Consider the following 53,132-nt stretch of genomic DNA (forward strand, 5'->3'; position numbering starts at 1 on the left):
GCCGGGAACAGCCCCTCGGGATCGGCGCCCGAGAGGGTGAATTCGTCGGTATGACAGATGCCGGTGGCCTTGATCTCGACCAGAACCTCGCCCGCCTTCGGCCCTTCGAGGTTCACCTCCATCACTTCCAGAGGCTTGCCCGCCTCAACCGCTACCGCCGCGCGTGTCCGCATCTCGTCTCTCCTTGTCCCGGTCATATTTGCCCCGACCGCAAAGGCCGGGTTTCTTGGATACCGGTTTCGTGTCAGGTTTCGCCCGCACCTGACCACACGGAACCGACATTTGTCAAAAAGGGAACGCCAATGCACCGATTTACCCCGATCCTTGTTCTGCTTACCGCCTGTACCGGCCCCATCGAGGAGGTACCTGTATCCGATCCCGCACCGGTCGATCTGAGTTTCTGCAAGGGGGATGATCTGGGAGAGATCGTGGGCCAACCGGTTGCGGATGTAGCGTACCTTCTGCCCGTAGGCGCGCGGGTGATTGACCCTGATTCCCCTGTAACACAGGACTACCGGCCCAACCGCCTGAATGTCTTTGCTGACAAGGCGGGAGTCGTGATCCGGCTGACCTGCGGCTGAACCCGCAGGAACCGGGTCGCCAGTGCCCGCCCGACAGGGCGATAAGACGCGGCATAACTCGACAGGAGGGCCGCATGATCCATATCACCGCACTTGACACCGGCACCGTTCGCGCATGGCAAAGAGGCGCGCCCGATGCCTATGGCAATCCGCCCGAGCGCGCGGTGTCGGATGGCGGTGGCAACCCGTGCCGCCATTGCCTGCGCTACATTCCGCAGGGGGCGCCAATGCTGATCCTGGCGCATCGGCCCTTCGAGGGGCTGCACCCCTATGCCGAGACCGGGCCGATCTTTGTCTGCGCCGACCTCTGCGCCCGTCATCCCGAGGATAGCCCGCTGCCCGTGGTGCTGACCAGTTCGTCCCACTATCTGATCAAGGGCTATGCGCGCGACGACCGCATCGTCTATGGCACCGGGCAAATGGTTCCCGCCAGAGAGTTACTCGTGGCTGCCGAGACCATGCTCAAACGGTCCGATGTCGCCTATGCGCATGTGCGCTCGGCTCGCAACAACTGTTATCAGGCGCGCGTCGACCGGGCCTGATCCGGGTGACAACCGCGCGCGCCTCTGTAGACTGACCTCAAGGGATAGCAAGAGGCGCGCTTGGACGCAGATCTGATACGTTTTGTGGTCGAGGAATCGCTGCGCATCGTGCAGCGCTACCTGTTCTTTGCAGCCGGGGCCTTTGCCCTGTTCTATCTGCTGCTGAGACGGGTGATGTGGTCGCGCAAGATTCAAAAGCGCTGGCCCCAGCTGACTGACTATGGTCGGGACTTAGTGTTTTCCCTGATCTCGGTCGGTATCTTTGCGGTGATCTCGTCGCTGATCTTTTTCATATTTCTCAATCACACCAATATCTATGGCGGGTCGATGGGCAGCCGGGGATGGGGGTATCTGGCCTTCACTTTTGTCTGGATGCTGGCGCTGCACGACACCTATTTCTATTGGATACATAGGCTGATGCATACGCGGGCGTTGTACCGACACGTGCATCTGGTACATCATCGCTCTACCAACCCCTCGCCCTGGACGGCCTATGCCTTTCACCCGATCGAGGCGGTTCTGGAGGTGGGCATACTGCCGATCATCGCCTTTACCCTGCCGGTGCACTGGGCGGCGGTGATGTATTTCTTCATCTTCCAGATCGCCTATAATGTCTATGGCCATCTTGGGTTCGAGCTCTATCCGCGCGGGTTTCACAAGCATTGGTTGGGCCGCTGGATCAACACCTCGGTCGCGCATAACCAGCATCACGGGCGGTTCACTGGTAATTACGGTCTGTATTTCCTGTTCTGGGACCGGGTGATGGGTACGCTACGCAGTGACTATGACGCGGCCTTTGAAAGGGCGACTGGAGCTGCGGTGCCTGTCACCCCGCCGAGGTAAGCGCCAGAAATACATCCTCGAGATCGGCCTGTTCGGTGCGCACGTCGCGGATGCGGATGCCAGCGGAACGGACTGCTTCCAGCACAGATTCTGCGCTGGTGCTCTGGCTGTGATAGCGCAATGCCAGAGTGCCGTCGTCGCGCGCCTCGGCCTCGATCCCCGGGCCTTGCGGCAGATCGGTGATGGGCCCTTCGGGCAAGATCACCATCGTGCGCGCGTCGAGGCGGCCGAGCAGGTTGGCGGTGCTGTCCCGTGCCACCACCTGACCCTGATTGATGATGGCGATCTGATCACACATCTCCTGCGCCTCTTCCAGGTAATGGGTGGTCAGAATGATGGTCATGCCTTCGGCGTTCAGCTTGCGCACATTGGTCCAGAGCATCTGGCGCAGCTCGATATCGACGCCGGCGGTGGGTTCGTCCAGCACCAGAACCTGGGGTCGGTGCACCAGCGCCTTGCCCAGCAACAGCCGCCGCCGCATGCCGCCCGACAGGGTACGGGCATAGGCCTCGGCCTTGTCGCTGAGGCCGATCATGGCGAGGATTTCGTCGCTCCAGCGCCGTGATTTGGGCACACCGTATAGACCGGCCTGAACTTCCAGCGCGGCACGCGGGGTGAAGAACGGGTCGAGGTTCAGCTCTTGCGGCATCACCCCGATGGCGGCACGCGACTGGCGCGGGTTCTGATCCTGGTCAAACCCCCAGATCGTGACCCTGCCAGAGGTCTTGGTGACCAGCCCGGCAAGGATGTTGATCAACGTGGATTTCCCCGCCCCATTCGGGCCCAGCAGGCCAAAGACAGAGCCGCGCGGCACGCTCAGGTCGATCCCTTTCAGAGCCTGCTTTTCCGGCTGTCCGTGACTGCCGCGATAGGTCTTGGTCAGACCCTCGATCCGGATTGCGTCTTCGGTCATGCGCGGCTCTTGCTCCTGCTCGCCTTGTCGCTCATAAACGGACCTAATCCATGTCCGCAGTGCCGACAACCTGAAGAAAGGCCCCCGCGATGACCATCCAAGCGCCGGAAACCAAGATCGTTGAAAAAAGCCGCGTTGCCTGTGACGGGGGCGAAGGCGCTTTGGGACACCCGCGCGTCTGGTTGCAGATCCCCGAGGATAGCGGCTGGGTCGAATGCCCCTATTGCGATTGCAAATATGTTCTGAAGGGCACAGAGCAAGGCTGATTGCCTGCCCAACCGGGTTCCGCCCAAATCTCGCCCCGATTTTCACTTAGCCGCTTTGGTGTGACCATCGTGGGTAAGTGACATGACAGACATGACCGCTGCTGATACGGGCAACCCGGTTTTTGGTTGGACCGGATTCTTCCTTGCAGCACTGGCCTTGTTCGCGGCGCTTTTCGTGTTCTGGGCCGGGCCGTTTGCACCGCAACAATCCACCGGCGTTTCGCTGGGCGAGCTGGCTGCCGAGATCGGAAAATCGACTTTGAGGGCCGCCGCAGGCATGGAGCAACCCGAACCGGTCGCCCCCACCCGCGACCTGGATGACTACTTGCGTATCGGTGTCGCCATGTTGGGCGGTTTGGCAATTGTTGTCTCGGTGATTGGCATCCTTCGTCATGAAAAACGACGTCCGGCCATTGCCGGAGTGGTCATCGGAACGGGCGCGATCCTGTTCCAGTTTGTTACCGTAGCCTTTTTCGCCCTCCTCGGCGCGTTGGTCATCATGGCGCTGCTGAACAGTTTCTCGGATGTGTTCAGCGGTCTGTTTGGTGGCTAAGGCATGTTCCTGACTGGTCACCCGGCTGACCCTGTGGCAGAACCATCCCTGACCGACAGGGAGAGCGCGCATGAGCAATTTCGGGAAAGGCTGCCATCTGCATCTGATCGACGGATCGGCCTTTATCTTTCGCGCCTATCACGCGCTGCCGCCGCTGACGCGCAAATCCGACGGGCTGCCGATCGGGGCGGTGTCCGGCTTCTGCAACATGCTGCAACGCTATGTCGATGGTGATCACGGCCCTGATGCGCCGACCCATCTGGCGGTGATCTTCGACAAGGGCAGTCACACCTTCCGCAACGACCTCTACGACCTTTACAAGGCCAACCGCGAGGCGATGCCCGAGGACCTGCGTCCACAGATTCCGCTGACCCGGCAGGCGACCGAGGCGTTCAACATCCCCTGCAAGGAGCTGGAGGGATATGAGGCTGACGACATCATCGCCACCCTGGCGCATCAGGCGCGCGACGCGGGCGGGCGGGTGACCATCGTCAGTTCCGACAAGGATCTGATGCAACTGGTGGGTGACGGGGTCGAGATGTTCGACGCCATGAAGAACAAGCGCATCGACCGCGATGGCGTGTTCGAGAAATTCGGCGTCTTCCCTGACCGCGTTGTCGATGTGCAGGCGCTGGCGGGCGACAGCGTCGACAACGTGCCCGGCGCCCCCGGCATCGGCGTCAAGACCGCAGCACTCCTGATCAACGAATTCGGCTCGCTCGAGGAACTGCTGGACCGCGCCGAAGAGATCAAGCAGCCCAAGCGCCGCCAGACCCTGATCGACATGCGCGCCCAGATCGAGCTTTCGAAACGCCTGGTCGCGCTCGATGCGAACACGCCGCTCGACTTCACGCTGGACGATCTGGAACTGCGCGACCCGGATCCAGATACGCTTCTGGGCTTCCTGGCCGAGATGGAATTCCGCACCCTGACCAAGCGGATCGCCGACAAGCTGGGGGCCGAGGCTCCGGTGATCGCCGAGAAGGCCTCGCCAGAGGCCGAAGAGGCGCCCCAGCCCGAGCAGCCGCCATTCGATGCGTCCAAATACGAATGCGTGCGCGATGCGGCGGCACTGGAAAAATGGATCGCCCAGGCCCGCGAACGCGGCTGGGTCGCGGTCGATACCGAGACCACCGGCCTCAACGAGATGACCGCCGATCTGGTCGGTATCTCGCTGGCGGTGGAACCGGGCGCCGCCTGCTACATTCCGCTGACCCATCGCGACGGTGACGCGGGTGATCTCTTTGGCTCGGACAAGCTGGCCGAGGGGCAGATGCCGCTGCAAGAGGCGCTCGATCTGCTGAAACCGGTGCTCGAGGATCCCGCGATCCTCAAGATCGGGCAGAACATGAAATATGATGCCAAGATCTTTGCCCGCTACGGCGTTGCGGTGTCGCCAATCGACGACACCATGTTGCTGTCCTATGCGATGCATGGTGGTTTGCACGGGCATGGGATGGACACGCTCAGCGAGCGGTATCTCAGCCATACACCGATCCCGATCAAGCCGCTCTTGGGTTCGGGCAAATCGGCGATCACCTTTGACAAGGTGCCGATCGACGAGGCGACCGCCTATGCCGCCGAGGATGCCGACATCACACTGCGGCTCTGGCAGCTGTTCAAACCGCAACTACACCGCGCGCAGGTCACCACCGTCTATGAAACACTGGAACGCCCGCTGGTGCCTGTGCTGGCCGAGATGGAGATGCATGGCGTCAAGGTCGACCGCGAGGTGTTGAGCCGGATGTCGAACGCCTTCGCGCAAAAGATGGCGGGGCTCGAGGCCGAGATTCACGAACTGGCCGGTGAGACATTCAACGTTGGGTCGCCTGCTCAAGTGGGCGAGATCCTGTTCGACAAGATGTCGCTTGAGGGCGGCAAGAAGGGCAAGACCGGCAAGTATTCGACCCCGGCGGATGTGCTCGAGGATCTGGCGACCGAACACGAACTGCCCGCGCGGATCCTTGACTGGCGGCAGCTGAGCAAGCTGAAATCGACCTATACCGACGCGCTCCAGACCCATATCAACCCCGATACCGGGCGGGTCCATACCTCTTATTCGATCACTGGCGCCAATACCGGGCGGCTGGCCTCGACCGACCCGAACCTGCAAAACATTCCCGTGCGCACCGAAGAAGGCCGCCGCATCCGCGAGGCTTTCGTGGCCGAGCCGGGCAATGTTCTGCTGAGCCTCGACTACTCCCAGATCGAGCTGCGCATCCTGGCCCATATCGCCGATATCCCGGCGTTGAAACAGGCGTTTGCCGACGGGCTCGACATCCACGCGATGACCGCGTCCGAGATGTTCGACGTGCCGCTTGCGGAAATGACGCCCGAGATTCGCCGTCGCGCCAAGGCGATCAACTTTGGCGTGATCTACGGCATCTCGGGCTTCGGTCTGGCCCGCAACCTGCGGATTCCGCGCGCCGAGGCGCAGGAATTCATCGACCGCTATTTCGAGCGTTTCCCCGGCATCCGGACCTACATGGACGACACCATCGCCTTTGCCAAGGAGCATGGCTATGTACAGACCCTGTTCGGCCGGCGCATCCATACACCCGAGATCAACGCCAAGGGGCCACATGCAGGCTTTGCCCGCCGCGCGGCGATCAATGCGCCGATCCAGGGTACGGCGGCGGATGTGATCCGCCGCGCCATGGTGCGGATGCCGGATGCCATTCGCGACCTGCCGGCAAAAATGCTGCTTCAGGTGCATGACGAACTTCTGTTCGAAGTGGCAGAGGACGCTGTCGAAGACACTATCGCCGCAGCTCGCGATATAATGGAGGGCGCCGCCGATCCGGCGGTGCGACTGGATGTGCGGCTGGTGGTGGATGCGGGCCGGGGCGCCAACTGGGCCGAGGCACATTAGCGTCCGATGTTCGCGGTTCGCGTGGCGCCCCGTCAACCTGACCTGGCCGGGTTCAGGTTTCGCTGCGCACCAGGGCGGCGACCAGACGACGGGTCAACGGCGCCACGAACAGCAGCACCACCAGCGCGATGGGCCAGGCCAGCATCCAGGCGCTCATCCATTTGGCGGCCATGCCCGGAGCCACTCCGACAGCTCGGACGGTGGCCACGCATGTCACGATACAAGACATCAGGCCGGACATGATCGCGGCAGAGAGCAGGGGAGCGAACCGGGCGGGAAACATAGAGATCTCCTAATGCATTCAAAATGTCGCATATAACATCACCATCCGCGATGCAATCGCTTCGGATCAGACGGCACTGACCCAGGCGATAAAGGCGGGTACGGTCAGGATCGAGACGGCGGTTGAGAGCAGGATCGCCGCCGAAGCGCGCTGTGGCGCCACCCCGTAATGGGCTGCCAGCATATAGACATTGCCCGCCACCGGCAGGGCCGCCGCGGCAATCGCGACCGAGGCCGAGAACGCATCGACCGGGAACACCCACAAGACCGCCAGCGCCACCAGAACCGGGTGGATGATCAGCTTGCACAGGCTCAGCCAGGCGGCGATCTGTACCCGTTCGGCCGAGCGTCCAGCCAGCGAGGCGCCGATGGCGAACAGCGCGCCGGGGGTCGCCGCCCCACCGAGAATGGTCAGAAAATCGTTCAGCGGTCCGGGGATCGGCAGGCGCAGCGATGACCAGATCAGCCCGGCGGTGATGCTGACGATCATCGGGTTCTTGAGCAGCCCCAGACCGATCAGGCGCAGCGTCCCAAGGCTCAGCCGCCCGTCACGCCCGCCATTGATCAGGATCACGATGAGCGAGGAAAACACGATCAGATCGACCGACAGGACCAGCATCACCGGGCCGATCGCCGCCTCGCCAAACAGCATCGCCAGCATTGGCAGGCCCAAAAAGCCGACATTGCCGATGGCGGCGCATTGCGCCTCGACCGCTGCGGTCGGCACGTCGAGCTTGCGCAGGAATGCGACCAGCGAGGCGATGCCATAGACCCCGGCGGTGCCCCAGAGATAGCCCATCACCAATTGCCCGTTGAAGATTTCGGCAAAGGGCAGGGTGGCGGCAAACCGGAACAGCATCGCCGACAAGGCAAAGAAGAACACGAACTTGGTCAGATAGGCGGTCGCCTCGGGCGTGAAGAACCGTGTGCGACCGGCCCAGAATCCCAGGCCGATGATCACGAAAAATGGCAATGTGCGCAGAAAGATCTCGACCATTCGAAATTGGTAACATGATTTGACCGGATGACAAGGCCGCTAGCCGCTTCCGATCAGCACTCCGGCGGCCAACACCAGCGCGCCGCCCACCACAACCTGGAATGCGGCGCGGAAGAACGGCGTTTCCATATATTTGTTCTGGATCCAGGCAATGGCCCAAAGCTCGAAAAACACGATGAAGATCGCGATGCTGGTCGCGGTCCAGAAATCGGGGATCAGATAGGGCAAGGCATGGCCCAACCCACCCAGCGTCGTCATGATGCCCGAGGCAAAGCCGCGCTTGACCGGAGAGCCCCGGCCCGACAATTCGCCATCGTCCGAGGCGGCCTCGGTAAAGCCCATCGAGATGCCGGCCCCGACCGAGGCAGCGACACCGACCAGAAAGGTGGTCCAGGTGTCCTGAGTGGCGAATGCGGTGGCAAAGATCGGTGCCAGTGTCGACACCGACCCGTCCATCAGCCCGGCCAGTCCCGGCTGTACCCAGGTCAGGATGAACTGGCGATGCGCGGTTGCTTCCTCTGTCGCGCGGGTCTCGTCGTCCAGATGGGTCGATTCAAGATCGGACGCGGTGGCCTGATGCCCCGCCTCTGCGGCGGCCAGATCTCCCAGCAACTTGCGGGTGGCGGCATCGGTCGAGCGGGCGGCGGCGGCCAGATAAAATCGCTCGGCATCGCGCTCCATTGCAGTTGCCTCGGTGCGAATTCGTTCGATCCCGAGGTTTTCGACCAGCCAGACAGGCCTGCGCGCATAATACCCAGCGACATGCTCGCGCCGGATCAGCGGGATCACCGCGCCAAAGCGCCGTTCATGCAGGGCGATCAGTTGGGCCCGGTGTTGATCCTCTTCGGCGGCCATGCCGTCGAACAGTTTGGCCGTGGCGGGGAAATCGGCGCGCAGCATCTCGGCGTAAGAGCGGTAAATGCGCGCATCGTCCTCTTCGGAGGAGATCGCCAAGGCGATCACCTCTTGTTCTGACAGATCGCGAAAGTGTTTGCGATAGGATAGAAACCGCATGCTCGACCTCAAATTAGAATGATTCCAAGATAGCGTGCGCGCCCTTGCTTGCAACCGGTTTCGTCCGAATCGTTGAAACTACAGCCGCCGCAAAATAGGTTAACAAACCGAACATCAGCGGAGACGGAATGACCCAGGCTTCGACCATTCTGCGCACAGGACGCAAATTCGGCCAAGTGCTCAGGGGCGCGCGCGACGTGTTCATGAACGATGGGTTTGAAGGCGCCAATGTCGATGACATCGCGCGGGCGGCCGGTGTGTCCAAGGCGACTCTTTACAGCTATTTTCCCGACAAGCGCCTGTTGTTCGTCGAAGTGGCACAGAATGAATGCCAGCTGATGGCCGAACGTATCCTGTCAATGATCGATGAAACCCGGCCCGCGCGCGAGGTGCTGACCATCACCGCGACGCAACTGGTGGCGTTCCTGATTTCGGATTTCGCTCAGCAGGTATTTCGTATCTGCCTGGCCGAGCGAGAACGCTTCCCCGAACTGGCGCGTGCCTTCTATGCAGCGGGGCCTGAGAACGGCCAGCGCCAGATCTGCGAATATCTGGAAAAGGCGGTAGCGAAGGGCGAATTGGAAATCGATGACATTCCGATGGCCGCAGAACAGTTTTCGGAGCTTTGCAAGACGCGCCTGTGGACGCGTGCGGTATTCGGCATCCAAACGCGGTTTACCAAGTCTGAGATTGATGATGTGGCCTTGGCTGCCGTCGATACATTTCTGGCGCGTTACGGGGCCTGACAGGGGCAAGCGGCCAAATGAAAAACGCCCGCCAGAGGCGGGCGCTTTCCCAAATCCGATCTCGGACCCGATTAGCGGCGCAGGCCCAGACGCTCGATCAGCGACTGATAGCGAGCTTCGTCCTTGCCCTTTAGATAGTCCAGCAGCTTGCGGCGCTGGGCCACAAGCTTGAGCAGACCACGGCGGCCGTGGTTGTCTTTCTTGTGGGTTTTGAAATGCTCGGTCAGGGTCGCGATGCGCGAGCTGAGGATGGCGACCTGGACTTCGGGCGAACCGGTGTCGCCGTCCTTGGTGCCATATTCCTTCATCACGCGTGCTTTTTCTTCGGCAGTGATCGACATCGGGGTCTCCTTGTCAGGTTAGAGTGAATGGCGCAGGCCGGGATGTCGTCCAGCACAGGCCCATGGAGAGTTTCCGCATCAGAGCGATTCCGCTGCGGATGCGCGCGTATACGCGGAAAAGAACGAGAGGGCAAAGGCTTTCTGCGGGCGCAGCTCAGGCCGCAGTTCCGGCCAGGGGCAGGTCGCCCGGACGGACCAGTACGATATCATTAATATCGCTCGGCTCGCCACCACGCAGCAGCGCAACCTCGTGTCCATCCACCATGACTCGGCTGATTTCAGGGTTCTCGGCGTCTTTGCTGATCTCAATGTCGGGGCTCTGCCCTTCCGGGCCATCCCAGATTACCATCAAACGGTCTTCCGCTGGATCAAAGTCCATGACCTCGACCGCCTCTCCGCCCGACGGCCAATCACTCAAGAGGATATCGTCCTCTCCGTCGCCACCGGTGACGATGTCGCCAGCACCGGCCCAAATTGTGTCGTCACCTTGTCCGCCATTGAGATAGTCGACCTCCTGTTCGGTGTGCGGAAGCATAGCATTGGCTCCACTTTCGACCCCGAGGATCAGATCATTGCCGAAACCGCCGAACAAGCTGTCCCGACCCGCGTCGCCGGACAGGGTGTCGTCGCCATATCCGCCATGCAAAGCGTCGTTGTCGTCGCCACCATCCAGAAGGTCGTCATCCTGACCGCCATAAAGCGTGTCGTCGCCACTGCCGCCTTGCATCTTGTCGTCTCCGAAATGGCCGAACAGGTTGTCATTGCCTGCGCCGCCATCCAGGCTGTCGTCACCATCTTCGCCATGCAACAGGTCGAACCCGCCTTCGCCGCGGATCTCGTCATTCCCGCCGGCGCCATGCAGCGTGTCGTTTCCATCGGCCCCGGCTATGGTGTCGTCCAGATCATACCCGTTGATCTGATCGTCCCCGTCCTCGCCGGTCAGAATATCGCCCTGGTCACCACCGGACTGGACCTGCCCGTTACCGCCGACGATGGCGTCTGCCATCAAAAGAGGTTCAGGCAGCACACCGCCGGAAACCATGCTCAGCGTTTCGGTGCTATCGCTATCCTGCTGGTCCTCTGCCGACAGCAGCTCCTCATCGTCTTCGTCCCCTCCCGTCATGAGAACGACACCGCCAACAGCGGCCAGCCCCAACAGACCTGCGAGCATCAACATCCCACTACTCCAGACACACGTCGCCCCTGTCCGCAAATATCCCACGATTGCAAGGGGTTCGTCAAAGCTGTTCAGGATGGATGGTTAACGAGTGCCGGGTTCAGGCCAGAGCGCAGGTTGCTGGGCATAGCCGATATAAAGCGGATGCTTGGGATGCCCGTCCTTGGTCAGTCCCAGGTGGAACAGCGGCAGCCCGGTGCCGCGCAGCAGGCGTTCGACTGCCGGTCCCCGGTCCAGATGGGCGCCATGCGTGCCCCAGGCGGCGACGATCTGATCTGCCCATTTGGCGCCCGCCAGGATGGCCGCATCGTTCTCTGGCCCGACCGGATCGGCGGCGGCGCGCATTTTGCGGGGATCGGTGTCGCGCCAGGCAAAGATATTGGTCACCTGAAAGGCGCCAAAGCCCAGCGTGCGCGCCCGCCGCTCGCAGCGTTCAACCGTTGGATCGTTTTGCACCTCGGTCGCGGTCGAGGGGTTCAGCATCACGAACAGCGCCTTGCGCCCGGCCGGGTCCCAGACACGGGTCAGGCTGTAGCGGTAGCGCTCGCAGTCGGAATAGATGGCGGTCGACGGCGCGTCGCCCTTGGTATGGGTACGGGTGATCATGGGCGTGCCCTAGCACGCGCTGCGCCTTGCGTCACGCCCCGGAGGTTACTCGGACAAGGCAAAGACCCGCGACGGGTGCAGCTCGCCGGACTTGTATACCCCCACCGCCACCGCGCGCCCCTCGAACGAGGCCCAGGCCTCGTCGCCATATTCGGCGTCACCGGGATAGACCATGCCGGGATTGCCGTTGCGCAGGCGCTGGGCGCCTTCGGGGCTGCATTTGAGCTCGGGCAGGTCGGCCAGACCCTCCTCTAGCGGGCGCAGATAGCTGTCGAGTTCGGGCGTCTTTGCCATCTCGTCGATCTGCTCGATCGTGATGCCGTCCTCGGCCTCGAACGGGCCCGACCAGATGCGGCGCAGTTCGCGCACATGGCCGTGACAGCCCAGCGCGGTACCCAGGTCGCGGGCGATCGAGCGGACATAGCCGCCCTTGCCGCAGGTCATCTCCAGTACAACGTGGTCGGCGTCGGGCCGATCCACCATCAACAGTTCCTCGACCCAGAGCGGGCGGGCGGCCAGTTCCACATCCTCGCCGTCGCGGGCCAGCTTATAGGCGCGTTGGCCATCGATCTTGACCGCCGAGAACTTGGGCGGCACCTGCATGATATCACCCAGGAACGGTGCCAGCGCTTCCTTGATCTGTTCATCCGTGGGGCGCAAGTCGCTAGAGGCGATCACCTCGCCCTCGGCATCGTCGGTATTGGTGGCCTGGCCGAGACGCACGGTAAAGACATAGGCCTTGAGCGCGTCGGTGATATAGGGAACCGTCTTGGTCGCCTCGCCCAGCGCGATGGCCAGAACGCCGGTGGCCTCGGGGTCGAGGGTTCCGGCATGACCGGCCTTGTTGGCGCCCAGCGCCCAGCGGACCTTGTTGACGACGGCGGTCGAGGTCATGCCGGCGGGCTTGTCCACCACCAGCCATCCCGAAATGTCGCGTCCCTTGCGTTTGCGTGCCATCCTGCCCTCGTCCAGATCTGAGGCGCGCGACCTATCTGATCCGGGCCGGGCTGTCAATTTGTGCCGCGCGGGTGCGGTTCAGCGATCGTCGACCGCGACGCCAACGATCGGGCCCATGGAAAAGCCCAGATCGGCACGGTTCAGCGACGGCGCGTAAAGGCGCGAGATATTGCCGTCGAAATAGAGCGCGTTTGGCGTTTTCAGTACATCGCGGAACAGGGTGCCGAATTCGTAAAACGTCACCGAATTTCCCGAGATCGCAAACACCGCCCGCGCGCCGTCGGCGCTGGTGCCAACCCCGTTGCGGATATAGCGCGAGGTCGAATCGGGCAGGAATCGCGGGTGCAGTGCGCCATCGATCACCAGCATCGGCCCGGATTGGGTGGCAAAGCGGCAATCCGGTTTCGCGGCCTGATAGTCGAGTGTCTCGATCACATCCGCCCGGCCCGGACGCAGGCAGAACACCCCGTTCGGCAACAGGCCGAAATTACCCGGCCCGGCATTTGAGATCACCCGCTTTTGTTCGACCCCGTTCTCGACATAATGCCCGACAGGCGAGCGGTCGTCGTGATACATGCCCGCGTTCATGGCGAAGGCCAGCCGCTTCCCTTCGGCTCTCAGGGTCTGATCGACGGTCGAAAACTGACCCAGCAGTGTCCCGTCCGCGTCATTGAGAAACAACCGCAGGTCCGCGTTGCGGGCATCCACCTCGCACACGGTATAAAGGTTGCCGTCATGGGTCAGGTCGCGGCAATCCACCGCCGCTGCCTGACCTGCGCCGGTCAACAGGGCGAGGACAGCCGCCGCCCGGATCACTCGTCCAGATCGCGGCGCACCGCGTCCTGATCGAACATCCGCCTTGTATCGTCGAGCCGGTCGAATGTCTCGTCGAGCCGGAACCGAAGGTCGGGGGTGAATTTCAGCCCCAGCTTCTTGCCGATCACCCGGCGCAGCTCTCCCTTGTTGCGGGACAGCAGTTGCACCACGTCCTCTTGCCCCTTGCCACCCAGCGGCAGCACATAGGCGGTGGCGATCTTGAGGTCGGGAGAGGTGCGTACCTCGCCCACTGTGATCGACATCCGGTTCAGGTCGGGGTCATGCACGTCGCCGCGCGCCAGCACCTCGGACAGAGTGCGGCGGATTACTTCGCCGACACGCAGCTGACGCTGCGACGGGCCGGGGCCATCGTGGAACTTGTTCTTTGCCATGGCTTCGATCTAAGCGCAAAGCGAGGCTTTGCCAAGCGGTGCCGAACACGGTAGGAGGCATCACGCGCAGGAAAAGAAGGACCAAGCCATGACCCATATTCCAGGTATCGTGATCACCGGCGCCTCGGGACGCATGGGCCAGATGCTGGTACGGACCGTCACCGACAGCGACAAGGTACGTTTGGTGGGCGCGCTGGAACGCCCTGGGCACGACTGGATCGGGCGCGATGTGGGCGAGGCGATGGGCGGTCAGGCGCTGGGCGTTGCGGTGACCGACGACCCGCTCGAGGCGTTTGCCAAGGCGCAGGCGGTGATCGATTTTACCGCACCTGCCGCGACGCTGGAATTTGCCGCCCTCGCAGCGCAGGCGCGTTGCGTGCATGTGATCGGTACCACCGGCATGACGGCGGAACAGATCGCGGCGCTGGAACCGGCGGCGCGTCATGCGGTGATCGTGCGGGCGGGCAACATGAGCCTTGGCGTCAACCTGCTGGTACAGCTGACCAAGAAGGTGGCCGCCGCGCTGGACGAGGATTTCGATATCGAGGTGATCGAGGCGCATCACCATCACAAGATCGATGCGCCCTCGGGGACCGCGCTGATGCTGGGCGAGGCCGCCGCCGAAGGGCGCGGCGTGCGTCTGGAAGATGTGGCCGACCGTGCCCGCGATGGCATCACCGGCGCGCGCCAGCGCGGCCATATCGGGTTTCACGCCATTCGTGGCGGCGACATCGTGGGCGAACATGACGTGCTGTTCGCCGCCCCGGGCGAGCGGATCGTGCTGCGCCACGTGGCCACTGACAGAGCAGTGTTTGCGCGCGGCGCGCTCAAGGCCGCGCTCTGGGGTCAGGGAAAGGCCCCCGGCCAATACGACATGGTCGATGTGCTCGGGCTCTGAACCCTGAGCCGTTAAGATTGCACTGTTATTTGGCAGATGCCCATATCGGTGCCGTTGACCGCAAAACGGAGATTGTGTTTTCCCTTGACCTGCATAGACTTGCTTTTATGGAAAACGCGATTTTTGATGAAATGTGGGGACGGGACGGCGCGCTGCGCGAGGCCTATTCCGATTTCAACGGTTGGTTCGAGCAAGAAGATCCGGGTCGCCTGCGCAAGAAACAGGCAGAGGCTGAACGGCTGTTCCGTCTGACCGGCATCACCTTTAACGTATATGGACGTGCCGAGGCCGCAGAGCGGTTGATCCCCTTCGATATCATCCCGCGTATCATATCTGGTCGCGAATGGTCGCGACTGGCGCGCGGGATCGAACAGCGGGTCCGCGCGATCAACGCCTTTTTGCATGACATCTATCACCGCCAGGAGATCGTGCGGGCGGGCCGTCTGCCAGCCGAGATGATTTCGCGCAACGAAGCATTCTTGCCGCAGATGATCGGGGTCTCGCCACCGGGCGGGGTGTACACCCATATCGTCGGTATCGACCTGGTGCGGACGGGCCCGGACGAGTTCTTTGTGCTCGAGGATAACGCGCGCACCCCCTCGGGCGTCAGCTATATGCTGGAGAACCGGGAAACCATGCTGCACATGTTTCCCGAGCTGTTCTCGCAGAACCGGGTGCAAGCGGTACAGAACTATCCCCGGCAACTGCGCCGGTCGCTCTCGGCATGTGCGCCCGCCTCCGCCTCGGACAAGCCTACCGTCGCGGTGCTGACGCCGGGCATCTACAACTCGGCCTATTACGAACACAGCTTCCTTGCCGACAAGATGGGTGTGGAACTGGTCGAGGGGCACGACCTGCGGGTGATTGACGGGCGCGTGGCGATGCGCACGACCCGCGGGTACAAGACTATTGATGTCCTGTATCGACGGGTCGACGACGATTTCCTCGACCCTCTCAATTTCCGCCCCGACTCGGCCTTGGGCATACCCGGCATCATGGATGTTTACCGCGCTGGCGGCATAACCATCGCCAATGCTCCGGGGACAGGGATCGCCGATGACAAGGCAATCTATTCCTACATGCCGGATATCGTCGAGTTCTATACAGGGGAAAAGGCACTGTTGAAGAACGTGCCGACCTGGCGCTGCAACGAGCCCGACAGCCTGGCCTATGTGCTGGACAACCTGACCGAGCTGGTGGTCAAGGAAGTACATGGGTCGGGTGGTTATGGAATGCTGATCGGTCCTACTGCCTCCAAGCGCGAGGTGAACGAGTTCCGCAAGAAGCTGATCGCCAATCCGGGCAACTATATCGCCCAGCCGACCTTGTCGCTGTCGACCGTCCCGATCTTTACCAAGGCGGGGTTGGCGCCACGCCATGTCGATCTGCGCCCCTTCGTGCTGGTATCGCCTCAGGGGGTCGACATCACCCCCGGCGGGCTGACCCGTGTGGCGCTGAAAAAGGGCAGTCTGGTGGTGAACTCGTCGCAGGGCGGCGGCACCAAGGACACCTGGGTGCTGGAGGACTAGAACATGCTGGGAAAGACCGCCGGCGGGCTCTTCTGGATGTTCCGCTATCTCGAGCGCTCCGAGAATACCGCGCGCCTGATCGAGGCAGGCCAGCGCATCGCGCTGACCAGGTCAGGTTCGGTCGACGATGAATGGACCAGCGTGCTGCAATCGGCCGGCGCATATGCCGGCTATGTCGAAACCCATGGTTCCGAGGTTACCCGCGACGGCGCCATCGACTGGATGCTGCGGGACAAGGACAATCCCTCGTCCGTGCTCAACATGGCCGAAGCCGCGCGCAACAACGGCAAGACGGTCCGGACGGCATTGACGCGGGAGGCCTGGGAAAGCGTCAACGAAAACTGGATGACGCTGAAAGAGGCCCTGAAGCGCAAGGTGCCGGAGCGCGATCTGCCCGACGTTCTGACCCTGATCCGCCAACGCTCGGCCTTTGTGCGCGGGGCGATGCACGGCACGATGCTTCGCAATGACATCTACGATTTTGCCAGGATCGGCACCTTCATCGAACGTGCGGACAACACCGCGCGAATCCTTGATGTGAAATACTATGTGCTGCTGCCTTCGGTCGTTTCGGTGGGCAGTTCGTTGGACAACGTGCAATGGCAGACGATCTTGCGGTCTGTTTCCGCCGAGGGCGGATTTCACATGACCTTTGGCCAGGACCCTCGCCCGCGTGAGATCGCCCAGTTCCTGATCCTTGACCGCCGCATGCCGCGCAGTCTTGCATTCTGCGTCGACAAGATACGGTCGAACCTTGGCTATCTGGCGGACGATTACGGCGTGCGGCTGCGCTGTCATTCGATGTGCGACCAGCTGGCCGATCACACCATGTCCCGTGACATCGATGAAATCATCGAAATGGGGCTGCACGAGTTCATCACCGATTTCCTCAAGTCGCTATCCGCTCTCGGTGGCCAGACGGAAATCGATTACAGGTTCTATAACTGACCCATGCGCCTCAAGATCAATCATACCACCCACTACACATATGATGAGCCGGTGCCCTATGCGCTGCAACAGCTGCGCTTGACACCCAAGACCGGGCATGGGCAGACGGTCCTTGACTGGACGGTACGTGTGGAGGGTGGCCAAAAGCAGCTGAGCTTCGAGGACCAGCACCACAATACGGTCGATCTGATCAGTTTCGACGCGGGCACGACCGAGATCACGGTGCACTGCGAAGGGACGGTAGAGGTAGAGGACAACCATGGCGTGATCGGCCAGCATGGTGGGTTCATGCCGATGTGGATGTTTCTGCGTTCGACCGATGTAACCCGTGCCGGGCCGCTGGTGCGTCGCCTGGCAAGCGGTGTCGAGGGTGAACCCGGAAGCCTTGCCTGGCTGCATGGTCTTTCGGCAGCGATCCGCGCGGCGGTGACCTATGAGACCGGACGTTCCGATGTCGGCTGGAGCGCGGAAAACGTGCTGGATGCCGGGCATGGCGTGTGTCAGGACCATTCCCATGTCTTCATTGCTTGCTGTCGACATCTGGATGTTCCGGCCCGCTACGTGTCCGGTTACCTGATGATGAACGATCGCATCGATCAGGAAGCAACCCACGCCTGGGCCGAGGCCTGGATCGAAGGTCTTGGATGGGTCGGTTTTGATGTCTCGAACGGCATTTCCCCAGACACTCGATATGTCAGGGCCGCAACCGGTCTGGACTATGCCGAGGCTGCTCCGGTATCTGGAACACGATTCGGCACTGCGGGCGAAGCGCTTTCGGTGCAGGTTCAGGTCCAGCAGCAGTAAAGGCATGCGATGACATATTGCGTAGGGATGCGGCTCGAACGCGGGCTTGTCTTCATGTCTGACACGCGCACCAACGCCGGTGTCGACAACATCTCGACCTTTCGCAAGATGTTCACCTTCGAGAACCAAGGCGAGCGTTGCATCACCATCCTGACCGCAGGCAACCTGGCGACCACACAGTCGGTGATCTCGATCCTTGAGGAACGTACCAAGGCACCCGCCGACCGCAAGCCCTCGATCATGGAGGCGCCAACCATGTTTCAGGTGGCGCAATTGGTCGGTCAGACCCTGCGCGAGGTGATTGCCGCGAACTCGGAAGAAGGGCAGCGCGCGGACGCGGCGTTCAACGCGACCCTGATCGTGGGGGGACAGATTGCGGGCAGCCCGCCGCGTCTCTTCCTGATCTACCCCGAGGGGAATTTCATCGAAGCGGGCGAGGACACGCCGTATTTCCAGATCGGCGAGACCAAGTATGGCCGCCCGATCCTGGTGCGCGCCTACGAGCCGGACATGAGTTTCGAGGCGGCGGTCAAGTTGCTGCTGGTGAGTTTCGATTCGACGATAAAGGCCAACCTTTCGGTGGGTCTGCCGCTGGACCTGCAACTCTACGAGGAAGGCAGTTGCGCGCGTGGCCTGTCCCGCCGGATCGACGCTGACGACCCTTATTTCCAGGCCATTTCCTCGGGTTGGGGAACGGCCCTGAAATCGGCTTTTGACAGCCTTCCCGATGTAGAGCTCTGAACACCCGCCGACTGTCGTCGGCGGATGCTGTCGTCATTTCTTGCGGCGCGGCGGTGCATCACCACCCTTGTTCAGCGGCTTTCCCGCTGGCCGTGCAAAGGGCTTGCCCGGGCGGTTGGATTTACCTGCGTCTGCGTTCTTTTTGCGAAACGACTTGCCGGGATCCGATTTGTCCGATTGGTAAGGCTTTGCGCCGCTGCCCAGTGGCTTGCCAGAGCGATTGGGTTTGTCTCCACCACCCTGCGGCTTGTCCGAACGAAAGGGTTTGGCGCCCTTGGGCGCATCCGCACGATATCGTTTTTCTCCCTGCCCGCTCTCGGACTGACGCGGTTTGGCTTCGTCAGCTCGCGCTGGACGGAACGCCTTGGCGCTGCCGGGCTTGGACGGACGCTTGGGCGTATGGTCCGGTCGTCCCTCCGGCTTTGACCGAGCGTAGGTCGGTTTCGACGGCTTGGGTGTCACGGCCCTTGCAGGCCTCGCGCCTTTGTCCCTGGTCCCGCTATCCGGCTTTGGCTTGCTCCGGGGTGCCGCAGGTTCGGAGGCTGGATTTTTCGCTTCCGTCCGGTCCTGGGCCCGGACATCATGCGAAACTTCAGATGCGGTTTCCGTTCTGGGCGCGCGCGGTGTTCTTGGAGCAGGCCGAGCAGGCCGTTCGAAATCACGGTCTCGGCTCTTCTTGGGCGCGCGCGCGCGCGGAGTGTCGGCGGGAGGGCTATCGAGCAGTCGTGCAGTGATCTCCCCTTCGACGACACCGGACGGGCCGATCTGGTCGAGGAACCCCTGAACCGCCGCTTCGGCCAGTTCGACATGGGTTTCCTGCGCCTGCATGGTGATCTTGCCGATCTGGCTTTTCTCCAGATTGCCGGCCCGGCACAACAGCGGCAGCAGCCAGCGCGGTTCGGCCCGCTGTTCGCGTCCGACCGACAGCGAGATCCAGCGCGACGGGCCGAAACTGGCCGCCGCCGAGGCCGCGCTGCGCGCGGGTGGCTGGTTCAGTTCCTCGGGCGCGGTCAATCCGGCACGGTATAGACGCAGACAGGCCACCGCGATCTGATCGGGCGTGAATTGTTCCATCAGGCCGGCGGCGATGCGGGTTTCCTCGTCCTCGACCGGATCGGTCCAGAGCGGATCGGAGAGGAGCCGCGCTTCGTCCTTGGCCAGAATGTCCTCGGGCGTGGGGGCCTGGATCCATTCGGCCTCGATCTTGGCCCATTTCAGCAGGCGCGATGCTTTTTTGGAAATCTTGTCCGGCACGATCAGCGCCGAAATCCCCTTGCGCCCGGCGCGTCCGGTGCGGCCCGACCGGTGCAAGAGCCCTTCGGTGTTGGTCGGCAGATCGGCATGGATCACCAGGTCGAGATTGGGCAGGTCGATGCCGCGCGCGGCCACGTCGGTGGCGACGCAGACCCGGGCGCGCCCGTCCCGCATGGCCTGCAACGCATGGCTGCGCTCGTCCTGGCTCAGCTCTCCCGACAGGCTGACCACGGCAAAGCCGCGATTGGCCAGACGTGCGGTCAGCCGCGCCACGGCGGCGCGGGTATTGGCGAATACGATTGCAGTGGGCGCATCGTGGAACCTGAGCAGGTTGATGATCGCATGTTCACCGTCGCCACCCGAAACCTGCACCGCCTGATACGAGATATCGGCATGCTGGCGTTCGCCCCCAAGCGTCGAAATGCGCGCGGCCTGGCGCTGATAGGTCTTGGCCAGTTCCGCGATAGCCGGAGAGACGGTTGCCGAGAACAGCAGGGTGCGGCGGTTTTCGGGTGCCTCGCCCAGCATGAATTCCAGGTCTTCGCGAAAGCCGAGGTCAAGCATCTCGTCGGCCTCGTCCAGAACCACGGCGCGGATATCGGCCAGATCAAGCGCGCCGCGCGTGATGTGGTCGCGCAGGCGCCCCGGCGTGCCGACGACGATATGGGCGCCGCGCTCCAGCGCCCGGCGCTCGGTACGGGCATCCATGCCGCCGATACAGGTGGCGATACGGCCGCCCGCCTTGGCGAACAGCCATGTCAGCTCGCGGCTGACCTGCAGGGCCAGTTCGCGGGTGGGGGCCACGATCAGCGCCAGCGGCGCGGCGGGCGGGCCCAGTGTTTCGGCCTCACCCAGCAGGGTGGGGGCGATGGCCAGGCCAAAGCCCACGGTCTTGCCCGATCCGGTCCGGGCCGAGACAAGCAGGTCGGCGCTGGCCAATGCGGGGTCGGTGACCGCCTGTTGCACATCGGTCAGCGTGTCGAAGCCGCGCTCGGCGAGGGCATCGAGAAGGGGGGAAGTCATCAGGGGAATGTCCAATAGGGCGCGGGACTCACCCCGGCGCAAAGATTGGGCCATCTAACGAAGAGAGGCGCATTTGTCCATGCCTGACGGAACGAATGCAGGGAATACCGGCTATGTCACAATCAGATGGACGACGGCTGGCCGATGGCGCGGCAGACATGATCGGCGCAGGCCAGATCCTGCGCGGCGATGCCAAGCGAGCGGTAAAGCGTGATCGCATCGGTGTCGGGGCGCCCCGGAACCTTGGCCGCGAGCACTTCTCCGATCTCGCCCCTGACATGCGCTTCGGTCATCGCGCCCGTTTCCAGCGCCGAGATGATCTCGCGCGCCTGGGCAAAGGCCGAGGGTCGATAATCGACGAACAGCTCTGACTTCAACAGCAGCGCCTCGTCGATTTCCTGCATCGAAGGGATCGAGGCGCCGACCGCGTTCACATGCGTGCCCGGCCCGATCCAGTCGCCGTGCAGCACAACCGAGGGCGATGAGGTCAGCGTGCAGACGATATCGGCCCCATTGACCACCTGTTCGGCAGTGGCGGCGGCGGTGAACCTGATGCCGGGATAATGATCGGCCATGCGCCGGGCAAATGCGTTGGCGCGCTCGGGGTTGCGCCCGGCAACCCGGATCTCGGCAATCTCGCGAACCACCGTCAGCGCCTCGATATGGCTTTCAGCCTGTTCGCCCGTGCCGATCAGCGCCAGCACCCGTGCATCAGGCCGCGCCAGGGCTCGGGTTGCCACGGCGGTTGCGGCGGCGGTGCGGATCGCGGTGATCGCGTCGGCATCCAGTGCCGCGCGGGGCTGTCCGGTCTCGGCATCGAACAGCAACACCGTACCGATATGCGAGCTGAGCCCCTTGGCGGGATTGCCGGGGAACAGGCTGAGAACCTTGATGCCATAGAGCGTGGGGTCGCTCAGTGCGCCCGGCATCACACCCAGACGGTTGGTGCCGTCGATGTCCATCACCATGCGCAGTGGCAGATTGGCCTGCCCGTCCGAGACCCGGATCATCGTCAGTTCCACCACCTCGATGGCGTCGCGCATCGGCAAGTGCTGGCGGATTTCTTCGGCGGTTATGATCTTCATATCAGGCTCTCCTCTCCGGCAGGCCAGATCGTTTGGCCAGCCGGCAGGTCCAGCGCTTCGCGCAGCAATCCGGTATAGGCGTCGGGACGGGTGACATAGGGAAAGTGGCTGGCCGCCCGGAATCTGTAGGCGCGAACGGGGTCCAGCGCGGCGCGCAGGCCCTCGCGCATCGGTGGCGAGATCAGATGGTCGTCATCGCTTTGGACGGTAAAGATGCGGTCGCGGGGCAGGCTTTGCGGGGGCAGTTCCGGCGCTGTTTTCAGGGCCTGCAATCGCGCGCGCAGCTCATCTTCGGGAATGCGTCCGCGCACCTCTTGCAGCAAGAGAGGCGCCAGATCGCGATAGGGGTGATCGGGCGTTTGCCAAGTGGACAGCCCGGCCTCGAACCCGGCGCGCAGGTCGTGGATTGGCGTGGTGGCAAGGTCCAGCGCATAGGGCGGCACCTGGTCGATCCCGCGAACCGAGGCCAGTGTGTTGGCCGCCACCAGCCCGCTGCACAGTGCCGGTTCGGTGGCAGTCAGATACTGTGCCAGATAGCCGCCCAGCGACGAGCCGAGAACGGTCGCGCCCTGCATTTCGGCATCCGCGATCATCTGCGCCAGATCTGCCGCCCAATCGCTGATCCCGCCTGAGGCCGGATAGCTCACCGCGAGGATCCGTGCCTCCTTCGTCAGCACCGCGATCTGTTGCCAGAAGATGTCGGCCCGGCCCAGCGTGCCGGGGATCAGCACCAGCGCGGGGCCGCGCTGTCCTGCCCGGATCACGCCCCAGTCGCGGCCATTCACAAGATGGCGGGTTTCCGGGTGCAGGGCCGCAAAATTGTCGCGTTCGGCTATCAGGTCTCGGGTGCCCACACCTCAGCCCTTTGCCGCCATCTGCGCCAACGTCACGCAGGTGCGGGTGGCCGTTGCCATGTCTTGAACCGAGATCCATTCCAGCGGCCCGTGGATACACTGCATGCCGGTAAAGACATTGGGCGTCGGCACCCCCATCTCGGTCAGGCGAGAGCCATCGGTGCCGCCCCGGATCGGCACCGAGATCGGCGCGACCCCTTCGGCCTCGGCCGCCGCGCGGGCCAGCTCGACCGGTGTCATGTCCTTTTCCAGCCAATAGCGCATGTTGCGGTATTGCGGATAGATCTCGCATTTGATCGCCGCGCGCGGCTCGGCTGCCTGCACGGCGGCGCAGACCTGGCGCAGCAGCTCTCCCTTGGCGGCCAGCCCGTCCCGCTCGAAATCGCGCAGGATGAACTTGATGACCATCTCGGACGAGCCGCCCTCCATATCGGTGGCGTGGATGAATCCGTCACGCCCGTCGGTGGTTTCGGGGGTCATTGTCGCCTGGGGCAGCGTCTGCACGATCTTCGAGGCGAGGTGGATGGCGTTGACCATCTTCTCCTTGGCCCAGCCGGGATGGATCGACACGCCCGTCACCGTCACCACCGCGCGGTCGGCCGAGAAGCTTTCGTATTCGATCTCTCCCACCTGCCCGCCATCCAGCGTATAGGCGAAATCGGCGCGCAGATCGGCGGGCAGACGCTCGCTCACCCCGCGCCCGATTTCCTCGTCGGGGGTAAAGGCCACGCGGATCGGGCCGCGCGCGATATCGGGGTTGTTCAGCAGATGCCGAGCCATGGTCATGACGATGGCCACGCCCGCCTTGTCATCGGCGCCCAAGAGCGTGGTGCCCGAGGCGGTGATCAGGTCGTGACCGATCTTTTCCGCCAGATAGGGGTGTTCGGCGGGAGACAGCACCAGCGCGGGATCGTCGGGAAAGGTGATGTCACCACCGTTATAGCCGCTGATCACGCGCGGCTTCACGCCGCTGGCGTTGAATTGCGGTGCGGTGTCCACATGGGCCAGAAAGCCGACGGTCGGCCCCGGCGCGGTGCCGGGAATGGTGGCCAGCACAACGCCATAGTCGGTCAGTTCCACATCCTGGGCGCCCATTTCGACAAGCTCGTCACGCAGCAGGTGCAGCATGTCGAACTGACAGGCGGTGCTGGGTGAAGCGGGCGCAGTCTCGTCGCTCTGGCTGTCGATGGCGGCATAGCGCACGAGACGGTCCTGAAGTTCCTGATCGAATGGGTTTTGCATGTCACCTCCTGCGGTTGCCGCGATCAAAGGCGCAGGCCGGGGGCAAGTCAAGCGGGCCGCTACGCTATCACTGAGTGCCGCAAAAAGACGGGGCGGACCGGTCGGCATGCTTTACCTCTGGTCCCCGGACCGCTAGCCATTGCAGGGAACCAGAGGGAAAGGACCGCGTCATGATCGAAACCGTCTCGGAAAACGCCTGTTTCGGCGGTATTCAGGGTGTCTATCGCCATGCCTCGGCTGCGACCGGCTGTGACATGACCTTTGGCCTGTTCCTGCCGGCCGAGGCCAGGGACGGCCCGGTACCCGTGCTGTGGTATCTGTCGGGCCTGACCTGCACCCATGAAAACGCCATGGTCAAGGCGGGTGCGCAGGGATGGGCCGCCGAGCAGGGAATCGCCCTTGTTTTTCCCGATACCTCTCCGCGCGGCGAAGGGGTTGCGGATCACGAGGATTACGATCTGGGTCAGGGAGCCGGGTTCTATGTGAACGCCACGCAAGAGCCCTGGGCACCGCATTTCCGCATGTGGGATTACGTGGCCGAGGAACTGCCCGCTCTGGTGACCGAACATTTTGCCATCGACCCCGAGCGGCAGGCGATCACCGGCCATTCCATGGGCGGGCATGGGGCGCTGACACTGGCAATGAACCTGCCGGGGCGCTATCGCTCGGTTTCGGCCTTCGCGCCGATCTCGAATCCGACAGGCAGCGACTGGGGCCGCAAGCAGTTGACCGCCTATCTTGGCAATGACGAGTCGACCTGGGCCAAGCATGACGCGACATTGATGATGAAACAGGCGGGTTTTGACGGTCCGATTCTGATCGACACCGGGACCAGTGACCAGTTCATCGACCTGCTTCGCCCCGAGGCGCTGGCCGCCGCCATCGCCGAGCGCCGCCAGCAGGCCACCGTGCGGCTGCAACCGGGGTATGACCACTCCTATTTCTTCGTCTCCAGTTTCATGGAAGACCACGTGTCATTCCACGCCGAAGCGCTCTATCGCGATTGAGCAGCGGCATGAGCACGTTCGACTATGACCTGATCATCATCGGTTCCGGCCCCTCGGGGCGGGCTGCCGCGATCCAGGCGGGCAAGCTGAAACGCCGGGTGCTGGTGATCGACCGCAAGGACAGGCTGGGCGGTGTCTCGGTCCATACCGGCACCATCCCGTCCAAGACGCTGCGCGAAACGGTGCTGAACCTGTCGGGCTGGCGCGAGCGCAGCTTTTACGGGCGCTCCTACCGGGTCAAGGACCGGATCAGCGCCGAGGATCTCAAGGCGCGGCTGCACATGACGCTCGATTACGAGGTCGACGTGCTGGAGCATCAGTTCAACCGCAACCATATCGACACGCTGAACGGGTTGGCCCGCTTTGTCGGCCCGCACGAGATCGAGGTGGCGACCGAGGCGGGCGATACCACGCGCCTGACCGCCGCCAAGTTCCTGATCGCGACGGGTACGAAGACCTATCGCCCTGATTACGTGCCTTTCAACGGCAAGACGGTGGTGGATGGCGACGACTTTCTGGAGATGGAGCGGATCCCGCGTTCGCTGGCCGTGATCGGCGCCGGGGTGATCGGGGTCGAATATGCCAGCATGTTTTCGGCGCTGGATGTGCGGGTGACGCTGATCGAACCGCGCGAGACCTTTCTCGATTTCATCGACCGCACCCTGATCCAGGAATTCACCCATCAGATCCGCGAGAACGGTGTCGATCTGCGGCTGGGTTCTGCGGTGGAGAAGATCGAGGACACCGGCAGCCATATCGAGATCAGCCTGGCCAATGGCCGCCATATCCGGGCCGAGATGCTGCTGTTCGCCGCCGGGCGGATGGGCGCGACCTCGGCCCTGAACCTGGATGCGGTGGGGCTGGAAACCGATCACCGCAACCGGATCACGGTGGATCGCAAGACCTATCAGACATCGGTGCCCCATATCTATGCCACTGGCGACGTGATCGGGCACCCCTCGCTTGCCTCGACCTCGATGCAGCAGGGGCGGGTTGCGGCCTGTCATGCGCTGGAAACCCCGACCCTGCCGGAAAGCCCGTGGTTCCCCTATGGCATCTATTCGGTGCCCGAGATGTCCACCTGCGGCATGTCCGAGGAAGAGTTGCAGGAACGCGGCATCCCCTACGAGGTGGGCGTGGCACGATTCCGCGAGACCTCGCGCGGGCATATCATGGGGCTGGAACATGGCATGCTGAAGATGCTGCTGAGCCTCAAGACCCGCCGCGTGCTGGGTGTGCAGATCGTGGGCGAGGGCGCGACCGAACTGATCCATATCGGCCAGGCGGTGATGAACCTGAAGGGCACGGTGGACTATTTCGTGCAGAACACGTTCAACTATCCGACCCTGGCAGAGGCCTATCGCACCGCCGGTCTGGATGCGTTCAACCGGATGCCCATCCCCGAGGAGTTCAAGGTAAAGCGCAAGAACGGCAAGGCCGAGACCGCCGACAAGAAACCCTCGACCAAAGAGAAATGACGACGCTTTATATCGATGCCGATGCATGCCCGGTGAAGGCCGAGGCCGAGCGGGTGGCGACCCGACACCGGCTGCGCATGGCGGTGGTGTCGAACGGGGGGCTGCGCCCGTCGCAGAACCCGCTGGTCGAAACCGTGATCGTGCCCGATGGGCCGGACGTGGCCGACATGTGGATCGCCGAGCGCGCCGGGCGCGGCGATGTGGTGATCACCGCCGACATTCCGCTGGCTGCGAAATGCGTCGAGGCGGGCGCCCGGGTGCTGCGCCACAATGGCGAGGCCTTTACCCCCGCCAATATCGGCCAGCAACTGGCGATGCGCGACCTTATGGCCGATCTGCGCGCGGCCAACCCGCTGGGCGCGGGCGGCGGCGGCAAACCCTTTTCCAAGGCTGACCGAGCCCGGTTTCTGGACGCGCTGGAGCGCGAGATCCGCGCGGCGCAAAGGGAGGCCCAGGGCTGATACCCGGCCCGCAATCCCCTTGACGGGTGGGAATTGCCGGAAAAGCGACCGCATCCCGCCAGGTGGGGCCAAAACCCCTTGTCAGCCATCCCGACCCCTAGTATAGCGCGCGGGTTCTCGATGAGAATTTGACGGCGGGGTGATTCCCGCCGTTTGGGTTCGACGAGGGTTTGCGATGCGCGCGGATCCTCCTCTCAACCCCAACGCCTGACAAAAAGGCATGACAATGCAAAGCCAAAATATCCGTATCCGGCTGAAGGCATTTGACTATCGCGTTCTGGACGCCAGCACGCAAGAGATCGTCAACACTGCCAAGCGGACCGGCGCGCAGGTGCGCGGTCCGATCCCGCTGCCGAACAAGATCGAGAAGTTCACGGTTCTCCGTGGCCCTCACGTCGACAAGAAAAGCCGTGACCAGTTCGAGATCCGCACCCACAAGCGGCTCCTGGATATCGTGGATCCGACCCCGCAGACGGTGGACGCGCTGATGAAGCTCGACCTCGCCGCCGGCGTGGACGTCGAGATCAAGCTGCAGTCGTAAGATCGGAGGGTAGAGAATGCGTTCCGGTATTATCGCAAAGAAAGTCGGCATGACCCGGCTGTTCATGGAAGACGGCAAGCAGATCCCTGTGACCGTTCTTCAGCTGGACAACCTGCAGGTCGTCGCCCAGCGCACCACCGAGAAGGACGGCTATACCGCCGTTCAGCTGGGTGCAGGCACCCCCAAGATCAAGCGCGTGTCCAAGGCCATGCGCGGCCACTTCGCCGCACAGAAGGTCGAGCCCAAGCGCAAGCTGGCCGAGTTCCGCGTGTCCGAAGACGCGCTGATCGAAGTTGGCGCCGAGATCTCGGCCGAGCACTTCCTGACCGGCCAGAAGGTCGACGTGTCGGGGACCTCGATCGGTAAGGGTTTCGCCGGTGCCATGAAGCGCCACAACTTCGGTGGTCTGCGCGCCTCGCACGGCGTGTCGATCAGCCACCGTTCGCACGGCTCCACCGGTCAATGTCAGGACCCGGGCCGCGTGTTCAAGGGCAAGAAGATGGCCGGTCACATGGGTGCTGCCCGTGTCACCACCCAGAACCTCGAAGTCGTGAAAACCGACGCCGAGCGTGGTCTGGTCTTCATCAAGGGCGCCGTGCCCGGTCCGAAGTCCGGCTGGGTCACCGTCAAGGATGCCGTCAAGAAGAAAGCACCGGAAGGCCTGCCCTTCCCGGCTGCTGTGAAATCGGCCGCAACCGAAGCACCTGTTGCCGAAGCGCCCGCCGAAGGGGGTGAAGCATGAAACTCGATGTGATCAAACTCGACGGCTCCAAGGCCGGTGACATCGACCTGGACGAAGCCCTGTTCGGGCTGGAACCGCGTGCGGACATCCTGCACCGTGTGGTCCGCTGGCAGCGCAACAACGCGCAGGCCGGCACCCACAAGGTTCTGACCAAGTCGGAAGTCAGCTACTCGACCAAGAAGATCTACCGCCAGAAGGGCACCGGTGGCGCGCGTCATGGCTCGCGCAAATCGCCGACCTTCCGCCACGGTGGCGTCTACAAGGGTCCGACCCCGCGGTCGCACGGCCACGACCTGACCAAGAAGTTCCGCAAGCTGGGCCTGCGCCACGCGCTGTCGGCCAAGGCCAAGGCAGGTGAACTGGTCGTGATCGAGAACGCCGAATCCGAAGGCAAGACCGCAGCTCTGGCCAAGCAGGTTGCAAACCTGGGCTGGAAGCGCGCGCTGGTCATCGACGGCGCCGCGGTCAACGAAGGGTTCGCCCGCGCCGCGCGCAACATCGAAGGTCTGGATATCCTGCCGTCGATGGGCGCAAACGTCTATGACATCCTCAAGCGTGACACCCTGGTGCTCACCAAAGCGGCTGTCGAAGCACTGGAGGCTCGTCTGAAATGAGCGCGAAAGCACAACATTACGACGTGATCCGCAAGCCGATCATCACCGAGAAATCGACCATGGCATCCGAAAACGGTGCCGTGGTGTTCGAAGTGGCGATCGACAGCAACAAGCCTCAGATCAAGGAAGCGGTCGAAGCGCTGTTCGGCGTCAAGGTGAAGGCGGTCAACACCACCGTCACCAAAGGCAAGGTCAAGCGTTTCCGCGGCCAGCTGGGCAAGCGGAAAGACGTGAAAAAGGCCTATGTGACCCTCGAAGAGGGCAACACGATCGACGTGTCGACCGGCCTCTGAGCGACCCAGCTCTTGCAACAGATCGAACCCCGGCTGCCCCGCGCAGCCGGGGTTTTTCGTTTCGCGGGTTGGTGCGGATGTTTCGGGTTGATCATCCGGCCCGCTCTTGGTTCAGTCCGACGCAGGGCCGCTGGTCTGCATTCATTCAGGGCAAGAGAGATTTCAGATGACAATCGAGGCGGTGGTTTTCGACATCGGCAATGTGCTGATCGAGTGGCAGCCGGAACGGTATTATGACCGCGTTCTGGGCGAGGAGCGGCGGCGGCAGATGTTTGCCGAGGTCGATCTGCATGGCATGAACGACCTGGTCGATCAGGGCCATCATTTCACCGATACGATCTATGGCTGGGCCGAGAAATACCCCGAATGGCGCGATCAGATCCGGGATTGGCACGACAACTGGATCGAACTGGCGTCGCCTGAAATCCCGCATTCGGTGCGCCTGCTCAGGGCGCTCAGAAACAAGGGCGTGCCGGTCTTTGCGCTGACCAATTTCGGGGTACAGAATTTCGACTACGCCTGCACGGTTTACCCGTTCCTGACCGAGTTCGACCGGGCCTATGTCTCGGGCCGGATGCAGATGGTGAAACCGCACGCGCCGATCTATGCCGCGGTCGAGGATGATTGCGGGCTGGCGCCCGGGACCTTGCTATTCGCCGATGACCGGGTCGAGAATATCGATGCCGCGCGTATGCGCGGCTGGCAGGTACATCATTTCACCGGGCCTCAGGGCTGGGCCGCGCGCCTGGTGGCCGAGGGGCTGTTGACCGAAGGAGAGGCCGCATGAGCATACCCCATATTCCCTTTGCCGAGGGCGAGGCCAAGCTGGACTGGCTGGAACTGACGCGGGCGCTGGCCGATGGCCACAGCCTGCCCAAGGCGCAGATCGGCGATACGTTCCTGTATCGCGATCCCGACACGATGCTGACGCGGTCGGCCTGGATCGACGGGCTGGGCATTGCGGTCAAGACCGCCAATATCTTTCCGCGCAACCCCGAGCGGGGCGACCCGATGATCAACGGGGCCGTGAACCTTTACAGCGACCATGACGGGGCGCTGTCGGCGCTCGTGGATTTCCACCTGGTGACCAAGTGGAAGACGGCGGGGGACAGCCTGCTGGCCGCGCTGCGGCTGGCCGACCCCGACGCGCGCGAGGTGCTGGTGGTGGGCGCGGGCACTGTGGGCCTGTCCCTGTGCGAGGCGTTTGGGGCGGGGTTCCCCAAAGCGGCCCTGAAGATGTGGAACCGCACCCGGTCCAAGGCCGAGGAGGTCGCGGCGCGGTATGACGGGCTGGAGGTGGTCGACGATCTGGCCACGGCGGTGAACCGCGCCGACATCATCGTCACCGCCACCATGTCGAGCGAGCCGGTCATTCGCGGCGAATGGCTGCGCCCGGGTCAGCACCTGAACCTGATCGGCGCCTATCGGCCCGACATGCGCGAGGCCGATGACGAGGCCATGCGCCGTGCGCGCATCTTTGTCGACAGTTTCGATACTACGGTGGACCATATCGGGGAGTTGATGATGCCGCTGGCCGATGGGGTGATCACCCGCGCCGATGTGGTGGCCGATTACTACGATCTTGATGCTTTCAAAGCGTCGCGCGACGACATCACAGTGTTCAAGAATGGCGGCGGTGCGCATCTGGACCTGATGACCAGCCGCTACATTCTGGACAAGTGGCAGGGCTGACCCTGCCACACTCTGTTCATGCGGGCACTGGCGCCCGGTTCTCGCGGATCGGCAGGTGGACGATGGCGCTGAAGGCGCCGACGCCGACGCCGATCCACCAGACCATGGTGTAATCGCCGTATAGGTCGTACATCCGCCCGCCCAGCCAGACGCCGAGGAACCCGCCCAGCTGGTGGCTGAGGAAGATGATGCCATAGAGCGTGCCCATGTAGCGCAGCCCGTAAAGATGCGCGACAAGGCCCGAGGTCAGCGGCACGGTGGCAAGCCAGAGCGAGCCCATCGCCACCGAAAAGAGGATCACCGACAGCGGGGTGATCGGCAGCAGGATGAATGCGGCTCCGATCACGGTCCGGGCGGTGTAGATACCGGCAAGCAGGTATTTCTTGGGGAAATGCTTGCCCGCCCAGCCCGCCGTCAGGGTGCCTGCGATATTGGCCAGCCCCACCAGCGAGATCGCCACCGCACCCAGCGCCGAGGTGGTGGTGATCCCCATCGAATGCAGTACGCCGCCGGGCAGGATCGGCCCGCACATCTCGGTCACGAAGGCGGGGAAATGCGCGGTGATGAACGAGAGCTGATAGCCGCAGCTGAAAAAGCCCAGAAAGATCAGCGTATAGGACGGGTCGCGAAAGGCGCGGGACAGGATCTGGCCCATGCTTTCTTGCAGCTCGGCCTTGCTGGCCGGTTCGGGCGCGCGCAACATCGGCAGGGTCAGCACCAGCGCCAGGATTGCCACCGCAAAGACGATGAACACCTGTTGCCAGGGCAGGAAGGTCAGCAGCCATTCCGCCGTGGGCGCGCCGATCACCTGTCCGACGCTGCCTGCGGCGGTGATGAGGGCGAGGCTCATCGAGCGGTTGTCGTCGCTGGAGGCGCGGGCGACCACCGCGAGGATCACGCCAAAGCCGGTGCCCGCGATGCCGAACCCCACCGCCCAGGCATAGATCTGATGTTCGAGCGGTGTGGTCGACCAGGCGCTGAGCACCATGCCGCCAGCATAAAGGAGCGCGCCGAGAAAGATCGCCTTGCGGTCGCCGATCTTTTCCGAAATGGCGCCAAAGATCGGCTGGCCGATGCCCCAGGCGAGGTTCTGGATGGCGATGGCCAGTGAGAAATCCGAGCGCAGCCAGCCGAACTCCTCGGCGATCGGGATCTGGAACACGCCGAACGAGGCGCGCACCGCAAAGCTGACGGTGATGATGATGCAGCTGACGATCAGGATCGGATTGATCAGGCGGGCCGAACGGTCCATTGGCGGTCTCCGTGGTATTGTTCGCCGGACCCTAAGCTGAAACATGGCGGCGTCAATTCAGGAGTTTTTCGGGCATCATTAACGAAAATTGATGCGAGCAGCGGTAACGGGCCGCTTCTCAAGGCCGGGCAGGTTGGGTATGGCTGCAAAATGACCGTTGTTTCCGATCTTTACGCCGCCCGTGTGGCCGCGGGCACCCTGCATGCCGATACCGCCCAAGAGGCGGCACTGGCCGAGTTCGACCGGATTCACCAAGCATTGAGCACACCGGTAAAGCGCGGGTTGTTCCGCAAGGCGCCGCCGCCGCCTCGGGGCCTGTACCTGTGGGGCGGGGTCGGGCGCGGCAAGTCGATGCTGATGGATCTGTTTGTCGAGGCGCTGGGCGATACGGTGCCGGTGCGCCGGGTGCATTTCCATGCCTTCATGCAGGAGATCCACGCCGGCATGCATGCCGCGCGCAATGAGGGTGTCGCCGATGCGTTGGCGCCTGTCGCGGATGCGGTAATCCGCTCGGTCAAGGTGCTGGCCTTTGACGAGATGCAGATCACCGATATCACCGACGCGATGATCGTGGGGCGGCTCTTTGAGGCGCTGTTCGCTGCGGGCGTGGTGGTGGTGACCACCTCGAACCGCGTGCCGGACGATCTGTACAAGGACGGGCTGAACCGGCAGCTGTTCCTGCCGTTCATCGAGTTGATCAAGGAACGGATGCGGGTGTGGGAGATGGTGTCGCCAACCGATTACCGTCAGAACCGGCTGGAAGGGAGCCGCGTCTATTTCACCCCGATCGGACCTGCGGCGCGTGGCGAGATCGAGGCGATCTGGCGCGACCTGACGGGTGGTGCAAGCACGCCGCTGATCCTGAAGGTCACTGGTCGCGACGTGGAACTGCCCGCGTTCCGCAACGGGATCGGGCGGGCCAGCTTCTATGACTTGTGCGGGCGGATGCTGGGACCGGGCGACTATCTGGCCATCGCCGGAGCGGTCAAGGTTCTGGTGCTCGAGGACATTCCGCGTCTGAGCCGCAACAATTTCAACGAGGCCAAGCGGTTCGTGACCCTGATCGACGCGCTTTACGAGGCGCGGGTGCGGCTGATCTGTTCGGCGGCGGCCGAGCCGGAGATGCTCTATGTCGAGGGCGAGGGCACGTTCGAGTTCGAGCGCACCGCCTCGCGCCTGCGCGAAATGCAGGACAAGGAGTGGGGCAAGTAGGGGGGCGCAGCCCCCCGGCACAAAATTCGCAGAATTTTGTCGCCTCCCCCCGGAGTATTTGCGGCGGAATGAAGCCTCAGCCGTTTTCGCGCAGGATGTTTCCGGCCAGATAGAGCGAGCCGCAAATCAGGACGCGCGCGTCGGGTTCCACAGCGACGATGCGGGCAAGCGCGGTGGCCACGTCCGGTGCGGTGCTTGCGGTCAACCCGACCGACTGGGCGGCGGCGGCGGTCTGTTCGGCGCTCAGCGTGTTTGCCTCGCCCGGGATCGACACCGCCGTGAGGCTGCCCGCCTGGGCGCTGAGCGGGCGCAGATAGCCGGTCACGTCCTTGGTGTTGAGCATGCCGCAGATCAGGTGGGTGGGGCGGCCGGGCCGGCTGGCCAGCAGAGCGGCCAGCGCGATGCCGGCGGCCGGGTTGTGACCGCCGTCAAGCCAGAGCTCGGCCTGGGGCGCGGATTGAACCAGCGGGCCGGTTTTCAGCCGCTGCATCCGGGCGGGCCAATGCGCGCGGGTGACGGCAGCCTCGCAGGCGGCCTCACCCAGGTTCAGGTGACGCAGCGCCGCCAGCGCCGCGCCGGCATTCTCGATCTGATGAGCGCCCAGCAGGTTGGGTAGCGGCAGGTCACACAGGCCGGTTTCATCCTCGAATACCAGGCGGTCGCGTTCCTGGCGCACATGCCAGTGCTGGCCATGAGCTAGGACAGGCGCACCAAGCCGGGCGGCGGTGGCCTCGATCACCTCCAGCACCTCGTCGGGCTGGGGGCCGACAACAACCGGAACGCCGCGCTTGATGATCCCGGCCTTTTCACCGGCGATCTTGGCCAGCGTGTCGCCGAGATACTGTTCGTGATCCATCGAGATCGGGGTGATGATCGACAGTGCCGGGCGCGCGATCACATTGGTGGCGTCAAGGCGGCCGCCAAGACCGACCTCGAGCAGCGTGTAATCGGCGGGCCTGCGGGCAAAGGCCAAGAGGGCCGCGCAGGTGGTTATCTCGAAATAGGTGATCGTTTCGCCGCCATTGGCGGCGTAGCATTCGTCCAGAACCGCCACCAGGTCGGGTTCAGAAATCAGCTCTCCGGCCACCCGGATGCGTTCGTGAAACCGGGCCAGATGCGGCGAAGTATAGGCATGCGCACTCAACCCCGCGCCCTCGATCCCGGCACGGATCATCGCCTGGGTCGAGCCTTTGCCATTGGTTCCGGCGATATGGATCACCGGTGGCAGACGGTCTTGCGGGTTATCCAGCGCAGCCAAGAGACGCCAGACCCGATCCAGCGTCAGGTCAATGATTTTGGGGTGCAGCGCCATCATCCGCTGGAGGATGAGGTCGGAACCGGGATTGGTCATGATTTGGACGGTTTCGCGGTCTGGGCAGGCTGTTCTTCGGCTTTGGCGGGCGTTGCCGTCTCGGGGGCGGGCAGGTCGCCGCGCACCGCAGGCGGCAGGTTCAGCAACATGCGGGTGACGGTGATCAGCTCTTCGCGCAGGTCGGTGCGCTTGATCACCCGGTCCAGCATGCCGTGATCCAGCAGGTACTCGGCGCGCTGAAATCCTTCGGGCAGTGTTTCACGGATGGTCTGTTCGATCACGCGCGGCCCGGCAAAACAGATCAGCGCGTTGGGCTCGGCGATATGCACATCACCCAGCATGGCATAGGACGCGGTCACCCCGCCCGTGGTCGGATGGGTGAGTACAACGATATAGGGCAGGCCCGCTTCTTTCAGCATCTGCACCGCCACGGTGGTGCGCGGCATCTGCATCAGGCTCAGGATGCCCTCTTGCATGCGGGCGCCGCCAGCGGCCGAGAACAGGATCAGCGGGCGCTTCAGGTCGACCGCCTTTTGTGCCGCCGCGATGATGGCGTTGCCGACATACATGCCCATGGACCCGCCCATGAACGAGAAATCCTGTGCCGCGGCCACGATTGGCGTGCGACCGATCTCGCCGGTGGCGACCAGCATCGCTTCTTTCTCGCCGGTCCCTTTCTGGGCCGCCTTCATCCGTTCGGGATATTTCTTCTGGTCGCGGAAATGCAGCGGGTCGGCGACCGGCTCGGGCACCTCGACCTCGGTAAAGATGCCGCCGTCAAACAGCGCCTGGAACCGGGCGCGCGGCGTAATCTGCATGTGATGACCGCATTGGGTGCAGACATTCAGGTTATCCGCCAACTCGCGGTGGAACAGCATCGTTCCGCACTCGTCGCATTTCTGCCAGAGGTTCTCGGGCACTTCGCGCCGGGAGAAAATCGAGTTGATCCGCGGCCGGACGTAATTCGTGATCCAGTTCATGTGGACTCCCCGTGATGCTGCACCCGCGTCAAATAAGGTGATGTGCGCGGAAATGCAATCAGCGTCGCAAGGCGAGCCGGGCCAGCAGCCAGGTAACGAACATGGTGGCGAAATCGACAGCCAGCCAGACGCGCAGATGCTCGGTATCGGCCATCGAATAGGGCAGCATATAAAGCGACAGGCCCGACAGGCTGTCGGGCAGCGAGACGATCAGCAAGGCGATCATGTTGTTGAACAGATGCAGTGCGACCGCTGGACCCAATGTCCCGGCCCGTGCAGTGATATCGGCCATCAGGATACCAAACACCCCGGACCACAGCGCGATTGGCAGCGCGTTGGCGCCTGCCTCTTCGGGCAGATAGTGACCAAGGGCAAAGAGGACCGAGGGCAGCACCATCCAGATCAGCGCCGAACGAAAGCGCGCCGCCAGCGCCTGTTGCACATAGCCTCGAAACAAGACCTCCTCTGCTCCGGTCTGGATCAGCAGCGCCAAGATCGACAGCGGCAGCAACAACAGCCAACGCCCCGGCGGCAGGTTTTCTTTCAGCGGCGCGCCCATGTCATAGGGGGGCAGGATCAAGAGCAGCGCCCCCAGCACCAGCAGCAAGCGAAACACTCGCCAGAACTGTTGCAACGCCAGACGAGGCGGGCCGATGATACCCAGCGGTGCGCGGTGCTGAAACAGCCGTGCGGCGATTCCAACGCCCAGGATGACAAAGCCGAAACTGGCCAGCAGCACCAACAGCCCATCGGCCGTGGTGCCACTGGTGAAGCCGGCAGACCATTCTGGGCTGGCGAGCATGTTGACCAACCCGTAGAGCACCATATTGGCGCCCATCACGATGACCCCGATGGCGATCAGCCCGGCGATCAGTCGCCACAGTTCGGGCCGGGCCCGCCCCGGCGCGACCAGTTGTTCATGCGGGGCATAGGTGCGGCGATCAGGCATCGGGCTCCTTCCCGCCGTTCGGGAGCGGTGCCGGGCGGAGCGATTGGCCGGTGAAGTCGGTGATATTGATCCGTGCCGCGCGCAGGATGTCGCCGGCTTCGACCAGATGTCCTGCCACGGTTTGCAACAGATGCAGCGAGACACCGGCATCGTGTTCGATGACGGCGCGAAACTCCTCGGCACCGATACGCAGGAACCGGCTTTCGGTTTCGGCGATCAGGTCCATCGGGCGCGGCTGGCGCGTGATGATAGACAGATCGCCGATCAGTCGGCCCGGTTCGATCAATGTAATGGGCCGCTCGCCCGGTGCATCCTCGGGCCAGCGCAGCGCGGCCCGACCCGACAGACAAAGATATGCGGCGTCGGCGGTCTGTCCGCTGGAAAAGATGACCTGTCCAGCCTGCGCCCGATACCATTGCGCCGAAAAGGCCAGTAACCGCTGGTTGCGGGCATCCAACCGCGCAAAGAGCGGTGTCGCGGCGATGATCTTCAGTTTGCGGTCCAGATCGGCGGTGGCACCGGCGGCAAGGTCTGGCTTGGCCCTGGTCACGCCGTCGATGCGGCCGTGCTTGATCTCGACAAAGAGGTCGTAGGCTTCGGGATTGGCGAAACTGTCTTCCATGAAGATCATGATGGCACGGGGCAACAACTCGCGCAGCCGCTGCCTTGTCCGTAGGCGGCTTTCGGAGTCGTGGCTGGCCAGCGCATTGTCCAGTATCAGGATATCGGGACGCTTGATGCTGGCGCGGGAAAACGCGGCGCGCTCCTGAAACACCGTTGGCAGGTTGGCGCCGCCCAGACCGGCGGGCATGTCATAGATCAGCGCGGCAATACGGCGGCGCAGTCCCGCCTCGGCCAGCACTTCGGCGACCGTGTCCTCGATTGCTTCGGCCTGGGCGCCCGCAACAATCGAGACCCGCCCGAAAAGCGCGTTTTCCAGAACCGTCAGCCGGGGGATATAGACCTGTGGATCCACGGCGACGAAATCGCTGCCCACAAGCGTGCGCAGACGGCCGGCACGGTCGCGGCGGATGGCAAGGATCTTGTCCTTGTACTCCTCGGGGAAGGCGGGGCCGATCTGCTCGGCGGTCAACAGAAATGGCACGGTCATCAGCTGAGCGCGTTCCTCGTCGGACAACGCCTCGACGCCGCCGGAGGCGTGGCGGTCGGCAATGTCGAGCAGGCGCAGATAGACCGCGTCCTCCATACCCATGCGCCGGAACAGCGGGTGCTGGGTCCCATCGCGCCCAAAGGTCTGGCGCAGGGTTGCCACCACACCCAGCGCCATTTCCATTGCCTCGTCGGCCAGACCTTCGTCCCGCAGCATCTGGATGAAACGTCCGTCACCGATCAGTTGTTCTTGCGATATCTCGCGCGCCGGGGCGGCAAAAAGCAGGTTGCCCCCCAGCGGGACCGCAGGGTTGAAACGGTCCGGGTCGAACCGGTGTACCATCGCGGCCAGCCCCCGTTCAGACAGGCGGCGCGCAACGATGTCGCGCTGGGCGACGATCTCGGCGGTGAGGCTTTCATGCAGGTGTGGGTCGATCCGGCTGCGCAGGGTGCGGCGGAACATGTATTCGTCCAGGCCCATTGCCTCGACCAACTGGAACCACCAATCGCGGATCTGGTCGCCGTCGGTGAGCCCGGCGAGGCTCGGGTCGATCCAGTCGACATCCAGCGTATCGCCACTGTTGCCGGCCTGGACCGCCTCGACCAGCCGGCGGTCCGGCCGGGTGGGCGCCAAGGGGTCGGTCTGCGGCCGGGTGCGCAGCGGCATCAGCAGGTTGTCACCCAGCGTGCCGTCGAACAGATACGGGCGCGAATGGGCATAGCCGATCCGGGCTGCGATCACCGTCTGGTGCAGCGTGCTGAGTGGATGGCCCGAGATCACCACTTCGCCCCTGCTGGGCAAGATCTCGCGCGTCAGGAGCTGTGCAAGAGCCGCCCGCTCGGCGGGCCGGTCCGACCGGATCGCCACCCGCGCACCGGGCGGGATCGTCAGGTCGATATCTTCGAGGATGGTGTTGCCGTCCTGATCATGCACGGTCACGTCGCGCAATTCGATGGCGCCGGTCAGACGCGGAACCTCGTCGGGTTCGCCGTCGAAGAGTGCCGCTGGAATCATGCCCTGGGGAGCAAAGCGTTCGGTCACCACCTGCCAGCGCAGCGACATGTCCTGCACTTGGTTGTAATAGGTCAGCAACTCTTTCCATGGGCTGGACAGATCCTTGTAGGCCGCCAGTGCCGCCACCAGCGCACCCACGGTGATCTGGCCCTTGATCGCCAGATAGCCACCCACCGAATAGAACAGGAACGGGGTCATCTGCGAGATCAGGTTGTTCAGGAACTTCATGAAGAATTTCTTCTGATAGATCCGGAACCGGATATCGTAGAGCCGCCCCAGCCGGTCGGTGATCTGCGCCAGCCGATAGCGCCAGCCACCATTGGTGCGCAGATCGGCGATACCGGCCGCGCTTTCTCCGATTTCGGAACTCAGGCGGCGCACCTGCTGGATGCGGGCCTTGTTCAGCAGGTTGATTTGCCGCTGCAGGCGCGGGATCAGCCAGGCCTGAAGCGGGATCAGCGCCACCGAGGCCAGCCCGAACCAGACATTCTGCATGAACAAGAAGGTCACGATGGTCAGCATCTGGCCGGCCTGGAACACCGGTTGCGCCACCGCATCCCCCATCAGACCGCCCATCGGCTCGGCCTCGGAGGTGATCATCGACACCAGTTCTCCCTGACTGGTGGTCGTGTAGTAAGCGCGCGGAAAGCGCATCATCCGCGCGATCAGCTGATAGCGCAGACGGCGCAGCATCCGCTCGCTCAACACCCCTTTCATGGTGTTGATCTTCATCTTCATCAGCCCGCTGAGGACCACCATCGCGAGAAAGGCAAGGCAGAGCGCGAACAGGTACTCGATCTGGCTCAGTTCGACGCCCCAAAGGTCGATCCGGTCAACCTGTGCGCCGATGGCATCGTTGATGATCCGCTTGGGCAGTTCGAGCGTGGCGTAAAGAAAGGGAAAAGAGATCACCGTCAGCGCCAGCAACGCAATCTGCTGGCGTTTCGAATGTTTCCAGATGAAGGAAAACAGACTGGGCTCCATCACCCACCTCTTGCCGCGGCTGACCCTGAACGACATTTATGCCGACTATGCGACCCTGGCCGCCCTTTGGACGGTAAGCACTGACCGGCCCGATTACAAGGTAGCCCCCGCGAGGGGCCGCCGCGGCTGGACGGCGAATTGTTTCCATAACAAGAAATTTTCCCAAGGGATCGAGTTATTGGGTTTATTTAGTTAACATCCTTTCGCTAAACAGAGAAAACAGCGCGACACCAATAGCGGCGGACGGGAATGGGCAGGGTTCTGGACAGATTGTTTCATCTGCGGGAGATGCGGCGCTGGCGCCGGGCGGCCCGCAATGCGCTGTCCACCCCCTTGTCCGAGCTGCGTCGCCAGCGCAACCGGGCGCGCGACCTGCGCACCCATCTGGACCGGCTTATCAACGTGGCCGACGGGCGGCTGGCGCTGCCTCTGATCGGCTCGTCCTTCTTTCCCAAGCCGCATGGGACCGACTGGTCCTGGCGTCCCGAGCTGTGGCGAGGGCCGCTGGCATCACCGGGTCTGTCCTCGGTACCGACGCGGTCGACCCTGGGGGGCGAGGTGACGCTGTTTCATGATTGCGAATTCTCCGAGCTGACCCTGCGCCAGCTGCGTAACCTGCGTGAGGCTGACCTGGCGCCCTACGGGTTGCGCATGGATGTGTTCAAGTTCGACGGTTCGTTCCTGTCGCTGGTGATCGACCTGCCTGATACGGCGACAGAGGAGATGACGCGGGCGCATCTGCTGCGGGTCGATACCATCATCGAAAGCGAGAAACCGTTGGAGATCTTTGCCCGTCTCAACATCCGCCACGGCCCCAATACCGAACAGATCGTGCGTGAATTGCCGTTGCACGAACAGGATGTGATGGTGGAATTCGATCTGGCCTATTCGCGGCTGAACGAAAAACGGATCGAGAAGATCTGGCTGGACCTGATCTTTGAAGCGCCCGAGATGAATCAGGTCATTCTGCGCGACCTGACATTCTGCCGCCATCGGCGCGCGGCCCTGTGAGAGGTGACAGAATGAGCGACCTGACCCTGACCAAGATCCGCCTGCGCAACGGTGTGTGGGAGGGGCGGCTGACCGGTGCCCCCACAACCGGCAAACGCCCCAACATCCTGGTCACCCATCTTGATCTGCCAGTCCCGGATGTGGAGCTGGTGGAGGGCACCGACAGCAGCTTCTGGACCCTGACGATCCCGGTGCCGGACTATGCCGTCGCCGATGGGGTGCAAACCTTTCTGATTGTCGATGGCGAAACCGATACCAAGCTGGCTGATTTCACTCTGATCGCCGGTGAATCCGTTCCCGATGATCTGCGCGCCGAGGTGGAACTGCTGCGTGCTGAGCTTGACATGCTCAAGCGCGCCTTTCGCAGGCACTGCCTGGAGACAAGTTGACCCCAGCACACAGCTGCGCATTCGGTAGGAGCCTAACCGAAAACGGCCGCACACCGGAAGGTGATGCGGCCGTGATGTCTGGTCCGCTCGGATCAGTCTGCCGGGGCGAACGCCGAGAGACCTTTGAGGATGTCGATGGCATAGGCCAGCTGATAGTCCTCTTGCCGCAGTTCGGCAGTAGCCTCGGCCTTGGCGCGGTCTTCCTCGATCTGGCGGATCTCATCCTCGCTCAGGCTGTCATTGTTCAGGCGTCCGCGCAGATCGGCCTCCGAGCGCGAGCGCGGCGTGACCCGCTCTTCCTCGGCTTCGGGTTGGCGGCGCGGTTGTTCGACCACGATGTCGGGGCTGACACCCAGCGCCTGGATCGACCGTCCCGACGGCGTGTAGTAGCGTGCGGTGGTCAGGCGCATGGCGCCGTCACCACGCAGAGGCATCACCGTCTGCACCGATCCCTTGCCAAAGCTCTTGGTCCCTACCACGATGGCGCGGCGATGGTCCTGCAAGGCGCCGGCCACGATTTCCGAGGCCGAGGCCGAACCGCCATTGATCAGCACCACGACCGGCTTGCCCTGGGCCAGATCGCCAAGTGTGGCGTTGAACCGCTCGCCGTCTTCGGGGTTGCGACCGCGCGTAGACACGATTTCACCGCTGTCGAGGAAGGCATCCGATACCTTGATCGCCTGCGTCAGCAGACCGCCGGGGTTGTTGCGCAGGTCAAGCACGAAGCCGTTCACCTTGTCGATGCCGCCCGCGGCTTCGACCTGCTTGGCGAGCCCCTCTTCGAGGTTGGGATAGGTCTGGTCGTTGAAGGTGGTCACGCGCAGCACCACGCTGGTGCCCTCGGTGCGGGCGCGCACGGCGGTGAGCTTGATGGTGTCGCGGATGATCGAGACGTCGAACGGCTCGTCCTCGCCCTCGCGCACCACGGTGATCACGATCTCGCTGCCCACCGGTCCGCGCATCAGGTCGACCGCCTTGTCCAGGGTCAGGCCCAGCACGCTTTCGCCATCCACATGGGTGATGAAATCGCCCGCCTCGATCCCGGCCTCATCGGCGGGGGTGCCGTCGATGGGCGACACGACCTTGACGAAGCCTTCTTCCTGGGTGACCTCGATACCCAGGCCGCCGAACTCGCCTCGGGTCTGCACCCGCATCTGCGCCGCGTCATCGGGCGAGAGATAGCTGGAATGCGGGTCGAGCGAGGTGAGCATGCCGTCAATGGCTGCCTCGATCAATTCGCCTGCATCGACCTCTTCGACATATTGCGCGCGGATACGCTCGAAAATGTCGCCGAACAGGTCGAGCTGCTCGTACACGTTGGAATTTGCCTTTGCCTCTTGTGCGACCAGCGGTCCGGCGACTTGGGTTGTGGCGATGATCCCTGCCAGAGTCCCGGCCAGTCCGGCCAAAACGACTTTTTTCATGCTCGTCTATCCATCCTTGTCGGTTTGGAACCACGTTTCCGGGTCCACCGGGCTGTCGCCCTCTCTGACCTCTATATAGAGCGTTTCTGATCGCTCTGTACCAGAGCCATCACCGCTTGTTGACAGAATCGCGCCGATTTCCTGCGTTGCACCGCCCATCAGGCCCACAGGCGTACCCGCCGGAACCACCTCACCCGCTGCGCCATAGACCTCTTGCAGGCCGGAAAGCACGATCAGCAGATCAGGCTGCGGTTCAAGGATCACGACATTGCCGAGATCAAGCAGCGGGCCACGATAACGGATCGTCGCGGCGGTGGGCGTGGCGACCAGCGCGCGGGGACGGGTCGCCACGATGATTCCCTCTCGCGTGATACCGGCGGCATCTGCCTGTCCGGCACGGCGCAGCAGAACCCCCTGTACCGGGAGGGGAAGCTGGCCCTTCAGGGCCGAGATATCAGCCGAAGAGGCGGCGATCTCGCCATCGGCGATCTCGGACAACCCGCTGGCGAACCCTTCGAGCGTTTCGGTGGACGAGACAAGGATGGCGGTGCGGACCGGGTCCTCTGTGAACCGCCGCGGCAGATCGGTGCGGTCGGCGATGGCCTGGCTCAGCTCTGCCCGCGCCTGTTGGATGCCGGTCAACCCCTCTTGCAGGGTGCTCGCGGCGTTCTGTTGCAGCGTGCGCAGGGTTCGCACCTCGGTCAGGTCACGCGCCAGCGCGTTGGCGCGGGCCTGCAATTCCGGGGTCATCTCGGCCAGGGTCATCGCCGAACGCGCGGCACCCAAGGGGCCCGACGGGTGCAGCATCAGCACTGGTGGCGGCGCGGTTTCGATGGTTTGGAGTACCCCGAGAAGCTGCGCCACCTCACCCTCGCGTGCATTCAGTTCCGCGGCCAGTTGCCCCTCGCGGACCGATGCGCGGCGCAGCCCGTCGCGCATTGCGGCCAGCCCCGCCTCGTAGGCCTGTACGGTGCCGGTCAGGGCGCGTACGCGGTCGCGCGCGCTTTCCGCCTCGGCCAGCGCGACCGAGGCCTCTTCGAGCATTCGCGCCGCCGCCTGTGCCGCCTCGGCAGGGTCACCTTCGGCCGGGGCCATGGTGGACCAGAGCATGAGAGACAGCAAAAGCGCGGTTTGGCGGATCATGTGATCAGGCTCTCTCCGGTCATTTCGGGCGGTTTGGGTAGGCCCATCAACGCCAGCACGGTGGGGGCCAGATCGCTGAGCCGCCCATCGCGCAGGGTCGCGCCCTTCGGGCCGCCGACCAGTGCCACCGGCACCGGGTTCAGCGTGTGGGCGGTATGGGGTCCACCGGTTTCGGGGTCGATCATCATCTCGCAATTGCCGTGATCGGCGGTGACGATCATGGCGCCGCCGGCCCGTTCCAGCGCGTCGATGACCCGGGCCAGGCCCTGATCCACCGCCTCGCAGGCCTTGATCGCGGCTTTCAGGTCGCCGGTATGGCCGACCATGTCGGGATTTGCGTAATTGGTGACGATCAGATCATAGCCCGCGCCGATCGCCTCGACGAACTTGTCGGTCACCTCGGGGGCGCTCATCTCGGGTTGCAGGTCATAGGTCGCCACCTTGGGCGATTTCGGCATGAAACGATCCTCGCCCGGTTCCGGGTCTTCCTTGCCACCGTTGAGGAAGAAGGTGACATGCGGATATTTCTCGGTTTCGGCCAGACGGAACTGGCGCAAGCCGTGTTGCGCCACCCAGGCGCCCAGCGTGTTGACGATGTCGCGCTTGGGAAACACGGTGGTCATATAGGCATTGTGGCCGTCCGAATACTCGACCATGCCCAGCAGCGCCGACAGCGCGGGGCGGGGCCCGGTGTCGAAATCGGCAAAGCCCGGCTCGCCGATGGCACGCAGGATCTCGCGGGCCCGATCCGCGCGGAAATTGAGGCAGAACAGGCTGTCGCCATCCTGCACCCCCTCATAGCCGGTCAGAACCGATGCGGTGATGAATTCGTCGGTTTCCGACTGGTTATAGGCGTGGTCGATGGCCGAATGGGCAGAGGTGACGCGACGCCCCTCGCCCTTGATCATCGCGTCATAAGCCTCCTGCACGCGCTCCCAGCGATTGTCGCGATCCATCGCGAAATAGCGCCCGGTAACAGTGACGATGCGGGCGCCCTGGGGCAGGCGGTCTTCCAGCTCGGCCATATAGCCGTAGGCGGATTTCGGGGCCACGTCGCGCCCGTCCGTTATGGCGTGCAGGGCCACCGGTACCCCGGCCTCGGTGATTGCCTGCGCTGCGGCGACGATATGGTTCAGATGTCCGTGTACACCGCCATCCGAGACCAGCCCCATCAGATGCGCGGTGCCGCCCGAGGCCTTGGTCGCGCCGATGAAGTCGCGCAGGGCGGCATTGTCGAAGAACGAGCGGTCCTCGATCGCCAGGTCGATCTGTCCAAGGTCCATGGCGACCACCCGGCCCGCGCCAATATTGGTGTGTCCCACTTCGGAATTGCCCATCTGGCCGCTGGGCAGGCCCACATCCGGACCATGGGTGATCAGCCGGGCATGCGGCCCTGTGGTCATGATCGTGTCGAATGTCGGGGTCTTTGCCAGATAGGGCGCGTTTGCGGTCTTGTCGTCGGACAGGCCCCAGCCATCGAGAATGCACAGGACGACGGGTTTGGGGGCGCTCATGTTCGGACTCCGGCAACTGCTCTGGCTGCCTTCTATCCTGTGCCCGGCGGGGGGTGAACCGTCTTTTTCCGCGCAGTCGGGACGTTAGCGTTCACGGCGATAACGTCGGTGGCAGGCCAGACATGTGGCCATCAGATCCGGCAGGCTGCGGCGCAGCGCCGGAAGAGTGTTGGGACGCAGGTCGCGCGCGGCGCGCGCGGCGGCCTGGGCCAAGGCGGAAAACTGGCCCCAGTCCTGCCAGATCAGGCTGCGCGCGCGGCTGTGCCTGTCCATATGAGGTTCCGAGAAGCGTTCGGGCAGCGTATCGAGCACGTCGACCAGATCCGCCTGCGCCGCGCGGGCCGTAGGCCGGTCAAAACGGCGGCGCTGGGCGATCATGTCCATCAGCACCCCAAGCGTTGCCTTGGCCTGGCGCATGGTGGCCTGACGCGCGAGCACCGCCTCGTCCCGGACCACCGGCTCATCGGCGCCCAGAGGCGGCAAACCCGAAAGCAAGGGCAGGCAGACCAGCAGAGCGCCCAACAGGCACAATCGCCTGAAGAGACGGCGCAACATATCGGTCTGGATCGGTCGGGGCATGCGCCAGCCCTTTCTGCCTGTTGGCTCTGTCGCGGCTCCAGCATCGGTGAGGCAGGTTACCGGGCAGTTAAACCTGGCGAATTCCCTCAGCCCGCTGGCGAAGCGTTTTTGCTGTCGGGCCTGCCGTGCTTGCGGCTAGTCTGTTCGCATGACCCTGACACCCCGTCTCGATATCCTGGGCGCCGCCCTTGCCGATTCCAGCCGCGCGCGCATGTTGTGCGAACTGATGGACGGCCGTGCCTATACCAACAAGGAACTGGCCGGCGCCGCTGGCGTCACCCCGCAGACCGCCACCGCGCATCTGCGCCGGCTGGAGGAGGCGGGGCTGATCCAGGCCACCCGCAGCGGGCGCTGCCTGTATCACCGGATTGCCGGGCCCGACGTGGCCGAGGCGCTGGAAACCCTTTCGGCGCTGGCGCCCAGCGATCACCTTTATCGCGCGCAACAGCGCAAGGGCGCGCGGCTCAAGATGCTTGAGGCGCGCAGCTGTTATGACCATCTTGCCGGGCGGCTGGGTGTCGCGATTACCCAGGCGTTGCTGGATCAGGGCGATCTTGTGCCGGACGGGGCGCAATACCGGGTCGTTCCCTCCGAGCGTTGGGGCAAGCTGGGCGTGACCCTCACCGGGCGCGCGCCGCTGGCACGGCCCTGTCTGGACTGGACCGAGCGGCTCTCACATGTGGCGGGGCCGGTGGGGCGCGAGATGCTGTCTCATGCGCTGGCGGCGAATTGGCTTCGGCGTCTCAGGGGTGAGCGCGGGTTGGATGTGACACCCGCCGGTGCAGCAGCGTTGCGCCAGATCCTCGGCATCAGGTGGGAAGGCGGAACATGCTGCCGGCACTGACATCCCACCGCTTCACGACCCAGACAGGCTGGCGGGTGCTGGTGCAGGTGCCCGAGCCGGATTGCCCTAGGGTGATCGCGGCGGTAATCGCCCAGGACCCGCTGGTCTGGGGCGACTATGACCGGGTGAGCTTTGCCGCCCCGGGGCAACAGAGCTTCCGCTCGCTGCCCGGCGGCGCCAATGCGCCCACCGCCGATGCGGTGAGCGTGCCCTGTCTGGAGCTTTCGTTCTTTCTGTCGGGGGATGCCGCTCGGCTCGAGGCAGTGCTGAACGCGATCTATCATGTCCACCCCTATGAGGAGCCTGTGGTTCTGGTGGTTCCGGCTCTGCGAACCTGTCATATCCGGGGCCTGGACGAGGATAATCCGAACCGGTTCTGGAACCGCGAGGCGGCTGACTGGGTGCCGGACACACATCGCCGCGATGTGGCCGGGTCACCCCAATCACACGGAACTGTGTCGCGACAGGCTTGATTTGCCCGCGATTTCCGGCAAGCTGGGCGTATGAACATGTCGCCTCCCAGCCCGTTCTCTGCCGGTCAGGCCCCGGCGCAGGTTGCCTTTGACAGACGCGAAATGGCCGTCATCCTTGGTCTATACGGGCGCATGGTTGCTGCGGGAGAATGGCGCGACTACGGCATTTCGATGCTGAGCGACATGGCCGTATTCTCTGTCTTTCGACGGACTGCCGAACATCCCCTTTACCGGATCGAGAAACGTCCGCGCCTGCGCAACCGTCAGGGCATGTACGCGGTGGTTGGAATGGACGGGCAGGTGCTGAAACGGGGGCAGGACCTGAAATCGGTGCTGCGGGTGCTGGAGCGCAAGCTGATCCGGGTGGTCAACCCGGACTGATTATTCTGCATTCGAGCCGGGGATGCCTCCGGCGGGAGTATTTGCGACCAGAAAGAAGCGTCTCAGCTTTTGCCTGCGTGGCGCCTAGGCGTTGTCTTTGAGCAGGCGCTGTTTCTGCCGGTTCCAGTCGCGCTTGGCCTCGGTCTCGCGCTTGTCGTGGATCTTCTTGCCCTTGGCGATGCCAAGCTTCATCTTGGCGATGCCCTTGTGATTGAAATAGAGCACCAGCGGCACCAGTGTCATGCCCTTGCGCTGGGTAGCGTTCCACAGATTGGCCAGTTCCTTGCGCGAGACCAGCAGCTTGCGCCGCCGCCGTTCCTCGTGCTTGAACATCTTGGCCTGCTCGTAGGGCGGGATATAGGCGTTCACCAGCCACAACTCGCCGTTTTCCACAGCGGCATAGCTGTCGGCGATGTTGGTGCCGCCCGCACGCAGCGCCTTGACCTCGGACCCCTCCAGAATGATGCCGCATTCGAGATCGGACTCGATCGCGTAATCGAACCGTGCCCGCCGGTTTTCGGCGATCACCTTGTAGTTGGGGTCTGAGTTCTTCTTGGCCATGGGGCGCAGATGTAGGCGGCTTGGGCCGCCCTTGCAAGCGCGCCTGTGTGCAAGGGCGGCTGGTTTCAGCTGTTGGGGCGCACGCGCGCTGCGGTCTTGTTGGCGAATGCCTCCAGCCGTTCGCGGGCGGCGGGCTGGGTGTTGACGATGCCGCCGACATAGGCCTCGGCATAGGCGGCGTCCAACCCGGACATGTTCTGCATGTGGCTGATCGCGGAACAGATGGCGAAGTTGGTCAGCGGCAGGTTGCCCGCGATCTTGTTGGCCAGTTCCATCGCCATGTCAAAGCTCGACCCTTCGGTGATGTATTGTGCCAGACCCAGATCGGCGGCCTCTTGTCCCTGATAGACACGACCGGTCAGGATCATGTCGATCATCCGATATTTGCCGATCATGTCCGACACGCGGATCGTGGCGCCGCCCCCGGTAAAGATACCGCGCTGGCCCTCTGGCAGGGCGAAATAGGTGCTCTGGTCCATCACCCGGATATGGGCGGCGCTGGCCAGTTCCAGACCGCCGCCGACAACGGCGCCCTGAAGCGCGGCGATGATCGGCACACCGCCATATTCCATCTTGTTGAACGCCTCGTGCCAGCGCAGGCAGACATGCATGAAATCGTCCGCGCTGCGGTCGGCCTTCCAGTGTTCGACAAGGTCGAGACCGGCGCAGAAATGATCGCCTGCACCGGTCAGCACCACGGCGCGCACGCCCTTGCGATGAGCCGTGCTGAAGAAGGTGACCAGCTCTTCGATGGTGGCGACATCCAGTGCGTTGCGCTTGGTCGGGCGGTTCAGCGTCACGATGCAGACGCCATTGTCGCGCAGGTCGAGGTCGAGGTTGGTATAGCCGGAGGTTACATCCTGGGTCACGGGCATGTCCTTTCGAATGGGGTCTGGCCCGGTTTGCGGGCCGGTATCGGGTTCTGGATCAGAGTGTTGCGGTCAGCAGGCTGTCGCCGGTGTCGGTGATGCGGCTGTGCTCGGCGGCACATTCGACCAGCACCTGCTGGGCAAAGATATCGGCGGTGGCGATCTTGGCCTGCAGGAATTCGGCATCGCCGCCCTTGGCCAGTTCGGCCTCGGCGGCCAGCGCCGACAGGCCAAGCTGCCAGCCTGTGGCCAGATTGCCGGTCAGCATCAGGAAGGGCACGCTGCCGGCATAGGCGCGGTTGGGGTCCTGCCCGGCGGTTGCCAACAGATGGTCGAGGCTGGCGGTAAAGGCCAGGCGAGCCTCGGCCAGGCGCTGGGCGATCCGTTGCGCTGCCGCGCCACCGTTGGACAGCTCACCCTCGGTCGCGGCGATCATCTCGGCAAAGCGGCGCGCGGTACGGCCGCCATCGCGCAGCACCTTGCGACCCAGCAGGTCATTGGCCTGAATGGCGGTGGTGCCCTCGTAGATCGGCAGGATGCGGGCATCGCGATAGAATTGCGCCACGCCGGTTTCCTCGATAAAGCCCATGCCGCCGTGGATCTGGACACCCAGCGAGGCGACCTCGACCGCGCGCTCGGTGCAGAACCCCTTGACCAGCGGCACAAGGAATTCGGCCATGGACTGCGCCTCGGCACGTACCGCTTCGGGTCCATGTTCGGCCAGGTCGAGCCAGCCACCGGTGGCAATGGCCAGCGCGCGGCCACCCTCGGTCAGGGCCCGCATCCGCAGCAGCATCCGGCGGACATCGGGGTGCTGGATGATCGGCACCGCATCCTGGGCCGAGCCGTCTACGGGTCGGCTTTGTACCCGGTCACGGGCATAGGACAGCGCATGCTGATAGGCGCGTTCGGCAATCGCAACACCCTGCACACCCACCGCATAGCGGGCCGAGGTCATCATGATGAACATGTAGCGCAGGCCGCTGTTCTCCTCGCCCACCAGATAGCCGGTGGCATTGTTGTATTCCATCACGGCCGTCGGGCTGGCGCGCACGCCCAGCTTGTGCTCCAGGCTGACGCAGCCCAGCGTGTTGCGCAGTGCGGTCTCGCCGCCCTCACCTTCGAGCAGTTTGGGAACCACGAACAGGCTCAGCCCGCGCACCCCTTCGGGCGCGTCAGGGGTGCGGGCCAGTACCAGATGCACGATGTTTTCCGATAGGTCATGTTCGCCAAAGGTGATGAAGATCTTGGTGCCGCTGATCGCATAGGTGCCGTCATCCTGCGGTACCGCCTTGCAGCGCACCCGGCTCAGGTCACTGCCCGCCTGCGGCTCGGTCAGGTTCATGGTACCCGACCAGCGCCCGGTGATCAGCTTGTCGAGATAGAATGCCTTTTGTGCCTCGGACCCGGTGATCGACAACGCGTCGATGGCGCCGTTGGTCAGCAGCGGGCAGAGGCCAAAGCTCATGTCGGCGCTGTTGACGATCTCGGTCGCGGCGGCGCCAACCACCTTGGGCAGGCCCATGCCGCCATGTTCGGTCGGGTGGCTAAGGCTTTGCCAGCCCATTTCGACGAACTGGTCATAGGCGGCCTTGTAACCCTCGGGCAGGACGACCCGGCCATTTTCCAGCCGCGCACCCTCGGTGTCGCCGATGGTGGAAAGGGGGGCGATCATCTCGGCGCAGAAACGGCCGAACTCTTCCAGCGCGGCGCGGGCATCGTCCAGCTCGATCTCGGAATAGGGTTGCAGCGCTTCGACCTGTGGCCATTGCGAGAGGTGTTCGATGGCGAACATGATGTCACGGACCGGCGCCTGATAGGTCATTCCCAATTCTCCATTCCTGTTTCAACGTGCCAGCTAGAGGAGCCGAAACTTGCGATCAACGTCATTGTGAGACAAATTCCTTTCCAATCGCGCCAAACCATTGAGGGGCCCGGACCATGCGCAGACCGGATACCGCCAGCCTGGCGACCGTGTCGCAGCCGTTTATCGAGGATTGGCTGTCGGCGTTGCGCCGCTGCTCGGCCGAGGCCGAGATGGCCAGTTTTCTGGAGCGATCGGGGCTGGGGGCGATCCATGACCAGCCCGGCGCGCGGGTGACGCTGGACCAGATCGTGCGCCTCTACAAGATCGCCGCTGTCGAGACCGGCGACGAGATGACCGGATTATGGAGTCGCCCGATCCGCCATCGGACCTTGCAACATCTGCTGGCCACGGTGCGGGAAAGCGGCTCGCTGCCCTCGGCACTGCACCGGTTTTCGACCTTCTGGAACCTGCTTCTGGATGATTTCCAGTTCGAGTTACGTACCGGCGCTGCGCAGATCGACCTGATGCTGCTGCCGCAGGGCGATGACCAGGTGCAGCGCTTTGGTCACATGCTGATCCTGAAACTGGCGCACGGGCTGCTATCCTGGCTGGCCGGGCACGAGGTTCCGGTGCGGGCGGTGCATTTCGCCTTTGACCGCCCGAGCTTTGCCCAGGATTATTCGGTGATCTTTCCCGCACCGGTGCATTTCGACGCTTCGGCCTCGGGCCTGTCCTTTGATCTGGCGCAACTGTCGCCGCCACAGACACGCAGCAGCGCCGAGATGGATGCCTTTCTGGCGCGGGCGCCGCGCGACTGGATCTTCACCAGCTATCACGAGCACAGCCAGTCGTTGCGGGTGCGCGCCTTTCTGTTTCGTTCCGACTGGGTCGGCTGTTCCCTGTCCGACACGGCGCAGGCGTTGGGCATGAGCAGGCGCACCCTGACCCGGCGGATGGAAGAGGACGGAACCAGCTTTCAGGCGATCAAGGACGCGCTGCGCCGCGACATTGCCATCCGCGACCTGCGCGAGGGCCGCAAGAGCATCGAGGAGATCTCGCAGGATGTGGGGTTCTCCTCGGCGGCGAATTTTCACCGGGCGTTCCGCCGTTGGACCGGTTCGACCCCCCGCTCTTACCGGTCGGGGGCTGAGCGGGCCAGCACGGTATAGACGGCAAGCGCCGCCATGGCCGGCAAGAGCAGCGTGTCTTCGATCCGTGTCAACGTCTCGACCGGATAGCTGTGCGCCCGATCGAGCAGGTTCACCGTCGCAACCGTCCGCCCACCCAGCACGATGGGCAGATTGACCACCGCGTCGCATCGAAGGCGGGCAATCAAGGGCTGATCGGGGAAGACGGCGGCAATCTCGGCGGCAGTGTTGGCGACAAAGCTGTTCTGTTCTTCTATCACTTGCCGGAACCAGCCATCCCGCGTCACGGGCTTGCGACCCGAAACCGGATCACTCTGGGGCATGTTGGAATAGACCCGCAGCGCCTGACCGGCATCAAGGTCGATCAGCGTGATCGTGAACAGCCGGGCCGGAGCGTGGGATTGCGCAAGTCGGCAGAGCGCGTCCAGCGCCCCGGTGCCATCCGCCGCCAGGGCCAGGCAGTTGGCGAAGGTCCGAAGGTCTGTCTCTATCATGCAGTTGCTCATTCCCGATGCAGGGACCTGTGAAGGATGTCAGAGCAGTGGTTAGGGGCGATTCCAGCCCGGGTCACGTGATATGCCCTGATGACCTGACTGAATCGGCGACTCGATTCACGACCCTTCCTCCGGGCAAATGGTGGCGCTCTCATGATGGACCACTATATATAGCGTACACCTTGAAAATTCTGCCGGGCACCGGACCACACGGGCGACTGTGGATAGGGTCAGCAGGCTCTGCAGCGCTATTTGCGAGTAAGATAAGTAATTGAATTAGATGTAAAAAATAAGATATTTGCCTGTTTTGTGAGATTTTTGTGAAATTGGGGTTGCGGGTCCCGGGAGGAGAACGTAGATAGCCCCTCACCGGCGCTGCTGAGGCAGGGTTGGACGGAGCGAGCGGCCTCGGCCACGGACTTCGAAATAAAAAAATGAGGTGAGGTCGACGCGGTTTGCGCCAAAAAGATTTGGTGCTACGTGTTGGTTTTTTGTCTCGCGCTGTTTGACATTGATGGATGACTGAAGAGATATGTGGGCGGTTTGGTTCGTTTCGACGGATTGATCGTCTGTATAT

General features: G+C 63.4%; 56 protein-coding genes and 1 pseudogene. 28 read left to right on the forward strand and 29 right to left on the reverse strand.

Going from position 1 to position 53,132, the window contains the following annotated elements; translation table 11 throughout:
* Positions 1-173 (reverse strand): annotated as a pseudogene (locus MB818_RS19210) (S-(hydroxymethyl)glutathione dehydrogenase); the annotation flags it as partial.
* 129 nt (positions 174-302) lie between these two features.
* Here MB818_RS19210 and MB818_RS19215 point away from each other — a divergent pair.
* From MB818_RS19215 to MB818_RS19225, 3 genes are all read left to right on the forward strand, one after another.
* The gene (locus MB818_RS19215; RefSeq protein ID WP_234139105.1) at positions 303-581 is read left to right on the forward strand and encodes an I78 family peptidase inhibitor; all 279 of its coding nucleotides are present in this window, start codon (positions 303-305) and stop codon (positions 579-581) included.
* 74 nt (positions 582-655) lie between these two features.
* On the forward strand, positions 656-1,123 hold the full coding sequence (locus MB818_RS19220) for a DUF1203 domain-containing protein (RefSeq protein ID WP_234163844.1): 468 nt from the start codon (positions 656-658) through the stop codon (positions 1,121-1,123).
* 60 nt (positions 1,124-1,183) lie between these two features.
* On the forward strand, positions 1,184-1,966 hold the full coding sequence (locus MB818_RS19225) for a sterol desaturase family protein (RefSeq protein WP_234139103.1): 783 nt from the start codon (positions 1,184-1,186) through the stop codon (positions 1,964-1,966).
* Here the strand turns inward: MB818_RS19225 and MB818_RS19230 are convergent.
* The gene (locus MB818_RS19230; protein ID WP_238906090.1) at positions 1,950-2,879 is read right to left on the reverse strand and encodes an ABC transporter ATP-binding protein; all 930 of its coding nucleotides are present in this window, start codon (positions 2,877-2,879) and stop codon (positions 1,950-1,952) included. The genes MB818_RS19225 and MB818_RS19230 overlap by 17 nt on opposite strands.
* An 89-nt stretch (positions 2,880-2,968) precedes the next feature.
* Between MB818_RS19230 and MB818_RS19235 the strand changes: the two genes are divergently transcribed.
* From MB818_RS19235 to polA, 3 genes are all read left to right on the forward strand, one after another.
* Positions 2,969-3,145 (forward strand): zinc-finger domain-containing protein, encoded by a 177-nt coding sequence (locus MB818_RS19235; protein WP_234139101.1) that lies wholly within the window; start codon positions 2,969-2,971, stop codon positions 3,143-3,145.
* Between the two features lie 82 nt (positions 3,146-3,227).
* Positions 3,228-3,698, forward strand: a complete 471-nt coding sequence (locus MB818_RS19240; protein WP_234139100.1) for a hypothetical protein — start codon at positions 3,228-3,230, stop codon at positions 3,696-3,698.
* A 70-nt stretch (positions 3,699-3,768) separates the two neighbouring features.
* Positions 3,769-6,570, forward strand: a complete 2,802-nt coding sequence (gene polA / locus MB818_RS19245; protein WP_234237904.1) for a DNA polymerase I — start codon at positions 3,769-3,771, stop codon at positions 6,568-6,570.
* 52 nt (positions 6,571-6,622) lie between these two features.
* Here the strand turns inward: polA and MB818_RS19250 are convergent, their stop codons facing one another.
* The 3 genes from MB818_RS19250 to mbfA all read right to left on the reverse strand — a co-directional run bounded on the left by MB818_RS19250 (position 6,623) and on the right by mbfA (position 8,863).
* On the reverse strand, positions 6,623-6,853 hold the full coding sequence (locus MB818_RS19250) for a DUF2798 domain-containing protein (RefSeq protein WP_234145787.1): 231 nt from the start codon (positions 6,851-6,853) through the stop codon (positions 6,623-6,625).
* Positions 6,854-6,919: 66 nt separating this feature from the next.
* Positions 6,920-7,849 (reverse strand): AEC family transporter, encoded by a 930-nt coding sequence (locus tag MB818_RS19255; protein ID WP_234221965.1) that lies wholly within the window; start codon positions 7,847-7,849, stop codon positions 6,920-6,922.
* A gap of 39 nt (positions 7,850-7,888) precedes the next feature.
* Positions 7,889-8,863, reverse strand: a complete 975-nt coding sequence (gene mbfA, locus MB818_RS19260; RefSeq protein ID WP_234139096.1) for an iron exporter MbfA — start codon at positions 8,861-8,863, stop codon at positions 7,889-7,891.
* 128 nt (positions 8,864-8,991) lie between these two features.
* Here mbfA and MB818_RS19265 point away from each other — a divergent pair, with 128 nt between their 5' ends.
* Positions 8,992-9,609 (forward strand): TetR/AcrR family transcriptional regulator, encoded by a 618-nt coding sequence (locus MB818_RS19265; RefSeq protein ID WP_234139095.1) that lies wholly within the window; start codon positions 8,992-8,994, stop codon positions 9,607-9,609.
* Between the two features lie 71 nt (positions 9,610-9,680).
* On the opposite strand, the gene rpsO is transcribed toward MB818_RS19265, so the two are convergent.
* The 6 genes from rpsO to rbfA form a co-directional block, all read right to left on the reverse strand.
* Positions 9,681-9,950: a 30S ribosomal protein S15 gene (gene rpsO / locus MB818_RS19270; protein WP_234139094.1), complete on the reverse strand. Its 270-nt coding sequence runs from the start codon at positions 9,948-9,950 to the stop codon at positions 9,681-9,683.
* Between the two features lie 154 nt (positions 9,951-10,104).
* On the reverse strand, positions 10,105-11,127 hold the full coding sequence (locus tag MB818_RS19275; protein ID WP_234139093.1) for a calcium-binding protein: 1,023 nt from the start codon (positions 11,125-11,127) through the stop codon (positions 10,105-10,107).
* Positions 11,128-11,211: 84 nt separating this feature from the next.
* A complete protein-coding gene (locus MB818_RS19280; RefSeq protein ID WP_234178085.1) occupies positions 11,212-11,733 on the reverse strand; it encodes a DUF1643 domain-containing protein in 522 nt (173 codons plus the stop codon).
* 45 nt (positions 11,734-11,778) lie between these two features.
* On the reverse strand, positions 11,779-12,690 hold the full coding sequence (truB, locus tag MB818_RS19285; protein ID WP_234139091.1) for a tRNA pseudouridine(55) synthase TruB: 912 nt from the start codon (positions 12,688-12,690) through the stop codon (positions 11,779-11,781).
* A gap of 78 nt (positions 12,691-12,768) precedes the next feature.
* Positions 12,769-13,506 carry a phosphodiester glycosidase family protein gene (locus MB818_RS19290; protein ID WP_238906091.1) on the reverse strand — a complete coding sequence of 246 codons (738 nt, stop codon included), beginning with the start codon at positions 13,504-13,506 and terminating at the stop codon, positions 12,769-12,771.
* A complete protein-coding gene (gene rbfA, locus MB818_RS19295; protein WP_234139090.1) occupies positions 13,503-13,898 on the reverse strand; it encodes a 30S ribosome-binding factor RbfA in 396 nt (131 codons plus the stop codon). The genes MB818_RS19290 and rbfA overlap by 4 nt, the downstream gene beginning before the upstream one ends.
* Before the next feature lie 88 nt (positions 13,899-13,986).
* Between rbfA and dapB the strand changes: the two genes are divergently transcribed.
* The 5 genes from dapB to MB818_RS19320 all read left to right on the forward strand — a co-directional run bounded on the left by dapB (position 13,987) and on the right by MB818_RS19320 (position 18,818).
* On the forward strand, positions 13,987-14,796 hold the full coding sequence (gene dapB / locus MB818_RS19300; RefSeq protein WP_238906092.1) for a 4-hydroxy-tetrahydrodipicolinate reductase: 810 nt from the start codon (positions 13,987-13,989) through the stop codon (positions 14,794-14,796).
* Between the two features lie 107 nt (positions 14,797-14,903).
* Positions 14,904-16,325 carry a circularly permuted type 2 ATP-grasp protein gene (locus MB818_RS19305; RefSeq protein ID WP_234139088.1) on the forward strand — a complete coding sequence of 474 codons (1,422 nt, stop codon included), beginning with the start codon at positions 14,904-14,906 and terminating at the stop codon, positions 16,323-16,325.
* Positions 16,326-16,328: 3 nt separating this feature from the next.
* The gene (locus MB818_RS19310) at positions 16,329-17,273 is read left to right on the forward strand and encodes an alpha-E domain-containing protein (RefSeq protein WP_234139087.1); all 945 of its coding nucleotides are present in this window, start codon (positions 16,329-16,331) and stop codon (positions 17,271-17,273) included.
* 3 nt (positions 17,274-17,276) lie between these two features.
* Positions 17,277-18,077: a transglutaminase family protein gene (locus MB818_RS19315; protein ID WP_234145796.1), complete on the forward strand. Its 801-nt coding sequence runs from the start codon at positions 17,277-17,279 to the stop codon at positions 18,075-18,077.
* Positions 18,078-18,086: 9 nt separating this feature from the next.
* Positions 18,087-18,818, forward strand: a complete 732-nt coding sequence (locus tag MB818_RS19320) for a proteasome-type protease (RefSeq protein ID WP_234139085.1) — start codon at positions 18,087-18,089, stop codon at positions 18,816-18,818.
* A gap of 33 nt (positions 18,819-18,851) precedes the next feature.
* On the opposite strand, the gene MB818_RS19325 is transcribed toward MB818_RS19320, so the two are convergent.
* The 4 genes from MB818_RS19325 to pepT all read right to left on the reverse strand — a co-directional run bounded on the left by MB818_RS19325 (position 18,852) and on the right by pepT (position 24,276).
* Entirely contained in the window at positions 18,852-21,095 is a 2,244-nt protein-coding gene (locus MB818_RS19325; protein WP_238906093.1) for a DEAD/DEAH box helicase, read from the reverse strand.
* Between the two features lie 122 nt (positions 21,096-21,217).
* Complete coding sequence (locus tag MB818_RS19330; RefSeq protein ID WP_238906094.1) at positions 21,218-22,180, reverse strand: ornithine cyclodeaminase family protein; 963 nt, start codon at positions 22,178-22,180, stop codon at positions 21,218-21,220.
* The gene (locus MB818_RS19335; protein WP_238906095.1) at positions 22,177-23,034 is read right to left on the reverse strand and encodes an alpha/beta fold hydrolase; all 858 of its coding nucleotides are present in this window, start codon (positions 23,032-23,034) and stop codon (positions 22,177-22,179) included. Before MB818_RS19335 ends, MB818_RS19330 begins: the two co-directional genes overlap by 4 nt.
* A gap of 3 nt (positions 23,035-23,037) precedes the next feature.
* Positions 23,038-24,276, reverse strand: coding sequence for a peptidase T (gene pepT, locus MB818_RS19340; RefSeq protein WP_238906097.1), 1,239 nt, complete (start codon positions 24,274-24,276; stop codon positions 23,038-23,040).
* A 173-nt stretch (positions 24,277-24,449) separates the two neighbouring features.
* Here pepT and fghA point away from each other — a divergent pair, with 173 nt between their 5' ends.
* The 9 genes from fghA (at position 24,450) to MB818_RS19385 (ending at position 31,104) form a co-directional block, all read left to right on the forward strand.
* Positions 24,450-25,283, forward strand: coding sequence for an S-formylglutathione hydrolase (gene fghA, locus MB818_RS19345; protein ID WP_238906115.1), 834 nt, complete (start codon positions 24,450-24,452; stop codon positions 25,281-25,283).
* Positions 25,284-25,291: 8 nt separating this feature from the next.
* Positions 25,292-26,761 (forward strand): Si-specific NAD(P)(+) transhydrogenase, encoded by a 1,470-nt coding sequence (gene sthA / locus MB818_RS19350; RefSeq protein WP_238906099.1) that lies wholly within the window; start codon positions 25,292-25,294, stop codon positions 26,759-26,761.
* Entirely contained in the window at positions 26,758-27,222 is a 465-nt protein-coding gene (locus MB818_RS19355) for a YaiI/YqxD family protein (RefSeq protein ID WP_234139079.1), read from the forward strand. Before sthA ends, MB818_RS19355 begins: the two co-directional genes overlap by 4 nt.
* Positions 27,223-27,448: 226 nt before the next feature.
* A complete protein-coding gene (gene rpsJ / locus MB818_RS19360) occupies positions 27,449-27,763 on the forward strand; it encodes a 30S ribosomal protein S10 (protein WP_005621947.1) in 315 nt (104 codons plus the stop codon).
* A gap of 16 nt (positions 27,764-27,779) precedes the next feature.
* On the forward strand, positions 27,780-28,505 hold the full coding sequence (rplC, locus tag MB818_RS19365; protein WP_011049497.1) for a 50S ribosomal protein L3: 726 nt from the start codon (positions 27,780-27,782) through the stop codon (positions 28,503-28,505).
* Complete coding sequence (gene rplD / locus MB818_RS19370; RefSeq protein ID WP_234139078.1) at positions 28,502-29,119, forward strand: 50S ribosomal protein L4; 618 nt, start codon at positions 28,502-28,504, stop codon at positions 29,117-29,119. The genes rplC and rplD overlap by 4 nt, the downstream gene beginning before the upstream one ends.
* A complete protein-coding gene (locus MB818_RS19375; RefSeq protein WP_093029010.1) occupies positions 29,116-29,412 on the forward strand; it encodes a 50S ribosomal protein L23 in 297 nt (98 codons plus the stop codon). Before rplD ends, MB818_RS19375 begins: the two co-directional genes overlap by 4 nt.
* Positions 29,413-29,578: 166 nt before the next feature.
* On the forward strand, positions 29,579-30,199 hold the full coding sequence (locus tag MB818_RS19380; RefSeq protein WP_234139077.1) for an HAD family hydrolase: 621 nt from the start codon (positions 29,579-29,581) through the stop codon (positions 30,197-30,199).
* Entirely contained in the window at positions 30,196-31,104 is a 909-nt protein-coding gene (locus MB818_RS19385; protein WP_234182060.1) for an ornithine cyclodeaminase family protein, read from the forward strand. Before MB818_RS19380 ends, MB818_RS19385 begins: the two co-directional genes overlap by 4 nt.
* Before the next feature lie 16 nt (positions 31,105-31,120).
* Here MB818_RS19385 and MB818_RS19390 read toward each other — a convergent pair whose 3' ends face one another.
* A complete protein-coding gene (locus MB818_RS19390) occupies positions 31,121-32,356 on the reverse strand; it encodes an MFS transporter (RefSeq protein ID WP_238906101.1) in 1,236 nt (411 codons plus the stop codon).
* Between the two features lie 150 nt (positions 32,357-32,506).
* On the opposite strand from MB818_RS19390, the gene zapE reads away from it, so the two are divergent.
* On the forward strand, positions 32,507-33,568 hold the full coding sequence (gene zapE, locus MB818_RS19395) for a cell division protein ZapE (RefSeq protein ID WP_234139074.1): 1,062 nt from the start codon (positions 32,507-32,509) through the stop codon (positions 33,566-33,568).
* Positions 33,569-33,644: 76 nt separating this feature from the next.
* On the opposite strand, the gene MB818_RS19400 is transcribed toward zapE, so the two are convergent.
* The 4 genes from MB818_RS19400 to MB818_RS19415 are packed head-to-tail and all read right to left on the reverse strand — an operon-like array spanning position 33,645 to position 39,918.
* Entirely contained in the window at positions 33,645-34,919 is a 1,275-nt protein-coding gene (locus tag MB818_RS19400) for a bifunctional folylpolyglutamate synthase/dihydrofolate synthase (protein ID WP_234163832.1), read from the reverse strand.
* Complete coding sequence (gene accD, locus MB818_RS19405) at positions 34,916-35,860, reverse strand: acetyl-CoA carboxylase, carboxyltransferase subunit beta (RefSeq protein ID WP_234139072.1); 945 nt, start codon at positions 35,858-35,860, stop codon at positions 34,916-34,918. Before accD ends, MB818_RS19400 begins: the two co-directional genes overlap by 4 nt.
* A 58-nt stretch (positions 35,861-35,918) precedes the next feature.
* Entirely contained in the window at positions 35,919-36,809 is an 891-nt protein-coding gene (locus MB818_RS19410; RefSeq protein ID WP_234139071.1) for a CPBP family intramembrane glutamic endopeptidase, read from the reverse strand.
* Positions 36,802-39,918 carry an ABC transporter transmembrane domain-containing protein gene (locus tag MB818_RS19415; protein WP_238906103.1) on the reverse strand — a complete coding sequence of 1,039 codons (3,117 nt, stop codon included), beginning with the start codon at positions 39,916-39,918 and terminating at the stop codon, positions 36,802-36,804. The genes MB818_RS19410 and MB818_RS19415 overlap by 8 nt, the downstream gene beginning before the upstream one ends.
* 249 nt (positions 39,919-40,167) lie before the next feature.
* Here MB818_RS19415 and MB818_RS19420 point away from each other — a divergent pair, with 249 nt between their 5' ends.
* The gene (locus tag MB818_RS19420) at positions 40,168-40,929 is read left to right on the forward strand and encodes a DUF6478 family protein (protein ID WP_238906105.1); all 762 of its coding nucleotides are present in this window, start codon (positions 40,168-40,170) and stop codon (positions 40,927-40,929) included.
* A gap of 11 nt (positions 40,930-40,940) precedes the next feature.
* Positions 40,941-41,318, forward strand: coding sequence for a hypothetical protein (locus MB818_RS19425; protein WP_238906107.1), 378 nt, complete (start codon positions 40,941-40,943; stop codon positions 41,316-41,318).
* Positions 41,319-41,410: 92 nt separating this feature from the next.
* Here the strand turns inward: MB818_RS19425 and MB818_RS19430 are convergent, their stop codons facing one another.
* The 4 genes from MB818_RS19430 to MB818_RS19445 form a co-directional block, all read right to left on the reverse strand.
* Positions 41,411-42,742 carry a S41 family peptidase gene (locus MB818_RS19430; RefSeq protein ID WP_234139067.1) on the reverse strand — a complete coding sequence of 444 codons (1,332 nt, stop codon included), beginning with the start codon at positions 42,740-42,742 and terminating at the stop codon, positions 41,411-41,413.
* A gap of 6 nt (positions 42,743-42,748) precedes the next feature.
* Positions 42,749-43,885, reverse strand: coding sequence for a murein hydrolase activator EnvC family protein (locus MB818_RS19435; protein ID WP_234139066.1), 1,137 nt, complete (start codon positions 43,883-43,885; stop codon positions 42,749-42,751).
* A complete protein-coding gene (gene gpmI / locus MB818_RS19440; RefSeq protein WP_234139065.1) occupies positions 43,882-45,399 on the reverse strand; it encodes a 2,3-bisphosphoglycerate-independent phosphoglycerate mutase in 1,518 nt (505 codons plus the stop codon). The genes MB818_RS19435 and gpmI overlap by 4 nt, the downstream gene beginning before the upstream one ends.
* An 84-nt stretch (positions 45,400-45,483) precedes the next feature.
* Entirely contained in the window at positions 45,484-45,978 is a 495-nt protein-coding gene (locus MB818_RS19445; RefSeq protein WP_234139064.1) for a c-type cytochrome, read from the reverse strand.
* A gap of 148 nt (positions 45,979-46,126) precedes the next feature.
* On the opposite strand from MB818_RS19445, the gene MB818_RS19450 reads away from it, so the two are divergent.
* Genes MB818_RS19450 through MB818_RS19460 form a run of 3 tightly spaced genes read left to right on the forward strand, consistent with a single transcriptional unit; the run spans position 46,127 to position 47,676 of the window.
* Entirely contained in the window at positions 46,127-46,822 is a 696-nt protein-coding gene (locus tag MB818_RS19450; RefSeq protein WP_234139063.1) for an ArsR/SmtB family transcription factor, read from the forward strand.
* Positions 46,807-47,295, forward strand: coding sequence for a YqfO family protein (locus tag MB818_RS19455; RefSeq protein ID WP_238906109.1), 489 nt, complete (start codon positions 46,807-46,809; stop codon positions 47,293-47,295). Before MB818_RS19450 ends, MB818_RS19455 begins: the two co-directional genes overlap by 16 nt.
* Positions 47,296-47,325: 30 nt before the next feature.
* Positions 47,326-47,676 (forward strand): DUF2794 domain-containing protein, encoded by a 351-nt coding sequence (locus tag MB818_RS19460; RefSeq protein WP_234139061.1) that lies wholly within the window; start codon positions 47,326-47,328, stop codon positions 47,674-47,676.
* Between the two features lie 84 nt (positions 47,677-47,760).
* On the opposite strand, the gene smpB is transcribed toward MB818_RS19460, so the two are convergent.
* The 3 genes from smpB to dmdC all read right to left on the reverse strand — a co-directional run bounded on the left by smpB (position 47,761) and on the right by dmdC (position 50,931).
* Entirely contained in the window at positions 47,761-48,237 is a 477-nt protein-coding gene (gene smpB, locus MB818_RS19465; RefSeq protein ID WP_234139060.1) for an SsrA-binding protein SmpB, read from the reverse strand.
* A 65-nt stretch (positions 48,238-48,302) separates the two neighbouring features.
* Positions 48,303-49,106 (reverse strand): methylthioacryloyl-CoA hydratase, encoded by an 804-nt coding sequence (gene dmdD, locus MB818_RS19470; protein ID WP_234163823.1) that lies wholly within the window; start codon positions 49,104-49,106, stop codon positions 48,303-48,305.
* A gap of 58 nt (positions 49,107-49,164) precedes the next feature.
* The gene (gene dmdC, locus MB818_RS19475) at positions 49,165-50,931 is read right to left on the reverse strand and encodes a 3-methylmercaptopropionyl-CoA dehydrogenase (protein WP_234139058.1); all 1,767 of its coding nucleotides are present in this window, start codon (positions 50,929-50,931) and stop codon (positions 49,165-49,167) included.
* 116 nt (positions 50,932-51,047) lie between these two features.
* On the opposite strand from dmdC, the gene MB818_RS19480 reads away from it, so the two are divergent.
* Positions 51,048-52,082: an AraC family transcriptional regulator gene (locus tag MB818_RS19480; RefSeq protein WP_234139057.1), complete on the forward strand. Its 1,035-nt coding sequence runs from the start codon at positions 51,048-51,050 to the stop codon at positions 52,080-52,082.
* On the opposite strand, the gene MB818_RS19485 is transcribed toward MB818_RS19480, so the two are convergent.
* Positions 52,046-52,555 (reverse strand): GAF domain-containing protein, encoded by a 510-nt coding sequence (locus MB818_RS19485; RefSeq protein ID WP_238906111.1) that lies wholly within the window; start codon positions 52,553-52,555, stop codon positions 52,046-52,048. The two genes, MB818_RS19480 and MB818_RS19485, sit on opposite strands and share 37 nt — an antisense overlap.
* Positions 52,556-52,921: 366 nt before the next feature.
* A partial coding sequence (locus MB818_RS19490) for a hypothetical protein (RefSeq protein WP_238906113.1) occupies positions 52,922-53,132 on the reverse strand: 211 nt, incomplete at its 5' end.

The organism is Ruegeria alba (assembly GCF_022321465.1).
In the GTDB taxonomy this organism is placed as follows: domain Bacteria; phylum Pseudomonadota; class Alphaproteobacteria; order Rhodobacterales; family Rhodobacteraceae; genus Ruegeria_B; species Ruegeria_B alba.

Bases quoted from the DNA above. Each gene is read 5' to 3' on its own strand.
- MB818_RS19445 (WP_234139064.1), bottom strand. From the start codon at position 45,978: ATGCCCCGACCGATCCAGACCGATATGTTGCGCCGTCTCTTCAGGCGA.
- rplC (WP_011049497.1), top strand. From the start codon at position 27,780: ATGCGTTCCGGTATTATCGCAAAGAAAGTCGGCATGACCCGGCTGTTC.
- MB818_RS19450 (WP_234139063.1), top strand. From the start codon at position 46,127: ATGACCCTGACACCCCGTCTCGATATCCTGGGCGCCGCCCTTGCCGAT.
- MB818_RS19330 (WP_238906094.1), bottom strand. From the start codon at position 22,180: ATGAAGATCATAACCGCCGAAGAAATCCGCCAGCACTTGCCGATGCGC.
- MB818_RS19240 (WP_234139100.1), top strand. From the start codon at position 3,228: ATGACAGACATGACCGCTGCTGATACGGGCAACCCGGTTTTTGGTTGG.
- MB818_RS19425 (WP_238906107.1), top strand. From the start codon at position 40,941: ATGAGCGACCTGACCCTGACCAAGATCCGCCTGCGCAACGGTGTGTGG.
- MB818_RS19235 (WP_234139101.1), top strand. From the start codon at position 2,969: ATGACCATCCAAGCGCCGGAAACCAAGATCGTTGAAAAAAGCCGCGTT.
- rplD (WP_234139078.1), top strand. From the start codon at position 28,502: ATGAAACTCGATGTGATCAAACTCGACGGCTCCAAGGCCGGTGACATC.
- MB818_RS19305 (WP_234139088.1), top strand. From the start codon at position 14,904: ATGGAAAACGCGATTTTTGATGAAATGTGGGGACGGGACGGCGCGCTG.
- gpmI (WP_234139065.1), bottom strand. From the start codon at position 45,399: ATGAGCGCCCCCAAACCCGTCGTCCTGTGCATTCTCGATGGCTGGGGC.
- zapE (WP_234139074.1), top strand. From the start codon at position 32,507: ATGACCGTTGTTTCCGATCTTTACGCCGCCCGTGTGGCCGCGGGCACC.
- MB818_RS19280 (WP_234178085.1), bottom strand. From the start codon at position 11,733: ATGATCACCCGTACCCATACCAAGGGCGACGCGCCGTCGACCGCCATC.
- MB818_RS19315 (WP_234145796.1), top strand. From the start codon at position 17,277: ATGCGCCTCAAGATCAATCATACCACCCACTACACATATGATGAGCCG.
- MB818_RS19310 (WP_234139087.1), top strand. From the start codon at position 16,329: ATGCTGGGAAAGACCGCCGGCGGGCTCTTCTGGATGTTCCGCTATCTC.
- polA (WP_234237904.1), top strand. From the start codon at position 3,769: ATGAGCAATTTCGGGAAAGGCTGCCATCTGCATCTGATCGACGGATCG.
- MB818_RS19485 (WP_238906111.1), bottom strand. From the start codon at position 52,555: ATGATAGAGACAGACCTTCGGACCTTCGCCAACTGCCTGGCCCTGGCG.
- MB818_RS19265 (WP_234139095.1), top strand. From the start codon at position 8,992: ATGACCCAGGCTTCGACCATTCTGCGCACAGGACGCAAATTCGGCCAA.
- MB818_RS19380 (WP_234139077.1), top strand. From the start codon at position 29,579: ATGACAATCGAGGCGGTGGTTTTCGACATCGGCAATGTGCTGATCGAG.
- MB818_RS19455 (WP_238906109.1), top strand. From the start codon at position 46,807: ATGCTGCCGGCACTGACATCCCACCGCTTCACGACCCAGACAGGCTGG.
- MB818_RS19390 (WP_238906101.1), bottom strand. From the start codon at position 32,356: ATGGACCGTTCGGCCCGCCTGATCAATCCGATCCTGATCGTCAGCTGC.
- truB (WP_234139091.1), bottom strand. From the start codon at position 12,690: ATGGCACGCAAACGCAAGGGACGCGACATTTCGGGATGGCTGGTGGTG.
- rbfA (WP_234139090.1), bottom strand. From the start codon at position 13,898: ATGGCAAAGAACAAGTTCCACGATGGCCCCGGCCCGTCGCAGCGTCAG.
- MB818_RS19230 (WP_238906090.1), bottom strand. From the start codon at position 2,879: ATGACCGAAGACGCAATCCGGATCGAGGGTCTGACCAAGACCTATCGC.
- MB818_RS19385 (WP_234182060.1), top strand. From the start codon at position 30,196: ATGAGCATACCCCATATTCCCTTTGCCGAGGGCGAGGCCAAGCTGGAC.
- MB818_RS19430 (WP_234139067.1), bottom strand. From the start codon at position 42,742: ATGAAAAAAGTCGTTTTGGCCGGACTGGCCGGGACTCTGGCAGGGATC.
- accD (WP_234139072.1), bottom strand. From the start codon at position 35,860: ATGAACTGGATCACGAATTACGTCCGGCCGCGGATCAACTCGATTTTC.
- MB818_RS19250 (WP_234145787.1), bottom strand. From the start codon at position 6,853: ATGTTTCCCGCCCGGTTCGCTCCCCTGCTCTCTGCCGCGATCATGTCC.
- MB818_RS19420 (WP_238906105.1), top strand. From the start codon at position 40,168: ATGGGCAGGGTTCTGGACAGATTGTTTCATCTGCGGGAGATGCGGCGC.
- MB818_RS19355 (WP_234139079.1), top strand. From the start codon at position 26,758: ATGACGACGCTTTATATCGATGCCGATGCATGCCCGGTGAAGGCCGAG.
- sthA (WP_238906099.1), top strand. From the start codon at position 25,292: ATGAGCACGTTCGACTATGACCTGATCATCATCGGTTCCGGCCCCTCG.
- MB818_RS19375 (WP_093029010.1), top strand. From the start codon at position 29,116: ATGAGCGCGAAAGCACAACATTACGACGTGATCCGCAAGCCGATCATC.
- smpB (WP_234139060.1), bottom strand. From the start codon at position 48,237: ATGGCCAAGAAGAACTCAGACCCCAACTACAAGGTGATCGCCGAAAAC.
- MB818_RS19460 (WP_234139061.1), top strand. From the start codon at position 47,326: ATGAACATGTCGCCTCCCAGCCCGTTCTCTGCCGGTCAGGCCCCGGCG.
- MB818_RS19215 (WP_234139105.1), top strand. From the start codon at position 303: ATGCACCGATTTACCCCGATCCTTGTTCTGCTTACCGCCTGTACCGGC.
- MB818_RS19435 (WP_234139066.1), bottom strand. From the start codon at position 43,885: ATGATCCGCCAAACCGCGCTTTTGCTGTCTCTCATGCTCTGGTCCACC.
- MB818_RS19320 (WP_234139085.1), top strand. From the start codon at position 18,087: ATGACATATTGCGTAGGGATGCGGCTCGAACGCGGGCTTGTCTTCATG.
- dmdC (WP_234139058.1), bottom strand. From the start codon at position 50,931: ATGACCTATCAGGCGCCGGTCCGTGACATCATGTTCGCCATCGAACAC.
- MB818_RS19325 (WP_238906093.1), bottom strand. From the start codon at position 21,095: ATGACTTCCCCCCTTCTCGATGCCCTCGCCGAGCGCGGCTTCGACACG.
- MB818_RS19275 (WP_234139093.1), bottom strand. From the start codon at position 11,127: ATGTTGATGCTCGCAGGTCTGTTGGGGCTGGCCGCTGTTGGCGGTGTC.
- MB818_RS19255 (WP_234221965.1), bottom strand. From the start codon at position 7,849: ATGGTCGAGATCTTTCTGCGCACATTGCCATTTTTCGTGATCATCGGC.
- dapB (WP_238906092.1), top strand. From the start codon at position 13,987: ATGACCCATATTCCAGGTATCGTGATCACCGGCGCCTCGGGACGCATG.
- MB818_RS19410 (WP_234139071.1), bottom strand. From the start codon at position 36,809: ATGCCTGATCGCCGCACCTATGCCCCGCATGAACAACTGGTCGCGCCG.
- pepT (WP_238906097.1), bottom strand. From the start codon at position 24,276: ATGCAAAACCCATTCGATCAGGAACTTCAGGACCGTCTCGTGCGCTAT.
- rpsJ (WP_005621947.1), top strand. From the start codon at position 27,449: ATGCAAAGCCAAAATATCCGTATCCGGCTGAAGGCATTTGACTATCGC.
- MB818_RS19400 (WP_234163832.1), bottom strand. From the start codon at position 34,919: ATGACCAATCCCGGTTCCGACCTCATCCTCCAGCGGATGATGGCGCTG.
- mbfA (WP_234139096.1), bottom strand. From the start codon at position 8,863: ATGCGGTTTCTATCCTATCGCAAACACTTTCGCGATCTGTCAGAACAA.
- MB818_RS19480 (WP_234139057.1), top strand. From the start codon at position 51,048: ATGCGCAGACCGGATACCGCCAGCCTGGCGACCGTGTCGCAGCCGTTT.
- rpsO (WP_234139094.1), bottom strand. From the start codon at position 9,950: ATGTCGATCACTGCCGAAGAAAAAGCACGCGTGATGAAGGAATATGGC.
- MB818_RS19220 (WP_234163844.1), top strand. From the start codon at position 656: ATGATCCATATCACCGCACTTGACACCGGCACCGTTCGCGCATGGCAA.
- MB818_RS19415 (WP_238906103.1), bottom strand. From the start codon at position 39,918: ATGGAGCCCAGTCTGTTTTCCTTCATCTGGAAACATTCGAAACGCCAG.